The 57,671-nt window shown below is 56.2% G+C and carries 52 protein-coding genes and 4 tRNA genes (1 of these 56 cut by a window edge); 42 read left to right on the plus strand and 14 right to left on the minus strand.

Features of this window, described 5'->3' with window-relative positions; translation table 11 throughout:
- From ilvG to ilvA, 5 genes are all read left to right on the plus strand, one after another.
- Window positions 1-117, plus strand: partial view of an acetolactate synthase 2 catalytic subunit gene (gene ilvG / locus MC50_RS09175; RefSeq protein ID WP_032690057.1) — the 3' end only. It extends 1,530 nt beyond the left edge of the window; the window shows 117 of its 1,647 coding nt (coding positions 1,531-1,647); the start codon falls outside the window, past its left edge; the stop codon is at window positions 115-117.
- Window positions 114-371: an acetolactate synthase 2 small subunit gene (gene ilvM / locus MC50_RS09180; protein WP_004869489.1), complete on the plus strand. Its 258-nt coding sequence runs from the start codon at window positions 114-116 to the stop codon at window positions 369-371. The genes ilvG and ilvM overlap by 4 nt, the downstream gene beginning before the upstream one ends.
- A 16-nt stretch (window positions 372-387) precedes the next feature.
- Entirely contained in the window at window positions 388-1,317 is a 930-nt protein-coding gene (gene ilvE / locus MC50_RS09185; RefSeq protein ID WP_004869492.1) for a branched-chain-amino-acid transaminase, read from the plus strand.
- An 87-nt stretch (window positions 1,318-1,404) separates the two neighbouring features.
- Window positions 1,405-3,255, plus strand: a complete 1,851-nt coding sequence (gene ilvD, locus MC50_RS09190) for a dihydroxy-acid dehydratase (protein WP_032697961.1) — start codon at window positions 1,405-1,407, stop codon at window positions 3,253-3,255.
- A 2-nt stretch (window positions 3,256-3,257) separates the two neighbouring features.
- The gene (gene ilvA / locus MC50_RS09195; protein WP_015585418.1) at window positions 3,258-4,802 is read left to right on the plus strand and encodes a threonine ammonia-lyase, biosynthetic; all 1,545 of its coding nucleotides are present in this window, start codon (window positions 3,258-3,260) and stop codon (window positions 4,800-4,802) included.
- Between the two features lie 70 nt (window positions 4,803-4,872).
- Here ilvA and ilvY read toward each other — a convergent pair whose 3' ends face one another.
- A complete protein-coding gene (gene ilvY, locus MC50_RS09200) occupies window positions 4,873-5,763 on the minus strand; it encodes an HTH-type transcriptional activator IlvY (protein WP_004869503.1) in 891 nt (296 codons plus the stop codon).
- 150 nt (window positions 5,764-5,913) lie between these two features.
- On the opposite strand from ilvY, the gene ilvC reads away from it, so the two are divergent.
- Window positions 5,914-7,389: a ketol-acid reductoisomerase gene (gene ilvC, locus MC50_RS09205; RefSeq protein ID WP_005133363.1), complete on the plus strand. Its 1,476-nt coding sequence runs from the start codon at window positions 5,914-5,916 to the stop codon at window positions 7,387-7,389.
- An 87-nt stretch (window positions 7,390-7,476) separates the two neighbouring features.
- On the opposite strand, the gene ppiC (MC50_RS09210) is transcribed toward ilvC, so the two are convergent.
- Both ppiC (MC50_RS09210) and ppiC (MC50_RS09215) read right to left on the minus strand, forming a co-directional pair.
- Window positions 7,477-7,758, minus strand: a complete 282-nt coding sequence (gene ppiC / locus MC50_RS09210; RefSeq protein WP_004869510.1) for a peptidylprolyl isomerase PpiC — start codon at window positions 7,756-7,758, stop codon at window positions 7,477-7,479.
- A gap of 50 nt (window positions 7,759-7,808) precedes the next feature.
- The gene (ppiC, locus tag MC50_RS09215; protein WP_032690055.1) at window positions 7,809-8,090 is read right to left on the minus strand and encodes a peptidylprolyl isomerase PpiC; all 282 of its coding nucleotides are present in this window, start codon (window positions 8,088-8,090) and stop codon (window positions 7,809-7,811) included.
- Between the two features lie 112 nt (window positions 8,091-8,202).
- On the opposite strand from ppiC (MC50_RS09215), the gene rep reads away from it, so the two are divergent.
- Window positions 8,203-10,224: a DNA helicase Rep gene (gene rep, locus MC50_RS09220; protein WP_032690054.1), complete on the plus strand. Its 2,022-nt coding sequence runs from the start codon at window positions 8,203-8,205 to the stop codon at window positions 10,222-10,224.
- Between the two features lie 70 nt (window positions 10,225-10,294).
- Here rep and gppA read toward each other — a convergent pair whose 3' ends face one another.
- Window positions 10,295-11,779, minus strand: coding sequence for a guanosine-5'-triphosphate,3'-diphosphate diphosphatase (gppA, locus tag MC50_RS09225; protein ID WP_015585415.1), 1,485 nt, complete (start codon window positions 11,777-11,779; stop codon window positions 10,295-10,297).
- Window positions 11,780-11,787: 8 nt separating this feature from the next.
- Entirely contained in the window at window positions 11,788-13,053 is a 1,266-nt protein-coding gene (gene rhlB / locus MC50_RS09230; protein ID WP_004869522.1) for an ATP-dependent RNA helicase RhlB, read from the minus strand.
- A 342-nt stretch (window positions 13,054-13,395) separates the two neighbouring features.
- Here rhlB and trxA point away from each other — a divergent pair, with 342 nt between their 5' ends.
- The 19 genes from trxA (at window position 13,396) to MC50_RS09330 (ending at window position 30,616) form a co-directional block, all read left to right on the plus strand.
- A complete protein-coding gene (trxA, locus tag MC50_RS09235) occupies window positions 13,396-13,725 on the plus strand; it encodes a thioredoxin TrxA (RefSeq protein WP_004869525.1) in 330 nt (109 codons plus the stop codon).
- 333 nt (window positions 13,726-14,058) lie between these two features.
- Complete coding sequence (rho, locus tag MC50_RS09245; RefSeq protein ID WP_002883293.1) at window positions 14,059-15,318, plus strand: transcription termination factor Rho; 1,260 nt, start codon at window positions 14,059-14,061, stop codon at window positions 15,316-15,318.
- Between the two features lie 240 nt (window positions 15,319-15,558).
- Window positions 15,559-16,662, plus strand: coding sequence for a UDP-N-acetylglucosamine--undecaprenyl-phosphate N-acetylglucosaminephosphotransferase (wecA, locus tag MC50_RS09250; protein WP_004869531.1), 1,104 nt, complete (start codon window positions 15,559-15,561; stop codon window positions 16,660-16,662).
- Between the two features lie 13 nt (window positions 16,663-16,675).
- The gene (gene wzzE / locus MC50_RS09255; RefSeq protein ID WP_015585414.1) at window positions 16,676-17,722 is read left to right on the plus strand and encodes an ECA polysaccharide chain length modulation protein; all 1,047 of its coding nucleotides are present in this window, start codon (window positions 16,676-16,678) and stop codon (window positions 17,720-17,722) included.
- 56 nt (window positions 17,723-17,778) lie between these two features.
- On the plus strand, window positions 17,779-18,909 hold the full coding sequence (gene wecB / locus MC50_RS09260; RefSeq protein WP_072000056.1) for a non-hydrolyzing UDP-N-acetylglucosamine 2-epimerase: 1,131 nt from the start codon (window positions 17,779-17,781) through the stop codon (window positions 18,907-18,909).
- Entirely contained in the window at window positions 18,906-20,168 is a 1,263-nt protein-coding gene (gene wecC, locus MC50_RS09265; protein ID WP_032697959.1) for a UDP-N-acetyl-D-mannosamine dehydrogenase, read from the plus strand. The genes wecB and wecC overlap by 4 nt, the downstream gene beginning before the upstream one ends.
- A complete protein-coding gene (rffG, locus tag MC50_RS09270) occupies window positions 20,165-21,232 on the plus strand; it encodes a dTDP-glucose 4,6-dehydratase (RefSeq protein WP_032690063.1) in 1,068 nt (355 codons plus the stop codon). Before wecC ends, rffG begins: the two co-directional genes overlap by 4 nt.
- A 17-nt stretch (window positions 21,233-21,249) precedes the next feature.
- Window positions 21,250-22,131 (plus strand): glucose-1-phosphate thymidylyltransferase RfbA, encoded by an 882-nt coding sequence (rfbA, locus tag MC50_RS09275; protein ID WP_047663709.1) that lies wholly within the window; start codon window positions 21,250-21,252, stop codon window positions 22,129-22,131.
- Entirely contained in the window at window positions 22,109-22,783 is a 675-nt protein-coding gene (gene rffC, locus MC50_RS09280; protein ID WP_047663711.1) for a dTDP-4-amino-4,6-dideoxy-D-galactose acyltransferase, read from the plus strand. Before rfbA ends, rffC begins: the two co-directional genes overlap by 23 nt.
- Window positions 22,784-22,787: 4 nt before the next feature.
- Window positions 22,788-23,918: a dTDP-4-amino-4,6-dideoxygalactose transaminase gene (gene rffA, locus MC50_RS09285; protein ID WP_032690062.1), complete on the plus strand. Its 1,131-nt coding sequence runs from the start codon at window positions 22,788-22,790 to the stop codon at window positions 23,916-23,918.
- Between the two features lies 1 nt (window position 23,919).
- Window positions 23,920-25,170: a lipid III flippase WzxE gene (wzxE, locus tag MC50_RS09290; protein WP_032690046.1), complete on the plus strand. Its 1,251-nt coding sequence runs from the start codon at window positions 23,920-23,922 to the stop codon at window positions 25,168-25,170.
- Window positions 25,167-26,246, plus strand: coding sequence for a TDP-N-acetylfucosamine:lipid II N-acetylfucosaminyltransferase (locus MC50_RS09295; protein WP_047663712.1), 1,080 nt, complete (start codon window positions 25,167-25,169; stop codon window positions 26,244-26,246). Before wzxE ends, MC50_RS09295 begins: the two co-directional genes overlap by 4 nt.
- Entirely contained in the window at window positions 26,243-27,592 is a 1,350-nt protein-coding gene (gene wzyE, locus MC50_RS09300; RefSeq protein ID WP_032690044.1) for an ECA oligosaccharide polymerase, read from the plus strand. The genes MC50_RS09295 and wzyE overlap by 4 nt, the downstream gene beginning before the upstream one ends.
- An 8-nt stretch (window positions 27,593-27,600) precedes the next feature.
- Entirely contained in the window at window positions 27,601-28,341 is a 741-nt protein-coding gene (gene wecG / locus MC50_RS09305) for a lipopolysaccharide N-acetylmannosaminouronosyltransferase (protein WP_032690043.1), read from the plus strand.
- Between the two features lie 339 nt (window positions 28,342-28,680).
- On the plus strand, window positions 28,681-30,066 hold the full coding sequence (gene thrP / locus MC50_RS09310; protein WP_032690042.1) for a bifunctional threonine/serine APC transporter ThrP: 1,386 nt from the start codon (window positions 28,681-28,683) through the stop codon (window positions 30,064-30,066).
- A 102-nt stretch (window positions 30,067-30,168) separates the two neighbouring features.
- Window positions 30,169-30,245: transfer RNA gene (locus MC50_RS09315), tRNA-Arg, on the plus strand.
- A gap of 67 nt (window positions 30,246-30,312) precedes the next feature.
- Window positions 30,313-30,388, plus strand: a tRNA-His gene (locus MC50_RS09320).
- 22 nt (window positions 30,389-30,410) lie between these two features.
- Window positions 30,411-30,497: transfer RNA gene (locus tag MC50_RS09325), tRNA-Leu, on the plus strand.
- A 42-nt stretch (window positions 30,498-30,539) separates the two neighbouring features.
- Window positions 30,540-30,616: transfer RNA gene (locus MC50_RS09330), tRNA-Pro, on the plus strand.
- A 529-nt stretch (window positions 30,617-31,145) separates the two neighbouring features.
- On the opposite strand, the gene hemY is transcribed toward MC50_RS09330, so the two are convergent.
- Genes hemY through hemC form a run of 4 tightly spaced genes read right to left on the minus strand, consistent with a single transcriptional unit; the run spans window position 31,146 to window position 35,215 of the window.
- Window positions 31,146-32,342: a protoheme IX biogenesis protein HemY gene (gene hemY / locus MC50_RS09335; RefSeq protein ID WP_032690041.1), complete on the minus strand. Its 1,197-nt coding sequence runs from the start codon at window positions 32,340-32,342 to the stop codon at window positions 31,146-31,148.
- Window positions 32,343-32,345: 3 nt separating this feature from the next.
- Window positions 32,346-33,515 carry a uroporphyrinogen-III C-methyltransferase gene (gene hemX / locus MC50_RS09340; RefSeq protein WP_047663714.1) on the minus strand — a complete coding sequence of 390 codons (1,170 nt, stop codon included), beginning with the start codon at window positions 33,513-33,515 and terminating at the stop codon, window positions 32,346-32,348.
- Between the two features lie 21 nt (window positions 33,516-33,536).
- Window positions 33,537-34,277, minus strand: a complete 741-nt coding sequence (gene hemD / locus MC50_RS09345) for a uroporphyrinogen-III synthase (protein WP_032690039.1) — start codon at window positions 34,275-34,277, stop codon at window positions 33,537-33,539.
- The gene (gene hemC, locus MC50_RS09350; protein ID WP_032697956.1) at window positions 34,274-35,215 is read right to left on the minus strand and encodes a hydroxymethylbilane synthase; all 942 of its coding nucleotides are present in this window, start codon (window positions 35,213-35,215) and stop codon (window positions 34,274-34,276) included. Before hemC ends, hemD begins: the two co-directional genes overlap by 4 nt.
- Window positions 35,216-35,571: 356 nt before the next feature.
- On the opposite strand from hemC, the gene cyaA reads away from it, so the two are divergent.
- Window positions 35,572-38,124 carry a class I adenylate cyclase gene (gene cyaA, locus MC50_RS09355; protein ID WP_032690037.1) on the plus strand — a complete coding sequence of 851 codons (2,553 nt, stop codon included), beginning with the start codon at window positions 35,572-35,574 and terminating at the stop codon, window positions 38,122-38,124.
- Between the two features lie 84 nt (window positions 38,125-38,208).
- On the opposite strand, the gene cyaY is transcribed toward cyaA, so the two are convergent.
- Window positions 38,209-38,529: an iron donor protein CyaY gene (cyaY, locus tag MC50_RS09360; RefSeq protein ID WP_032690036.1), complete on the minus strand. Its 321-nt coding sequence runs from the start codon at window positions 38,527-38,529 to the stop codon at window positions 38,209-38,211.
- A gap of 138 nt (window positions 38,530-38,667) precedes the next feature.
- On the opposite strand from cyaY, the gene lptM reads away from it, so the two are divergent.
- From lptM to corA, 8 genes are all read left to right on the plus strand, one after another.
- On the plus strand, window positions 38,668-38,871 hold the full coding sequence (gene lptM, locus MC50_RS09365) for an LPS translocon maturation chaperone LptM (protein ID WP_015585402.1): 204 nt from the start codon (window positions 38,668-38,670) through the stop codon (window positions 38,869-38,871).
- Window positions 38,872-38,906: 35 nt separating this feature from the next.
- The gene (dapF, locus tag MC50_RS09370) at window positions 38,907-39,731 is read left to right on the plus strand and encodes a diaminopimelate epimerase (protein ID WP_004869591.1); all 825 of its coding nucleotides are present in this window, start codon (window positions 38,907-38,909) and stop codon (window positions 39,729-39,731) included.
- Complete coding sequence (locus MC50_RS09375; protein ID WP_004869595.1) at window positions 39,728-40,435, plus strand: DUF484 domain-containing protein; 708 nt, start codon at window positions 39,728-39,730, stop codon at window positions 40,433-40,435. The genes dapF and MC50_RS09375 overlap by 4 nt, the downstream gene beginning before the upstream one ends.
- Window positions 40,432-41,334 (plus strand): tyrosine recombinase XerC, encoded by a 903-nt coding sequence (xerC, locus tag MC50_RS09380; protein ID WP_032690035.1) that lies wholly within the window; start codon window positions 40,432-40,434, stop codon window positions 41,332-41,334. The genes MC50_RS09375 and xerC overlap by 4 nt, the downstream gene beginning before the upstream one ends.
- On the plus strand, window positions 41,334-42,050 hold the full coding sequence (gene yigB / locus MC50_RS09385) for a 5-amino-6-(5-phospho-D-ribitylamino)uracil phosphatase YigB (RefSeq protein WP_032697954.1): 717 nt from the start codon (window positions 41,334-41,336) through the stop codon (window positions 42,048-42,050). The genes xerC and yigB overlap by 1 nt, the downstream gene beginning before the upstream one ends.
- 78 nt (window positions 42,051-42,128) lie before the next feature.
- Window positions 42,129-44,291, plus strand: a complete 2,163-nt coding sequence (uvrD, locus tag MC50_RS09390; protein WP_046853272.1) for a DNA helicase II — start codon at window positions 42,129-42,131, stop codon at window positions 44,289-44,291.
- Between the two features lie 148 nt (window positions 44,292-44,439).
- Entirely contained in the window at window positions 44,440-44,496 is a 57-nt protein-coding gene (gene ysgD, locus MC50_RS29220; RefSeq protein ID WP_350028775.1) for a YsgD/CorL family protein, read from the plus strand.
- Between the two features lie 148 nt (window positions 44,497-44,644).
- Complete coding sequence (gene corA, locus MC50_RS09395) at window positions 44,645-45,595, plus strand: magnesium/cobalt transporter CorA (protein ID WP_004869610.1); 951 nt, start codon at window positions 44,645-44,647, stop codon at window positions 45,593-45,595.
- A 58-nt stretch (window positions 45,596-45,653) separates the two neighbouring features.
- Here corA and rarD read toward each other — a convergent pair whose 3' ends face one another.
- Both rarD and yigI read right to left on the minus strand, forming a co-directional pair.
- The gene (gene rarD / locus MC50_RS09400) at window positions 45,654-46,547 is read right to left on the minus strand and encodes an EamA family transporter RarD (RefSeq protein WP_032690031.1); all 894 of its coding nucleotides are present in this window, start codon (window positions 46,545-46,547) and stop codon (window positions 45,654-45,656) included.
- A 49-nt stretch (window positions 46,548-46,596) separates the two neighbouring features.
- Window positions 46,597-47,061 (minus strand): acyl-CoA thioesterase YigI, encoded by a 465-nt coding sequence (gene yigI, locus MC50_RS09405; protein WP_032690030.1) that lies wholly within the window; start codon window positions 47,059-47,061, stop codon window positions 46,597-46,599.
- Window positions 47,062-47,217: 156 nt separating this feature from the next.
- Here yigI and pldA point away from each other — a divergent pair, with 156 nt between their 5' ends.
- The 3 genes from pldA (at window position 47,218) to rhtC (ending at window position 50,689) form a co-directional block, all read left to right on the plus strand.
- Complete coding sequence (gene pldA / locus MC50_RS09410; protein WP_047663716.1) at window positions 47,218-48,090, plus strand: phospholipase A; 873 nt, start codon at window positions 47,218-47,220, stop codon at window positions 48,088-48,090.
- 67 nt (window positions 48,091-48,157) lie between these two features.
- On the plus strand, window positions 48,158-49,984 hold the full coding sequence (gene recQ, locus MC50_RS09415; RefSeq protein ID WP_032697953.1) for an ATP-dependent DNA helicase RecQ: 1,827 nt from the start codon (window positions 48,158-48,160) through the stop codon (window positions 49,982-49,984).
- 84 nt (window positions 49,985-50,068) lie between these two features.
- Window positions 50,069-50,689, plus strand: coding sequence for a threonine export protein RhtC (gene rhtC, locus MC50_RS09420; protein ID WP_032690027.1), 621 nt, complete (start codon window positions 50,069-50,071; stop codon window positions 50,687-50,689).
- Between the two features lie 45 nt (window positions 50,690-50,734).
- Here the strand turns inward: rhtC and rhtB are convergent, their stop codons facing one another.
- Window positions 50,735-51,355 carry a homoserine/homoserine lactone efflux protein gene (gene rhtB / locus MC50_RS09425; protein WP_004869632.1) on the minus strand — a complete coding sequence of 207 codons (621 nt, stop codon included), beginning with the start codon at window positions 51,353-51,355 and terminating at the stop codon, window positions 50,735-50,737.
- A 109-nt stretch (window positions 51,356-51,464) separates the two neighbouring features.
- On the opposite strand from rhtB, the gene pldB reads away from it, so the two are divergent.
- From pldB to MC50_RS09440, 3 genes are all read left to right on the plus strand, one after another.
- Window positions 51,465-52,487 carry a lysophospholipase L2 gene (gene pldB / locus MC50_RS09430; protein WP_032690026.1) on the plus strand — a complete coding sequence of 341 codons (1,023 nt, stop codon included), beginning with the start codon at window positions 51,465-51,467 and terminating at the stop codon, window positions 52,485-52,487.
- Between the two features lie 14 nt (window positions 52,488-52,501).
- Window positions 52,502-53,302, plus strand: coding sequence for a sugar/pyridoxal phosphate phosphatase YigL (gene yigL, locus MC50_RS09435; RefSeq protein WP_032690024.1), 801 nt, complete (start codon window positions 52,502-52,504; stop codon window positions 53,300-53,302).
- 88 nt (window positions 53,303-53,390) lie between these two features.
- The gene (locus tag MC50_RS09440) at window positions 53,391-54,290 is read left to right on the plus strand and encodes a carboxylate/amino acid/amine transporter (RefSeq protein WP_032690023.1); all 900 of its coding nucleotides are present in this window, start codon (window positions 53,391-53,393) and stop codon (window positions 54,288-54,290) included.
- Here MC50_RS09440 and metR read toward each other — a convergent pair.
- A complete protein-coding gene (metR, locus tag MC50_RS09445; RefSeq protein ID WP_047663719.1) occupies window positions 54,178-55,131 on the minus strand; it encodes an HTH-type transcriptional regulator MetR in 954 nt (317 codons plus the stop codon). The two genes, MC50_RS09440 and metR, sit on opposite strands and share 113 nt — an antisense overlap.
- 233 nt (window positions 55,132-55,364) lie before the next feature.
- Between metR and metE the strand changes: the two genes are divergently transcribed.
- Entirely contained in the window at window positions 55,365-57,626 is a 2,262-nt protein-coding gene (gene metE, locus MC50_RS09450) for a 5-methyltetrahydropteroyltriglutamate--homocysteine S-methyltransferase (protein WP_032697966.1), read from the plus strand.
- The last annotated feature ends 45 nt before the right edge of the window (window positions 57,627-57,671 follow it).

Here is a 57,671-nt window from a genome sequence, read left to right on the forward strand (position 1 = left end):
ATGCTTTCGAGCCAGGGGCCATACCTGCTTCATGTCTCAATCGATGAGCTTGAGAACGTCTGGCCGTTGGTACCGCCCGGTGCCAGTAATGCAGAAATGCTGGAGAAATTATCATGATGCAACATCAGGTCGCTTTGCAGGCTCGCTTCAATCCGGAAACCTTAGAACGCGTGCTGCGCGTGGTACGTCACCGTGGCTTTCAGGTTTGTTCCATGAATATGGAAACCGCGGCAGATGCCGGCAACATAAATATTGAATTGACCGTTGCCAGCCAGCGGCCCGTCGAATTACTGTTTAGTCAATTAAGTAAGCTGGTCGACGTCGCCTGCGTCGAGATCCAGCAACCAACATCACAACAAATCCGCGCATAAGCGCAAGGGAAGAAAAATGACGACGAAAAAAGCTGATTACATTTGGTTCAACGGCGAGATGGTTCCGTGGGGAGAGGCGAAGGTTCACGTGATGTCTCACGCGCTTCACTACGGCACTTCCGTGTTTGAAGGCATCCGTTGCTACGACTCACATAAAGGACCGGTGGTGTTCCGTCATCGCGAACATATGCAGCGTCTGCATGACTCAGCCAAAATCTATCGTTTTCCGGTCTCTCAAAGCATTGATGAGTTGATGGAAGCCTGCCGCGAAGTTATCCGCAAAAATAACCTGACCAGCGCGTATATTCGTCCACTGGTCTTTGTTGGCGACGTTGGCATGGGTGTTAACCCGCCTGCGGGATACAGCACTGACGTGATCATCGCGGCGTTCCCGTGGGGAGCTTATCTTGGCGCTGAAGCGCTGGATCAGGGGATCGATGCGATGGTTTCTTCCTGGAACCGTGTCGCGCCCAATACCATCCCGACCGCGGCAAAAGCCGGGGGTAACTACCTCTCTTCCCTGCTGGTTGGTAGCGAAGCGCGCCGCCATGGTTATCAGGAAGGGATCGCGCTGGACGTTAACGGCTATATCTCCGAGGGTGCGGGTGAGAACCTGTTTGAAGTGAAAGATGGCGTGTTGTTCACTCCGCCATTTACCTCTTCTGCGCTGCCGGGCATTACCCGCGACGCGATCATTAAACTGGCAAAAGATCTGGATATTGAAGTCCGCGAGCAGGTGCTGTCCCGTGAATCTCTGTATCTGGCTGATGAAGTCTTTATGTCTGGTACTGCTGCGGAAATCACTCCGGTGCGCAGCGTTGACGGTATTCAGGTTGGCGAAGGTCGCTGCGGCCCGGTCACCAAGCGTATTCAGCAAGCTTTCTTTGGTCTCTTCACCGGTGAAACCGAGGATAAATGGGGCTGGTTGGATCAGGTTAACCAATAAACATACCCGTCATATTTCAAGCATAAGCATAAAAAAATGGGGTGGCACGCAGCGCCCCATGTCACAGAGACTGGGAGTAACTAAAGCATGCCTAAGTACCGTTCCGCCACCACCACTCACGGCCGTAATATGGCGGGTGCCCGCGCGCTGTGGCGCGCAACCGGGATGACCGATGCTGATTTCGGTAAGCCGATTATCGCCGTTGTTAACTCCTTCACCCAATTTGTACCGGGTCACGTACATCTGCGCGATCTGGGTAAGCTGGTTGCTGAGCAGATTGAAGCCTCAGGCGGCGTTGCCAAAGAATTTAACACCATCGCGGTGGATGATGGGATCGCCATGGGGCATGGGGGTATGCTTTATTCACTGCCATCCCGTGAACTGATCGCCGACTCGGTTGAGTACATGGTTAACGCGCACTGCGCCGATGCCATGGTCTGCATTTCCAACTGTGACAAAATCACCCCGGGGATGCTTATGGCGTCCTTGCGCCTGAATATTCCGGTGATTTTTGTCTCCGGTGGCCCAATGGAAGCCGGGAAAACCAAGCTTTCTGACAAAATCATCAAACTCGACCTTGTCGATGCGATGATTCAGGGGGCGGATCCAAAAGTCTCCGACGAACAGAGTGAGCAGGTCGAGCGTTCCGCCTGTCCGACCTGTGGTTCCTGTTCGGGGATGTTTACCGCCAACTCGATGAACTGCCTGACCGAAGCGCTGGGTCTGTCCCAGCCGGGTAACGGCTCTCTGCTGGCGACACACGCCGACCGTAAGGAGCTGTTCCTCAACGCGGGGAAACGCATCGTTGAGCTGACTAAGCGCTATTACGAGCAGGATGATGCATCCGCGTTGCCGCGCAACATCGCCAGCAAAGCGGCGTTTGAAAACGCCATGACCCTGGATATTGCCATGGGCGGTTCGACGAATACCGTTCTGCACCTGCTGGCCGCCGCGCAGGAAGCGGAAATCGACTTCACTATGAGTGATATCGATAAGCTGTCCCGCAAGGTTCCGCAGTTGTGTAAAGTGGCGCCGAGCACGCAGAAGTACCATATGGAAGATGTGCACCGTGCGGGCGGCGTACTGGGGATTCTCGGCGAGCTCGATCGTGCCGGGCTGCTGAACCGCGAGGTGAAAAACGTTCTCGGTCTGACTCTGCCACAAACGCTCGATCAATATGATGTCATGCTGACTAAAGATGACGCGGTGAAAAAAATGTTCCGCGCCGGCCCGGCGGGTATCCGGACGACTCAGGCGTTCTCGCAGGACTGCCGCTGGGATACATTGGACGACGATCGTGCCGAAGGGTGTATCCGTTCACTGGAGCATGCTTACAGCAAAGACGGCGGTCTGGCGGTTCTGTACGGCAACTTTGCGGAAAACGGCTGTATTGTTAAAACCGCAGGGGTGGATGACAGTATTCTGAAATTCACCGGCCCGGCGAAAGTCTATGAAAGCCAGGATGAAGCCGTCGACGCGATCCTGGGCGGTAAAGTGGTGGCGGGCGACGTCGTGGTTATTCGCTACGAAGGGCCGAAGGGCGGTCCGGGAATGCAGGAAATGCTCTATCCGACGACCTTCCTGAAATCCATGGGTCTGGGTAAAGCCTGTGCGCTGATCACCGATGGGCGTTTCTCCGGCGGTACCTCGGGTCTGTCGATTGGCCACGTCTCACCGGAAGCAGCCAGCGGCGGCAATATCGCGATCATTGAAGACGGCGATATGATTGCCATTGATATTCCGAACCGGGGTATTCAGCTGCAGCTGAGCGATGCCGAAATCGCCGCGCGTCGTGAAGCACAAGAGGCCCGCGGCGATCGTGCCTGGACGCCGAAAGCACGTGAACGTCAGGTCTCCTTTGCACTCCGCGCGTACGCCAGCCTGGCAACCAGCGCCGATAAGGGCGCGGTTCGCGATAAATCAAAACTGGGGGGTTAATGATGGCTGAATCACAACCCCTGTCTGCCGCCCCCGAAGGGGCGGAATATCTCAGGGCGGTGCTGCGCGCACCGGTCTATGAAGCGGCGCAGATTACGCCGTTGCAAAAAATGGAAAAAATCTCGTCGCGTCTTGATAACGTGATTCTGGTGAAGCGTGAAGATCGCCAGCCGGTTCATAGCTTCAAGCTGCGCGGGGCCTACGCAATGATGGCAGGCCTGACGGAAGAGCAAAAAGCGCAGGGAGTGATTACCGCTTCTGCGGGCAACCACGCCCAGGGGGTTGCGTTCTCGGCATCGCGTCTTGGCGTGAAGGCGCTGATCGTCATGCCGGTTGCCACGGCGGACATCAAAGTGGATGCCGTACGTAACTTTGGCGGTGAGGTACTGCTGCACGGCGCTAATTTTGATGAAGCGAAAGCGAAAGCCATCGAGCTGGCGCAACAGCAGAACTTCACCTGGGTCCCGCCGTTTGACCACCCGATGGTGATTGCCGGGCAGGGCACGCTGGCGCTGGAGCTGCTACAGCAGGATGCACACCTGGACCGCGTGTTTGTCCCGGTTGGCGGCGGTGGGCTTGCCGCAGGCGTAGCGGTGCTGATCAAGCAGCTGATGCCGCAGATCAAAGTGATCGCGGTGGAAGCAGAGGACTCCGCCTGTCTGAAAGCCGCGCTGGATGCCGGACATCCGGTCGATCTGCCGCGCGTCGGGCTGTTTGCCGAAGGCGTGGCGGTGAAACGTATCGGCGACGAGACCTTCCGCCTCTGCCAGGAGTATCTTGATGATATCGTCACCGTCGACAGCGATGCGATTTGTGCGGCGATGAAAGATCTGTTCGAAGATGTTCGCGCCGTGGCTGAACCGTCTGGTGCGCTGGCGCTGGCAGGAATGAAAAAGTATATCGCGCAGCATGATATCCGCGGCGAGCGGTTGGCACATGTGCTTTCCGGGGCCAACGTTAACTTCCACGGCCTGCGCTACGTCTCCGAACGCTGCGAGCTGGGAGAGCAACGTGAAGCGCTGCTGGCGGTGACCATTCCTGAAGAGAAGGGCAGCTTCCTGAAGTTTTGTCAGCTGCTGGGTGGCCGTTCAGTGACCGAGTTCAACTACCGTTTTGCTGATGCCAAAGACGCCTGCATTTTTGTCGGGGTTCGTCTGAGCCGCGGTCTGGAAGAACGCAAAGAGATTTTGAGTCTGCTGCACGAAGGCGGCTATAGCGTTGTCGATCTTTCTGATGACGAAATGGCGAAACTTCATGTGCGCTATATGGTCGGTGGGCGGCCGTCAAAACCGCTGCAGGAGCGACTGTTCAGCTTCGAATTCCCCGAATCACCGGGGGCGTTGCTCAAGTTCCTGCATACGTTAGGGACCCACTGGAACATCTCGTTGTTCCACTATCGCAGCCACGGAACCGATTATGGCCGCGTGCTGGCGGCGTTCGAGCTTGGCGATCATGAGCCGGATTTCGAAACCCGACTCCATGAGCTGGGCTATGACTGCCACGATGAAACCAATAACCCGGCGTTCAGGTTCTTTCTCGCGGGCTAATGGCTGATGGCGCTGCGCTCATCGGGCCTACAATCAGATTACAGGCCAGGTAAGGCGTGTGCGCCAAATATCAGTGGTTCGGCAGAATCGACCAGAAAGCATCAATAAGCGGCTCATACAGCCGCTTTTTTTGTGCGCACACGCCTAGTTCAAACGGCGTTTTCTCATCGCTGCGCTCTAAAATCATCACGCGATTGCGTACCGGTTCCGGACTGTTCTCCAGTACCACTTCCGGAATTAAAGCCACGCCGCAGCCGAGCGCGACCATCGACACCATCGCTTCATGGCCGCCCACGGTGGCGTAAATCGAGGGATTGCTGATTTTATGGCGGCGAAACCACAGTTCGATGCGGCGGCGCACCGGCCCCTGATCGGCCATGATAAACGGTACGGTTGACCAGTCGGGCTTCTCCTGGCTCACCTGGGTGCGTACCGGACAGGCCAATGCCGGGGCGATCAGCACAACCGCCAGGTTTTCCAGCATCGAAAACGCCACGGAGCCCGGCAGCGTTTCCGGCTTGCCGGCAATCGCCAGATCGGCCTCGCCGGTGACAACTTTCTCCATTGCATCCGCGGCATCGCCGGTGGAAAGCTTAATCTCCACCGAAGGGTGAGCCGCGCGGAAGCGATCGAGAATCGGCGGCAGATGACTGTAGGCTGCCGTCACCGAGCAGAAGATATGCAGCTCGCCGGAAAGCGAAGGGCCTTGCTGATCGATGGCATGACGAAGCTGCTGGTACTGTAGCAGCGTCTGCTGTGCGAACAGGCGCAGCTCTTCGCCAGCTTCGGTCAAGGTGACGGTACGGTTATCGCGAACAAACAGCGGCTGCCCGAGATCTTCTTCCAGGCGCTGGATCTGGCGCGAAAGGGTGGAGGGGCTGACGTGCATCGCCCGCGCGCTGCGGCCAAAATGGCGGCTTTCGGCCAGATGCAGGAAGGTTTTCAGATCGCGTAAATCCACACTCCGTACTCCACGGTTTTGCATTGCAGAAATTGCAACGTGACGTTGTGAATATATCAATTTCCGCAATAAATTTCCTGTCATATAGTAAGTTCATTCTCGCAAAAGCGAACCGAACAATAAGACAGTACAACATCACGAGGTATCACCATGGCTAACTACTTTAATACACTGAATCTGCGCCAGCAGCTGGCGCAGCTGGGTAAATGTCGCTTTATGGGCCGCGACGAATTCGCTGATGGCGCCAGCTACCTTCAGGGTAAAAAAGTGGTCATTGTCGGCTGTGGCGCGCAGGGTCTGAACCAGGGCCTGAACATGCGTGATTCCGGTCTGGATATCTCCTATGCGCTGCGTAAAGAAGCGATTGCTGAAAAGCGCGCATCCTGGCGTAAAGCGACCGAAAACGGCTTCAAAGTGGGGACCTACGAAGAGCTGATCCCACAGGCTGACCTGGTGGTTAACCTGACGCCGGACAAACAGCACTCCGACGTTGTGCGTTCCGTTCAGCCGCTGATGAAAGATGGCGCGGCGCTGGGCTACTCCCACGGCTTCAACATCGTCGAAGTGGGTGAGCAGATTCGTAAAGACATCACCGTTGTGATGGTGGCGCCGAAGTGCCCGGGTACCGAAGTGCGTGAAGAGTACAAACGTGGTTTCGGCGTACCGACGCTGATCGCGGTTCACCCGGAAAACGACCCGAAAGGTGAAGGCATGGCGATTGCTAAAGCCTGGGCCGCAGCAACCGGTGGTCACCGTGCGGGCGTTCTGGAATCTTCCTTTGTTGCGGAAGTGAAATCTGACCTGATGGGCGAGCAGACGATTCTGTGCGGTATGCTGCAGGCTGGTTCTCTGCTGTGCTTCGACAAGCTGGTGGAAGAAGGTACCGATCCGGCATACGCCGAAAAACTGATTCAGTTCGGCTGGGAAACCATCACTGAAGCGCTGAAGCAGGGCGGTATCACCCTGATGATGGATCGCCTGTCTAACCCGGCGAAACTGCGTGCTTATGCGCTGTCCGAACAGCTGAAAGAGATCATGGCGCCGCTGTTCCAGAAACATATGGATGACATCATCTCCGGCGAATTCTCCTCCGGCATGATGGCTGACTGGGCCAACGATGATAAGAAACTGCTGACCTGGCGTGAAGAGACCGGTAAAACCGCGTTCGAGACCGCCCCGCAGTTTGAAGGTAAAATCGGCGAGCAGGAGTACTTCGATAAAGGCGTTCTGATGATCGCGATGGTGAAAGCGGGCGTTGAGCTGGCGTTCGAAACCATGGTTGATTCCGGCATCATCGAAGAGTCTGCTTACTACGAATCACTGCATGAGCTGCCGCTGATCGCGAACACCATCGCGCGTAAGCGTCTGTACGAAATGAACGTGGTTATCTCCGATACCGCAGAATACGGTAACTACCTGTTCTCTTATGCCTGCGTACCGCTGCTGAAAGAGTTCATGACTACCCTGCAGACCGGCGACCTGGGCAAAGCAATTGCCGAAGGCGCGGTAGACAACGCTCAGCTGCGCGACGTGAATGAAGCGATTCGCGGCCACGCTATTGAGCAGGTTGGTAAGAAACTGCGCGGCTATATGACTGATATGAAACGCATCGCGGTAGCAGGTTAAGCAGATTGTCGGGTGGCGGCTACGCCTTACCCGACCTACAAAACCGCAAGATGTAGGCCGGGTAAGGCGTAGCCGCCACCCGGCTTTTTATTTGCGGTACAGGACTTTGATGATGTGGTAGCCGAACTGAGTGTGCAGCGGACCGGTCGGCTCCAGCTCAGGGCAGGAGAAGACGACTTTATCAAATGCCGGAACCATCTGACCCTGTTTGAACTCGCCTAAATGACCGCCCTTTTTACCTGACGGACAAGTGGAGTGCTTTTTCGCCAGCTTCTCGAAATCGGCGCCGTTTTTAATCTGCTCCAGCAGGTCGAGTGCCAGTTTCTCTTCTTTCACCAGGATGTGCATTGCTGCCGCTGTTTTTGCCATGATCGTACCTTGATAATTTACGATGAATCAGACGGCAATATTAGCATGCGCTAACGGCGGTAGAGCACCTTAATGATGTGGTAGCCGAACTTCGTTTTTACCGGTCCGTAGGGTTTTAGCAGCGGGCAGGTGAAGACGGCTTTATCAAACGGCCCGACCATCGCTCCCTGCGTAAACTCACCGAGATCGCCACCGTTGCGCCCGGAGGGGCATTTCGAATAGCGCTTTGCCAGGTGATCGAAGCTGACGCCTCGCTCCAGTTTAGCGAGGATCTCCTGCGCCAGTTTCTCTTCTTTTACCAGGATATGCAGGGCTGCTGCTGACTTTGCCATTGTTTTGTTCTCTGGATTATCGGTGTTGCCAACACTTTACCATTAGCCGGTAAATCTCCACCCGGCTTTCTGCTACAATCCCCACCCCGTTCGAAGATTGAGCAAGACTCCCATGCGTTTAAACCCTGGCCAACAACAAGCCGTCGAATTTGTTACCGGACCGTGCCTGGTGCTGGCGGGCGCCGGTTCCGGTAAGACCCGCGTTATCACCAATAAAATCGCTCACCTGATCCGCGGGTGCGGCTATCAGGCGCGCCATATTGCGGCGGTAACCTTTACCAACAAAGCGGCACGTGAAATGAAAGAACGTGTCGGGCAAACGCTGGGGCGCAAAGAGGCGCGGGGCCTGATGATTTCCACCTTCCATACCCTGGGGCTGGATATTATTAAGCGTGAGTATGCTGCGCTAGGGATGAAATCTAACTTTTCTCTGTTCGATGATACCGACCAGGTTGCACTGCTTAAAGAGCTGACCGAAGGGCTGATCGACGACGATAAAGTCGTGTTGCAGCAGCTGATCTCGACGATCTCCAACTGGAAAAACGATCTGCAAACCCCGGCGCAGGCCGCGGCAGGCGCAAAGGGTGAACGGGAGCGGATCTTTGCCCACTGCTACGGGCTCTATGATGGCCATATGAAGGCCTGCAACGTGCTGGATTTTGACGATCTGATCCTGTTGCCGACCCTGCTGTTACAGCGCAATGAAGAGGTGCGCGAACGCTGGCAGAACAAGATTCGCTATCTGCTGGTGGATGAATATCAGGATACCAACACCAGTCAGTATGAGATGGTGAAGCTGCTGGTGGGGCAGCGTGCGCGCTTTACCGTCGTCGGCGATGATGACCAGTCGATCTACTCCTGGCGCGGGGCCCGGCCGCAGAACCTGGTCCTGCTGAGCCAGGATTTCCCGGCGCTGCAGGTGATCAAGCTGGAACAGAACTACCGTTCTTCCGGGCGCATACTAAAAGCCGCTAACATCCTGATTGCCAACAACCCGCACGTCTTCGAAAAACGCCTGTTTTCCGAGTTGGGATATGGCGTAGAGCTTAAAGTGCTTTCAGCAAACCACGAAGAGCATGAAGCGGAACGGGTGACCGGGGAACTGATCGCCCATCACTTTATCAATAAGACGCAATATAAAGATTACGCCATTCTCTACCGCGGCAACCATCAGTCGCGGGTCTTTGAAAAGATGCTGATGCAAAACCGCATCCCGTACAAAATTTCGGGCGGTACGTCGTTCTTTTCACGGCCCGAGATTAAAGACCTGTTGGCCTATCTGCGCGTGCTGACTAACCCGGATGATGACAGCGCCTTCCTGCGTATCGTCAATACGCCAAAACGCGAAATCGGCCCGGCCACCTTGCAAAAGCTGGGCGAGTGGGCGATGACCCGTAACAAGAGCTTGTTTACCGCCAGTTTTGATATGGGTCTCAACCAGACGTTAACCGGCCGCGGCTATGATGCGCTCACCGGGTTTACCCAGTGGCTGGCTGACATCCAGCGCCTGGCGGAGCGCGAACCGGTCGCCGCGGTGCGCGATCTGATTCGCGGAGTGGATTATGAATCCTGGCTGTATGAGACCTCCCCAAGCCCGAAGGCCGCAGAAATGCGGATGAAAAACGTCAATCAGCTGTTCAGCTGGATGACGGAGATGCTTGAAGGCAGCGACATAGACGAGCCGATGACCCTGACCCAGGTGGTCACTCGTTTTACCCTGCGCGATATGATGGAGCGCGGCGAGTCTGATGAAGAGTCGGATCAGGTGCAGTTGATGACCCTGCACGCCTCGAAGGGGCTGGAGTTTCCCTACGTCTATCTGGTGGGTATGGAAGAGGGGCTGCTGCCGCATCAGAGTAGCATCGATGAAGACAACGTCGATGAAGAGCGCCGCCTGGCGTATGTCGGGATTACCCGCGCGCAAAAAGAGCTGACCTTCACGCTGTGTAAAGAGCGCCGTCAGTACGGAGAACTGGTGCGCCCTGAGCCCAGCCGTTTTCTGCTGGAGCTGCCGCAGGATGACCTGATCTGGGAGCAGGAGCGCAAGGTTATCTCGCCGGAGGAGCGGATGCATAAAGGGCAGGCCAACGTCGCCAATATTCGTGCGATGCTGGCAAAAGCGAAAGGGAAGTAGGACGACCGCATATCTCCCGGTGGTACACACCGGGGGAGATGTTACTGAACCCGCTGCTTATCAGGCGGAATTAAGCCACTTCGAGAGCCCAGTGGACATAGCTTTGCCACTGGCACTCCTGCTCCACCATCTCCCGACCCAGCGGATGACTTTCCAGCCATCCCTCCGGCAGCGTCAGCACCAGTTTCTCGCCGTCGACGGCCAGTGAAATGGCCGGCAGCAGATCGTCGCGACGGCGGCTGGCAAACAGGATCGCCAGACGCAGCAGCCGACACAAGTGCTCTGCAACCCGTGGTTTCACCGCATTTTGTTGATGGAGCGAGGAGAGGTCGATGGTGTTGGTCTGGTTGAGCAGTAGCGTCGCGAGCAGTTTTTTCTGCGCCGGCGTGAAGCCGGGGAGATCGAGGTTGCTCACCAGATAGGCGGCGTGCTGCGGGGCGCGTTTAAAATCGACGCTCAGGCCAATTTCGTGCAGCTCGCAGGCGCTGGCGAGCAGCTCGCGGCTGAGCGATTCCAGCTCCCAGGCATCGTCCAGCTGATTCACCAGATGTGCTGCGAGTTGGGTGACGCGCTGGGCCTGCTCGGTGTCGATCATAAAGCGGCGTTGAATATTGCGCAGCGTACGGCTACGGATATCCTGATCGACGGACAGATGCAGCATGCCGTAAACCAGGCCTTCACGGAGCGCACCGCCCGCGAGGGTCATACACTGAATATTCAGTTCGCTGAAAATGGCGATAAGTATGGCCAGCCCGCTGGGGAAAACCAGCGCTCGTTCTAAGGTTAAACCTTCGATTTCCAGCTCTTCCAGGCGCCCGCACTGAATCGCGCGCTGCTTGAGCTGCTGCAATTTAGCCAGGGTGATACGCTCGTCCATTCCCTGCGCCATCATGATTTCCTGCAGAGCCTGAACGGTACCGGATGCGCCGACGCAAACTTTCCAGCCGTGGTAATTCAGGATGTCAGTAATCGGACGCAGAACTTCCCGAGCCGCATTCTCGGCGAGATCGAAGTTTTCTTTCGTCAGGTTACGATCGGCGAAGTAGCGTTCCAGCCAGGTGACGCATCCCATCGACAGGCTAAACAGAGAGGTAGTCTGTGCCCCCGTGCCGGTTACCAGTTCGGTACTGGCGCCGCCAATATCGACCACCAGGCGCCGGTCTTCGCCGCCGGTCGTATGTGCAACGCCTTGATAAATCAGCCGGGCTTCTTCTTCACCGCTGATGACCTGCACCGGACAGCCGAGGATTTCCCGGGCCTTCGCTAAAAACTCGTCGGCATTGACGGCCAGGCGCAGCGTGGCGGTCGCCACAACGCGAATTTGAATGGGGGGGATATCCTGCAGGCGTTCGGCAAACAGACGCAAACACTGCCATCCACGCTCCATCGCTTCCGCGGAGAGCGTGTTATCGCTGTTCAGACCAGCGGCCAGACGCACTTTGCGTTTGATGCGGCTGAGCGTCTGGATGCTCCCGGCCACCTCGCGTACAACCAACATATGAAAGCTATTAGAACCAAGATCGATAGCTGCATAAAGCGAGGTGGAACTGAGCATAGATTTATTTAACCTGAACGACGACGGTTACGAGGCGGACCGCTGCGACGCGGGCCATTGCCAGTGCGTGGGCGCGTCAGGCGCAGCGGCTTAGGCAAATCTGTCATAAGTGCATCTGGGTTGTACTTGCTGACCGGAATAGAGTGACCGGTGTAGGTCTCAATCGCCGGAAGATTCAGCGCGTACTCTTCGCAGGCCAGGCTGATTGAGTGACCGCTGGCGCCCGCGCGACCGGTACGGCCGATACGGTGGACATAATCTTCACAGTCGTCCGGCAGGTCATAGTTAAAGACGTGCGTGACGGCCGGGATATGCAGACCACGTGCAGCAACGTCAGTCGCCACCAGAATGTCGATATCGCCACGGGTGAACTCTTCAAGAATCCGCAGACGCTTTTTCTGTGCGACGTCGCCGGTTAACAAGCCGACGCGATGACCGTCTGCTGCCAGGTGGCCCCAGATATCTTCGCAACGATGTTTAGTGTTTGCGAAAATAATGGCGCGATCCGGCCACTCTTCTTCCAGCAGCGTCTGCAACAGGCGCATTTTTTCTTCGTTGGAAGGATAGAACAGCTCTTCTTTAATCCGGTGACCCGTTTTCTGTTCCGGCTCGACTTCAACATATTCGGCGTTGTTCATTTGTTCAAACGCCAGTTCGCGGACACGGTAAGAAAGCGTTGCGGAGAACAGCATGTTCAGACGCTGATTGGTCGGCGGCATACGACGGAACAGCCAGCGGATATCTTTAATAAAGCCGAGATCGTACATGCGATCGGCTTCATCCAGCACGACGACCTGAATCGCACCAAGGTTAATATGATTTTGTTTGGCGTAATCAATAAGACGACCGGTGGTACCGATCAGAATATCGACGCCGCTTTCCAGCACTTTCAGCTGCTTATCGTAGCCATCGCCGCCGTACGCAAGACCCAGCTTCAGGCCAGTGGCTGCAGCCAGCGGTTCTGCGTCAGCGTGAATTTGTACCGCCAGCTCACGCGTAGGAGCCATGATCAGCGCACGCGGTTGGTTTACCTGGCGGTCAGCGCTGGCCGGGTGAGAGAGAAGGTAATGAAACGTTGACGTCAGGAACGCCATCGTTTTTCCGGTACCGGTTTGCGCCTGCCCGGCGACATCACGACCTTCCAGCGTTAGCGGAAGAGCGAGTGCCTGAATGGGCGTACAATTATGAAACCCTTTCTTTTCAAGGGCTTCAATCACTGCCGGGTGCAGGGCGAAGTCGGAAAACTTCTGTTCTGTTAAATGTGTTTTGCTCATAGTGTGGTAGAATATCAGCTAACTATTGCATTAAGAAAGCGTATCCGTTGAAATAACGTCAACCTTTCGTTGGCTATACGCGAAATGACTTAAGGTGCATCTACGGCAACCTGATGAATCCTCGAAAGCTTAGACTACTCAGCGAGTCGAGGAGAATTAATCTACCGGGAACGGTTTGAAGGCGGTTTGCTTTGGCTCCTGCAAGACGACGTCCATGAGGGATCGGATCGCGCAGTTGCCAGTAATAGAAGCATCCTGAACAATAACGTGTATAACGTAGCATCGGCACGTCGTTGATGTCTGCGACACCAACACACCAGGCTTATTCCTGTGGAGTTAAATATGAGCGATAAAATTATTCACCTGACTGACGACAGTTTTGACACGGACGTACTCAAGGCAGACGGGCTAACCCTCGTCGATTTCTGGGCAGAGTGGTGCGGTCCGTGCAAAATGATCGCCCCGATTCTGGATGAGATCGCTGAAGAGTATCAGGGCAAACTGACCGTAGCTAAACTGAACATCGATCAGAACCCGGGTACTGCGCCGAAATACGGCATTCGCGGCATCCCGACTCTGCTGTTGTTTAAGAACGGCGAAGTGGCGGCAACGAAGGTTGGCGCCCTGTCTAAAGGCCAACTGAAAGATTTCCTCGACGCCAACCTGGCGTAAGCGGTTTGCCATTCCGGCGTCCGGGTTCCTATTTTTAGCGGAACTCTGGACGCCCGGCTAGAGTCGTGCTAAGTTAACTTCAGACTTCGTTTTAAACATACCTTATTGTTTGAATCTTGTTTTACCCGAAGCGTCCCGCAGAAAATGCGCGAGAGGCTACAAATTCCGGGCTTTTCACTCATTCCGTTTTGTCGTTCCAGCTCTGCGTTCTTTCCTGTGACCAGGCAACGTACAGGCACGAGATGAAGGCCGTTAACAGGCATGGATGTTCCTGCCATACCATTCACAACATTAAGTTCGAGTTCTACCCCGAGTTTAAGAACCCACACCATTATGAATCTTACCGAATTAAAGAATACGCCGGTTTCTGAGCTGATTACTCTCGGCGAAAATATGGGGCTGGAAAACCTGGCCCGTATGCGTAAGCAGGATATTATTTTTGCCATCCTCAAGCAGCATTCGAAGAGTGGCGAAGATATCTTTGGCGATGGCGTACTGGAGATACTGCAGGATGGATTTGGTTTCCTCCGCTCCGCAGACAGCTCCTACCTCGCCGGTCCCGATGACATCTACGTATCCCCAAGCCAAATCCGCCGTTTCAACCTCCGCACTGGTGACACCATTTCCGGTAAGATTCGTCCTCCTAAAGAGGGTGAGCGTTACTTTGCGCTGTTGAAAGTTAACGAAGTTAACTACGACAAGCCGGAAAACGCGCGTAATAAGATCCTGTTCGAGAACTTGACGCCGCTGCATGCGAACTCACGTCTGCGTATGGAACGTGGTAACGGTTCAACCGAAGACTTAACCGCACGTGTGCTGGATCTGGCTTCGCCAATTGGTCGCGGTCAGCGTGGTCTGATTGTGGCGCCGCCGAAAGCGGGTAAAACCATGCTGCTGCAGAATATCGCGCAGAGCATCGCCTACAACCATCCTGACTGCGTGCTGATGGTGCTGCTGATCGACGAACGTCCGGAAGAAGTGACCGAGATGCAGCGTCTGGTTAAAGGTGAAGTGGTTGCTTCCACCTTTGACGAACCGGCTTCTCGCCACGTTCAGGTTGCCGAGATGGTTATCGAGAAGGCGAAACGCCTGGTTGAGCACAAGAAAGACGTTATCATTCTGCTCGACTCCATTACTCGTCTGGCGCGTGCCTACAACACCGTTGTTCCGGCTTCCGGTAAAGTGTTGACCGGTGGTGTGGATGCCAACGCCCTGCATCGTCCGAAGCGTTTCTTCGGTGCAGCACGTAACGTGGAAGAGGGCGGTAGCCTGACTATCATCGCCACCGCGCTGATTGATACTGGCTCCAAAATGGATGAGGTTATCTACGAAGAGTTTAAAGGCACCGGTAACATGGAGCTGCATCTCTCGCGTAAGATCGCTGAAAAACGCGTCTTCCCGGCTATCGACTACAACCGTTCCGGTACCCGTAAAGAAGAGCTGCTTACCACCCAGGAAGAGCTGCAGAAGATGTGGATCCTGCGTAAAATCATCCATCCGATGGGTGAGATTGACGCGATGGAGTTCCTCATCAACAAACTGGCAATGACCAAAACGAACGATGACTTCTTCGATATGATGAAGCGCTCGTAAGTTAAAAAAAGCCCAAAAACGCCACGCAATCGCGTGGCGTTTTGTTTTTTGGGTTTGTATGATCCAGGAAGGGAAAAGGAAGCAGGGATTATCGTATGATTAGCGCGCCACTCCAGGCAGAGATGATTTTAACAGACTAAAATCTATACAATAAATTTGTAATGTTCTGCTTTACCCCTTCAGGAGTTGAGACATCGTCGTTATACTTCCCGGATTAACCATGCTGAGAGCACATGTGTTGTGAATTTACTCACTGCTATTACTGAATTAATCAGTATTTTCTTATTCACTACCCTTTTTATATTTGTTGCCCGAAAAGCAGCAAAAAAAGTCGGGTTAGTGGATAAACCTAACTATCGAAAACGGCACCAGGGTTTGGTTCCGTTAGTGGGTGGCATCTCAGTTTATGCTGGCATTTGTTTTACTTTTGCCATCGCTGATTATTACATTCCCCATTCATCCTTATATCTGGCCTGCGCCGGCATCCTTGTGCTGGTCGGTGCGCTGGATGATCGGTTTGATATCAGTGTAAAAATTCGCGCGGTGATTCAGGCCGCCATTGCCGTTGTCATGATGACGGCAGGAAATCTGCACCTGAGTAGTCTGGGCTATATTTTTGGTTCGTGGGAGCTGGTCCTCGGCCCGTTTGGCTTCTTCCTCACCCTTTTCGCCGTCTGGGCCGCGATTAACGCCTTTAATATGGTGGATGGTATCGACGGGCTGCTCGGCGGTCTGTCATCGGTCTCCTTTGCGGCAACCGGTATTATTCTGTGGTTTGACGGCCAATACAGCCTGGCAATGTGGTGTTTTGCGATGATAGCCGCCATTCTGCCCTATATTTTACTTAACCTCGGCGCGCTTGGCCGTCGTTATAAAGTTTTTATGGGTGATGCCGGCAGTACCATGATTGGCTTCACCATCATCTGGATTCTGCTGGAAACGACCCAGGGCAAAACGCATCCCATTAGCCCGGTGACCGCCCTGTGGATTATTGCGATTCCGTTGATGGATATGGTGGCGATTATGTATCGTCGCCTGCGTAAAGGTATGAGTCCGTTCTCTCCGGATCGCCAGCATATTCATCATTTGATCATGCGTGCCGGGTTTACTTCCCGACAGGCGTTTGTCCTGATCACCCTGGCGGCCGCGCTACTGGCGCTGGTGGGCGTGGTGGCGGAATATACCCGTATCGTTCCTGAATGGGTGATGTTAATTCTCTTTTTGTTGGCCTTTTTCCTTTATGGCTACTGCATTAAACGCGCATGGAAAGTGGCGCGACTGGTTAAGCGCATCAGACGCAGAATACGGCGACACAGCGGCAATAATCCAAAATTAACCAAGTAGAACTGGGGACGTGATGACTCAACCATTACCGGGAGCACAAGCAGTGAACGTTGAGAATGAGCTGGATATTCGCGGGCTGTTTCGCGCCTTATGGGCAGGAAAAATCTGGATAGCCGGCATGGCCGTGCTATTTGCGCTGATCGTTCTGGTTTACGCCTTCTTTGCTCGCCAGGAGTGGAGCGCAACGGCGATAACCGATCGGCCAACCGTGAATATGCTGGGCGGTTACTATTCTCAACAGCAGTTCTTACGCAATCTGGATATTAAAGCCAATCTGGTTCCGGTCGACCAGCCGTCGGCGATGGATCAAGCCTACAAAGAGTTCATCATGCAGCAGGGGTCCTGGGATACCCGCCGCGATTTTTGGTTGCAAACTGACTATTACAAACAGCGCCAGTCGGGCAATGCCCGCGCGGACGCTGCGCTGCTGGACGATCTGATTAACAATATTCAGTTCATGCCCGGCGACCCGCTAAAAAATGTTAATGACAGCGTGAAGCTGACGGCCGAGACCGCGGCGGATGCCAATAATCTGCTGCGCCAGTACGTGGCCTTCGCCAGCCAGCGTGCGGCAGGGCACCTAAATGACGAGCTGAAAGGCGCCTGGGCGGCCCGCACCGTGCAGATGAAAGCGCAGGTGAAGCGCCAGGAAGAGGTGGCGCGCGAAATTTTCAACCGCCGTACCCACAGCGTGGAAGAGGCGTTGAAAGTGGCGCAGCAGCACAACATCTCCCGCAGTGAAACGGACATCCCGGCCGATCAGCTGCCGGATTCCGAGCTGTTCTTGCTCGGCAGGCCAATGCTGCAGGCGCGGCTGGAAAATTTGCAAGCGGTGGGGCCGGAATACGATCTCGACTATGACCAAAGCCGTGCCATGCTGAATACGCTCAACGTCGGACCGACATTAGATCCGCGTTTTCAGACTTACCGGTATTTGCGTACGCCGGAAGAACCGGTAAAACGCGATAGCCCGCGGCGCGTATTTCTGATGGTGATGTGGGGTATCGTGGGCGCGCTCATCGGCGCAGGCGTTGCATTATCGCGACGCAGAGTCCAGTGAATGCGGCCTGTGATGAAGCATTAATCAACTTCATCACCTAATCGAAGAGAATCGATGTGAAAGTACTAACGGTATTTGGCACCAGACCCGAAGCCATCAAAATGGCGCCTCTGGTTCATGCGCTGGCAAAAGATCCTCACTTTGAGGCGAAAGTGTGCGTAACCGCCCAGCATCGGGAGATGCTCGACCAGGTGTTGAAACTTTTTTCTATTGTGCCGGATTACGACCTCAATATTATGCAGCCAGGTCAGGGCCTGACGGAAATCACCTGTCGTATCCTCGAGGGGCTGAAACCGGTCCTGGAGTCATTTAAGCCGGACGTCGTGCTGGTGCATGGCGATACCACGACGACGATGGCCGCGAGCCTGGCCGCTTTCTACCAGCGAATCCCGGTGGGGCACGTTGAGGCGGGACTGCGGACCGGCGATCTGAGCTCGCCGTGGCCGGAAGAAGGGAACCGTACGCTGACCGGGCATCTGGCAACGTACCACTTTGCCCCGACAGAGACCTCGCGGCAAAATCTGCTGCGCGAAAATATCACCGATGACCATATCACGGTCACCGGCAACACGGTCATTGATGCATTGTTCTGGGTTCGCGATCGGGTGCTGGGCGATGAGGCTCTGCGTAGCGCACTGATGCAGCGCTATCCTTTCCTGGCGAACGGCAAGAAGATGATTCTGGTCACCGGCCACCGCCGGGAAAGCTTTGGCCGCGGGTTTGAGCAAATTTGCCACGCGCTGGCAGAAATCGCTGCCAGCAATCCCGATGTCCAGATTGTGTATCCGGTGCACCTGAACCCGAACGTCAGCGAGCCGGTGAACCGTATTCTCGGTCATATCGATAACGTGATGTTAATTGAACCGCAGGATTATCTGCCGTTTGTCTGGTTGATGGATCGCGCATGGCTGATCCTCACCGACTCCGGCGGTATTCAGGAGGAGGCGCCATCGTTAGGGAAGCCGGTACTGGTGATGCGTGAAATGACGGAACGCCCGGAGGCGATTGCCGCAGGTACCGTGCGTCTGGTCGGGACCGACAGCCAGCGTATCGTCGCTGAAGTGACGCATCTGCTGCAGGATGATGCCGCGTATCAGGCAATGAGCCGGGCGCATAATCCCTACGGCGATGGTCAGGCATGTCGCCGTATTTTGTCCGCACTTAAAAATAATCAGGTAACGCTATGAGTTTTTCTACCATTTCAGTGATTGGCCTTGGATATATCGGCCTGCCAACCGCTGCCGCGTTCGCCTCCCGGCAAAAGCGGGTGGTCGGCGTTGATATCAATCAACATGCCGTGGAGACCATTAACCGTGGCGAGATTCATATCGTAGAGCCGGATCTGGCGAGCGTGGTCAAAACGGCGGTTGAGCAGGGCTATTTATGTGCGACGACCGAGCCGGTTGCGGCGGATGCGTACCTGATTGCCGTACCCACCCCGTTCAAAGATCTGCATGAACCGGATATGGTCTTCGTCGAGGCGGCGGCAAAATCCATTGCGCCAGTGCTGAAGAAGGGGGCGCTGGTGATTCTGGAGTCTACCTCTCCGGTGGGTTCGACGGAGCAAATGGCCGCCTGGCTCGCTGAAATGCGCCCGGACCTGAGCTTCCCGCAGCAGGTTGGTGAAGCGGCGGATGTCAATATTGCCTACTGCCCGGAGCGCGTGTTGCCAGGTCAGGTAATGGTAGAGCTGATTAAAAACGACCGCGTCATCGGCGGTATGTCGCCGGTTTGCTCCGCCCGCGCCAGCGAGCTGTATAAAATTTTTCTCGAAGGCGAATGCGTGGTCACCAACTCCCGCACCGCTGAGATGTGTAAGCTGACCGAAAACAGCTTCCGCGACGTTAACATTGCGTTTGCGAACGAGCTGTCGCTGATCTGCGCTGAGCAGGGCATTAACGTCTGGGAGCTGATTCGCCTGGCAAACCGTCATCCGCGCGTGAATATCCTGCAGCCGGGACCTGGGGTAGGAGGGCACTGCATCGCAGTCGACCCGTGGTTCATCGTGGCGCAAAACCCGCAACAGGCGCGGCTGATTCGCACCGCCCGTGAAGTTAACGACCATAAACCTGACTGGGTTATCGAGCAGGTCAAAGCCCGGGTCGCCGATTGTCTGGCCGCCAGTAATAAACGCGCCAGTGAGTTGAAGGTCGCCTGTTTTGGCCTGGCTTTTAAGCCGAATATCGACGATCTGCGCGAAAGTCCGGCGATGTCTATCGCTATGCAAATCGCCCGCTGGCACAGCGGTGAAACGCTGGTTGTGGAACCCAATATTCACCAGCTACCGGCGAAACTTGACGGCCTGTGTACGCTGGCCTTGCTGGATGACGCACTGGCGAACGCCGATGTGCTGGTGATGCTGGTTGACCATCACGAGTTTAAAGCCATCAGCGGCGATAGCGTGACGCAGGATTATATTGTCGATACCAAAGGGGTGTGGCGGTGAGAACGGTTCTGGTCACCGGTGGGGCCGGGTTTATTGGCTCAGCGGTTGTTCGCGAAATCATTCGCGAAACTTCCGACACGGTTGTCGTCGTCGATAAGTTGACCTATGCCGGTAATTTACAATCACTGTCTCCTGTTGCCCGGAATGCCCGATTTGCTTTTGAACAAGTGGATATTTGTGATCGAACCGAACTCGATCGCGTTTTTTGCCACTACCAGCCTGACATCGTGATGCACCTTGCGGCTGAAAGTCATGTCGATCGTTCCATTGACGGTCCGGCGGCGTTTATTGAAACCAATATCGTCGGGACCTATACGCTGCTGGAAGCCGCACGCGCATACTGGAATGAGGCTGACGATGAGAAAAAATCGGCGTTTCGCTTCCACCATATTTCGACAGACGAGGTATACGGCGATCTCCACGATAGCGGCGCGTTTTTTACCGAAATGACGCCTTATGCGCCTAGTAGTCCTTATTCCGCTTCTAAAGCCAGCAGTGACCATCTGGTGCGCGCATGGCAACGCACCTATGGTCTGCCAGCGCTGATCACGAATTGTTCAAATAACTATGGACCGTATCATTTCCCAGAGAAGCTGATTCCGCTTACCATCCTCAATGCGCTGGCAGGCAAGCCGCTATCGGTTTATGGCAATGGCCAGCAAATTCGCGACTGGTTGTACGTTGAAGATCACGCCAGAGCACTGTACCTGGTGGCGACACGCGGTAAGTCTGGCGAAACTTACAATATCGGCGGGCACAACGAGCGTAAGAATATTGAGGTGGTGGAAACCATTTGCGATCTGCTGGAAGAGCTGGCACCGCACAAGCCGAATGGCGTGGCGCACTATCGCGATCTCATCACCTTTGTCACCGATCGACCTGGCCACGATCTTCGCTATGCCATCGATGCGTCGAAAATTGAAACTGAACTAGGCTGGACTCCGGATGAGACTTTTACCAGCGGTATGCGCAAAACGGTTCAGTGGTACCTGGCAAATGAAACCTGGTGGCAGCAGGTTCTGGACGGTAGCTATCAGGGTGAGCGTCTGGGACTGCAGGCCTGAACGCCTGGGAGAGAACAATGAAAGGTATTATTCTGGCAGGTGGTTCGGGCACCCGTTTGCATCCAATTACCCGCGGAGTGTCAAAGCAGCTGTTGCCTATCTACGATAAGCCGATGATTTACTATCCGCTTTCGGTGCTGATGTTGGCCGGTATCCGCGAGATTCTGGTGATCACCACGCCTGAGGATCAACGTGATTTTCAGCGCCTGCTCGGCGATGGGGAAGAATTCGGTATTCAGCTGCATTATGCTGTGCAACCAAGCCCGGATGGCCTGGCACAGGCCTTTATCCTCGGAGAGGAGTTCCTTAATGGTGAACCCTCTTGTCTGGTGCTGGGTGATAATATCTTCTTTGGTCAAAGTTTCAGTCCTAAGCTACGCAGCGTCGCGTCGCGTACTCAAGGTGCGACGGTATTTGGGTATCAGGTCATGGATCCAGAACGTTTTGGCGTAGTGGAGTTCGATGATAATTTTCGCGCTCTTTCTCTGGAAGAAAAACCGCAAAATCCCAAATCTAACTGGGCGGTAACGGGCCTCTACTTCTATGATGGCAAAGTTGCTGAATATGCGAAACAGGTTAAACCGTCATCACGTGGCGAGCTGGAAATTACCAGTATCAACCAGATGTATCTGGAGGACGGTGCGCTGACCGTTGAGCTTCTTGGGCGTGGTTTTGCATGGCTGGACACCGGTACGCACGATAGCTTGATCGAGGCCAGCATGTTCGTACAAACGGTGGAAAAGCGTCAGGGCTTCAAAATTGCCTGTCTTGAAGAAATTAGCTGGCGCAACGGTTGGCTGGATGATGACGGCGTAAAGCTGGCAGCCAAACGTCTGGAAAAAACCGGCTATGGCCAATACTTACTGGATCTTGTCCGTGTTCGTCCACGCCAGTATTGAATCCCTGGAGTGGGAAAATCGCTTCTTCGGCATCCAGAGCGCGATTGTGCGCTTTCGCGATGACGCCCCGCAGCTGACCGCTCAGGCGCTGGCCGGCTGGACGCGTTTGCAGGCGAAGATTGCGGCGGATGATGGCGTGCGGCTGGATGCGCTACAGCAGCTGGGTTTCCAGCTGGTGGAAGGCGAAGTCGATCTGGCACTGCCGGTCGGTCGGTCTGCCGACTCGGGCTGTGAAGTGGCTACGCCGGCAGAGATTCCACGACTGCGCGAGCTGGCGGCACAGGCCTTTGCGCAAAGTCGCTTCCGCGCTCCCTGGTATGCCGCAGATGCCAGCGGCCGTTTCTACGCCCAGTGGATTGAAAACGCGGTGCGGGGGACGTTCGATAACCAGTGTCTGATTTTTCGCGCTGCCGATGGCGACATTCGCGCTTTTGTTTCACTGCGTCAGCTCAATGAGACGGATGCCCGCATCGGCCTGCTAGCCGGTCGCGGCGCGGGTGCTGAACTGATGCAGGCCGCACGGCATTGGGCCGAACTCCGCGGGCTGTCTACACTGCGGGTGGCAACCCAGATGGGGAACACCGCCGCGCTTAAACGTTATATTCTCAGCGGTGCGAATGTTGAAAACACCGCGTACTGGTTATACAGGTGACATGATGATTCCATTTAACGCACCGCCGGTGGTGGGAACCGAGCTTGATTATATGCAATCCGCGATGGACAGCGGAAAACTGTGCGGCGACGGCGGATTTACCCGCCGCTGCCAGCAGTGGATGGAGCAGCGGTTTGGGACTGCGAAAGCACTGTTGACGCCTTCCTGCACCGCTTCGCTGGAAATGGCGGCGCTGCTGCTGGATATCCAGCCGGGCGATGAAGTGATTATGCCGAGCTATACCTTCGTCTCAACCGCCAACGCCTTTGTGTTGCGCGGGGCAAAAATCGTCTTTGTCGATATTCGTCGCGATACGATGAATATCGATGAAACCAAAATTGAAGCGGCGATCGGTGAGAAAACCCGCGCCATTGTACCGGTACACTATGCCGGCGTGGCCTGCGAGATGGACACCATCATGGCCCTTGCCAGCAAGTACAATCTGTTCGTGGTGGAAGATGCCGCGCAGGGTGTCATGTCGACTTACAAAGGGCGAGCGCTGGGCACAATCGGGCATATAGGCTGTTTCAGTTTCCATGAAACCAAAAACTATACCGCCGGCGGTGAAGGTGGCGCGACGCTGATTAACGATCGTAAGTTGATCGAACGTGCGGAAATTATCCGCGAAAAAGGGACCAACCGTAGCCAGTTCTTCCGCGGGCTGGTGGATAAATACACCTGGCGCGATATCGGCTCCAGCTATCTGATGTCTGACCTGCAGGCGGCATACCTGTGGGCGCAGCTGGAAGCGGCGGAACAGATTAACCAGCAACGTTTAACGCTCTGGCAGCGCTATTACGATGCGTTGCTGCCACTGGCACGGGCTGGTCGCATCGATCTGCCGGTGATTCCGGCCGACTGCGGACACAACGCGCACATGTTTTATATTAAGCTGCGCGATATTGACGATCGCAGTAACCTGATCGCCTGGCTAAAAGAGGCGGAAATTCTGGCGGTGTTCCACTACATCCCGCTGCATAGCTGCCCGGCGGGAGAGCACTTTGGCGAGTTCCGCGGTGACGATCGTCATACCACCCAGGAGAGCGAGCGCCTGCTGCGCCTGCCGCTGTTCTATAACCTGTCGTCAGCCAATCAGCGTACGGTGATTAATTCGCTGCTGAGTTATTTCTCCTGATATGTCGCTGGCTAAAGCTTCACTGTGGACCGCCGCGTCCACGCTGGTCAAAATTGGGGCCGGACTGCTGGTGGTTAAACTACTGGCTGTCTCCTTTGGCCCGGCAGGGGTTGGTCAGGCCGGTAACTTTCGCCAGCTGGTGACCGTGCTTGGCGTACTGGCGGGCGCCGGTATTTTCAACGGTGTCACCAAACTGGTCGCACAGCATCATGACGATCGCCAGCAGCTGAATAAGGTCGTCGGCACCTCCTCAGCAATGGTGCTTGGCTTCTCAACGCTGCTGGCGCTGGTCTTTCTGCTGGCGGCCGCGCCGGTCAGCCAGGGGCTGTTCGGCCATACGCACTATCAGGGGCTGGTGCAACTGGTGGCGCTGGTACAGATGGGCATTGCCTGGGCAAACCTGCTGCTGGCCTTGATGAAAGGTTTTCGCGATGCGGCGGGCAATGCCCTGTCGCTGATCGCCGGTAGCCTGATTGGCGTCGTGGCCTATTACGCCTGCTATCGCTTCGCGGGCTACCAGGGGGCGCTGCTCGGGCTGGCGCTGGTGCCGGCGCTGGTGGTGATCCCGGCGGCAATCGTGCTATGGCGGCGCGGGACAATCCCGCTCAGCGCGCTGCGTCCGCGCTGGGATAACGGCCTCGCGGGGCAGCTTTCCAAATTTACCCTGATGGCGCTGATTACCTCGGTGACGCTGCCGGTGGCTTACGTGATGATGCGTAACCTGCTGGCGGAGCATTATGGCTGGGAGGCGGTAGGGATCTGGCAAGGGGTCAGCAGCATTTCCGATGCCTACCTGCAGTTTATCACCGCATCGTTTAGCGTCTATCTGCTGCCTACGCTCTCCCGATTGACGGCCAAATCAGAGATTACCCGTGAGATCGGCAAATCATTAAAATTTGTCCTTCCGGCGGTGGCGGTGGCGAGCTTAACCGTCTGGCTACTGCGCGACTTTGCCATCTGGCTGCTGTTTTCCGACCGCTTTACGGCGATGCGCGACCTGTTTGCCTGGCAACTGGTCGGCGATGTGCTGAAGGTCGGCGCCTATGTTTATGGCTATCTGGTGATTGCGAAAGCGTCGCTGCGTTTTTATATACTAACGGAAATCAGCCAGTTCACGCTGTTGACCGCATTCTCGCACTGGCTGATCCCGGCGCATGGCGCGATTGGCGCAGCGCAGGCGTATATGGCTACGTATATTGTTTATTTCGCCCTTTGTAGTGGCGTGTTTTTACTCTGGCGTAAACGGGCATGACAGCACTGATACATGTACTGGGATCGGATATCCCGCACCACAACCAGACCGTTTTACGGTTCTTTAATGACGAGCTGGCCGCCCATGACGAGCAGGCGCGTAGGTTTATGGTCGTCGGTGATGCAACAGGAGTGCGCGAGGCCTACCCGGCATTATCTGTCACCTGTTATCCCGGAAAAAAATCCCTGGCGCAGGCGGTGATAACTCTGGCAAAAGCCGATCGCCGACAGCGCTTTTTCTTCCACGGCCAGTTTAATACCGGGCTGTGGCTGGCGCTGCTAAGCGGGGGGATTCGTCCTGCCCAGTTTAACTGGCATATCTGGGGGGCCGACCTGTATGAAAATTCGTCCAGCCTGAAGTTTCGCCTGTTCTATCCGCTGCGGCGCCTTGCCCAGAGTCGGGTCGGGCGCGTTTTTGCCACCCGGGGCGATCTCAGCTGGTTCGCTCGCCGTCATCCGGGCGTGCCCGGCGAACTGCTCTATTTTCCGACGCGCATGGATCCGGCGCTTAATTCGCTGGCCGAGAGCGCACCGCGTGCCGAGACGCTGACGATTCTGGTCGGGAACTCGGGTGACCGCAGTAATGAGCATATTGCGGCGCTGCGTGCTATCCATCAGCAATTTGGCGATACGGTAAACGTGATCGTGCCGATGGGGTATCCGGAAAATAATACGGACTATATTAACGAGGTCCGTGAAGCGGGCGCTGCGCTGTTTAGCGCCACCCACCTGCAGATTCTCAGTGAGAAGCTGGCGTTTCCTGATTATCTGAATCTGCTGCGCCGCTGCGATCTGGGCTATTTCCTGTTTGCTCGCCAGCAGGGCATCGGGACACTATGTTTATTAATTCAGGCAGGGATACCCTGTGTGCTGAACCGGGAAAACCCGTTCTGGCAGGATATGACGGAGCAGAATATTCCGGTGCTGTTTACCGGCGATGCGCTGGATGTTGACGTAGTGCGTGAAGCCCAGCGTCAGCTGGCGAGCGTTGATAAGAACCAGATTGCTTTCTTCCGGCCGAACTACCTGGCGGGCTGGCAGCAGGCATTGCAGATTGCCGCGGGGGTCAACGCATGACATTAATGCAATTTTGCGGGCTGCTGGTGGTCTGGCTGCTGTCAACGCTGTTTATCGCCACCGCGACGTATTTTGAGTTTCGCCGCGTGCGCTTTAACTTCAATGTGTTCTTCTCGTTGTTGTTTCTGCTGACCTTCTTCTTTGGTTTCCCGCTGACCAGTATCCTGGTGTTCCGCTTTGATGTCAGCGTTGCTCCGCCGGACGTGTTGCTGCAAACCTTGCTGGTGTCGGTCTGTTTCTATGCGGTCTATTACGTGACCTATAAAACGCGTCTGCGTTCGGCCACGCACGACAGCCAGCGACGGCCGCTATTTACGATGAACCGCGTGGAAACGCATCTGGCATGGATCATTCTGCTGGGCGTAGCGCTGCTGTGCGTCGGGATTTTCTTTGCCCACAATGGCTTCCTGCTGTTTAAGCTCAACTCTTACAGTCAGATCTTCTCTGCCGAAGTCTCCGGCGTGGCGCTGAAGCGCTTTTTCTATTTCTTTATCCCGGCGATGCTGGTGGTCTATTTCCTGCGCCAGGATTATAAGGCGTGGATATTCTTCCTGCTCAGCACCGTGGCGTTTGGGCTGTTGACCTATGCCATTGTCGGCGGTACCCGCGCGAATATCATTATCGCTTTCGCCATTTTCCTGTTTATCGGCATTATTCGCGGCTGGATCAGCCTGTGGATGCTGGCGGCGGCTGGCGTCCTGGGTATTGTGGGAATGTTCTGGCTGGCGCTTAAGCGCTATGGCATGAACGTCAGCGGCGATGAAGCGTTTTATACCTTCCTCTATCTGACCCGCGATACGTTTTCGCCGTGGGAGAATCTGGCGCTGCTGCTGCAAAACTACGACAAGATCGCCTTCCAGGGGCTGGCGCCGATGATCAGGGATTTCTACGTCTTTATCCCCAGCTGGATGTGGCATAGCCGACCGTCGATGGTGCTCAATACCGCTAACTACTTTACCTGGGAAGTGCTGAATAACCACTCCGGCCTGGCTATCTCGCCGACGCTGATCGGCTCGCTGGTGGTGATGGGGGGGATCTGGTTTGTTCCGCTGGGCGCGGTGGCGGTCGGACTGATTATCAAATGGTTCGACTGGCTGTATGAGCTGGGTAACCGCGAGAGTAACCGTTATAAAGCGGCTATCCTGCACAGTTTCTGTTTTGGCGCTATCTTCAACATGATAGTGCTGGCGCGCGAAGGGCTGGACTCATTTGGCTCCCGCGTGGTGTTTTTCCTCGTGATCTTTGGTATCTGCTTACTGGCGGCGAAATTGCTGTACTGGTTCCTGGATAGCGCGGGACTGATTCACCGGCGGGTTAAACCGCTTTCGCAACCTCAGGTCAGATAAGGATGGACATGACTGAGACTATTTCTGCGCCGTTGTATCTGCTGAGAGGGTTACAACTCATTGGTTGGCGCAATATGCAGCACGCTCTGGACTATTTGTATGCGGACGGCACTATCCGCCAGGGAACGCTGGTGGCGATCAACGCAGAGAAGATGCTGGCGGTTGAGGATAATCCTGACGTACGGGCACTGATTGAAGCCGCAGAGTTTAAATATGCCGATGGCATCAGCGTCGTGCGCTCACTGCGTAAAAAATACCCTCAGGCTCAGGTTTCGCGCGTGGCGGGCGCTGACCTCTGGGAAGCGCTGATGGAACGGGCGGGCGCACAGGGGACCCCGGTCTTCCTGGTTGGCGGCAAGCCGGAGGTGCTGGCACAGACGGAGGCGCAGCTGCGTGCCCGCTGGAAGGTCAATATTGTCGGCAGTCAGGATGGGTATTTCGCTGCCGATCGACGCCAGGCGTTGTTTGAGCGTATTCGCGATAGCGGTGCGAAAATCGTAACCGTGGCGATGGGATCGCCGCGTCAGGAGATCCTGATGCGCGACTGCCGGGAGGTCTATCCGCAGGCGCTGTATATGGGGGTTGGCGGCACCTACGATGTTTTCACCGGCCATGTCCACCGGGCGCCAAAATTCTGGCAAAACCTGGGTCTGGAGTGGTTCTATCGTTTAGTCTCTCAGCCGAGTCGGATTAAAAGACAGATTCGCCTGCTGCGATATTTACGTTGGTATTATACCGGTCAGCTCTGATATTCCACTGCAAACTGGCGAGTTTACGTACGTATTGTGTTTACTACTGTCACTCGCCTGATACTTTATTTGCCATTTCCTGAAAATTCATTAACCATTCGCATGCTTAATGCACGGCGGGCAGCGTGTGCCGTCGTGCAGGCAAGGACATTTCCTTTCATTCATTAATAAAAATAACCGGTATATGGGCAAGACCATTCGCGGGTCGCGCCATGGCAAACCTGTCACTCCCGACGGCATGAATCGCTGTGCTACGGGTGGGGGTAAGGTCGGCCCTCAGGCGTGCCGCTCAATGGACGAGGAACAAAAACCGGAAGCAGGGCAAACACAAGAGGTTATATGACAGAGAAAAAAGCGGAACTCCAGCGCGGACTGGAGGCCAGACACATTGAGCTTATCGCCCTTGGCGGGACGATTGGCGTGGGTTTGTTTATGGGGGCGGCAAGCACGCTGAAATGGGCCGGTCCTTCGGTCCTGCTGGCGTATATTATCGCCGGTTTATTTGTCTTCTTTATCATGCGCTCGATGGGCGAAATGCTGTTCCTTGAGCCGGTGACCGGTTCATTCGCCGTTTACGCGCACCGCTATATGAGCCCGTTTTTCGGCTATCTTACCGCCTGGTCATATTGGTTTATGTGGATGGCGGTCGGGATCTCGGAGATTACGGCCATCGGGGTGTATGTGCAGTTCTGGTTCCCGGATATGGCGCAGTGGATACCGGCGCTTATTGCCGTCGGGCTGGTGGCGCTGGCAAACCTGGCCGCAGTACGCCTGTATGGTGAGATCGAATTCTGGTTCGCGATGATTAAAGTCACCACCATTATCGTGATGATCGTCGTCGGGCTGGGGGTGATCTTCTTTGGTTTTGGCAACGGCGGGCACTCCATCGGATTTGGCAATCTGACCGAACACGGGGGCTTTTTCGCCGGCGGCTGGAAAGGATTCCTGACGGCGCTGTGTATCGTGGTGGCCTCCTATCAGGGGGTTGAACTTATCGGCATCACCGCCGGTGAGGCGAAGAATCCGCAGGTCACGCTGCGCAGTGCGGTGGGCAAGGTCCTGTGGCGTATCCTGATTTTTTATGTGGGCGCGATTTTCGTGATTGTCACGATTTTCCCGTGGAATCAAATTGGTTCCGGCGGCAGCCCGTTCGTTCTGACCTTTGCGAAAATCGGTATTACTGCGGCGGCGGGTATTATCAACTTTGTGGTGCTGACGGCGGCGCTTTCCGGCTGTAATAGCGGGATGTACAGCTGCGGTCGTATGCTCTACGCGCTGGCGCGCAACCGGCAACTGCCTGCGGCAATGGCGAAAGTTTCGCGCAATGGCGTGCCGGCCGTGGGCGTCGCGCTGTCGATTCTGATTCTGCTGATTGGCTCCTGTCTGAACTATATTATTCCCAACCCGCAGCGGGTCTTCGTCTATGTTTACAGTGCCAGCGTATTGCCGGGTATGGTGCCGTGGTTTGTGATTCTGATTAGTCAGCTGCGTTTTCGTCGTGCGCATCAGGAGGAGATGGCCAGCCACCCGTTCCGTTCGCTGCTGTTCCCGTGGGCCAACTATTTCACGATGGCGTTTCTGGTTTGTGTGCTGATAGGTATGGGCTTTAATGACGACACCCGTATGTCGCTGTTCGTCGGAATACTTTTCCTGGCCCTCGTGACGCTTATTTATAAGGCGTTTGGTCTCGGTCGACATGGAAATGTCGATAAAACGACGGAATAAACGCCAAAGTGCACAAAGCGTGACCAAACAGAAATTTTATTTAAAAAGGCACTAGACAGCGGGGGGGGAAGTCCGTATTATCCGACCCCGCAACGGCGCTAAGCGCCCGTAGCTCAGCTGGATAGAGCGCTGCCCTCCGGAGGCAGAGGTCTCAGGTTCGAATCCTGTCGGGCGCACCATTTAACCCGGTGCTTGAGCTGCGGTGGACTGTTAATTTAACAGTGCCGCGTGAAAAGATTTGCAGTGGTGGCTATAGCTCAGTTGGTAGAGCCCTGGATTGTGATTCCAGTTGTCGTGGGTTCGAATCCCATTAGCCACCCCATTATTTGATAGAGTTGTGAAATGCGAAGGTGGCGGAATTGGTAGACGCGCTAGCTTCAGGTGTTAGTGTTCTTACGGACGTGGGGGTTCAAGTCCCCCCCCTCGCACCACGACTTTAACGAATTGAACTAAAAATTCAAAAAGCAGTACATCGGCGAGTAGCGCAGCTTGGTAGCGCAACTGGTTTGGGACCAGTGGGTCGGAGGTTCGAATCCTCTCTCGCCGACCAATTTTGAACCCCGCTTCGGCGGGGTTTTTTGTTTTCTGCCGTAGCGCGACAATCTTCTATCTCCCTGATCTCTCGAATAAAAAACGGCTATCCGTGCGCTATGCGAACGCGTAATTTCGTGCCCGGAATCCTCCCAATTTACCGCTGTGGCTGATGCAATTTCCACGGAACCTGTGCGATAATAAACGGGTAGATGCTCATTCCATCTCTTATGTTCGCCCTCGGGCCTCATAAACTCAGGAATGATGCAGAGCCGTTTACGGTGCTTATCGTCCACTGACAGATGTCGCGTTTATACGCACGTTCTTCACGCTACTTCGACGTAGCTTGAGAGATACAGCGTACCGTCTCATCAAACACCATGGACATAACGTTGAGTGAAGCACCCAATTTGTTGTCAAACAGACCTGTTTTAACGCCTGCCCTGGTTTCAGTGCAGGCGTTTTTTTATGTCCGTAACGGTATGAGCAGAAGAGGGCGAAGAGAAGCGCGCTATCGCCTCTGGAAGAGACGATAGCGGAAAGGCAGGTTAAGGCTGAGGATTGTTCTGTAGCGTTAGCAGCAGGCCATCACGGCGCATTAATGCCGCTTCTTCCGGCTGATGCATACGGTCGAGCGTATCGGCCAGCCATGCATAATCAAAGGCATCCGGGCGCTGTTTCAGCGCAGCACGGAACGCGATGCTGGCCTCCTGCCACTCGCCGTGGCGCATCAGGGATTGCCCCAGCGTGCTCCACAGTAAAGGCCGATCGCCGACCGATTTAATCTGCTGACGCAGCACTTTTTCCAGCTGCTCCGGATTATTCGTCTTCAGGCGCGGAATAAGCATCACCAGGCGGTCATCATACTGCTTCTTCAGTCCGTCGATAATAATCTGCTGCGCGGTATCGTGATCGTCGCTCTCGATGAGCAGACTGGCCATCGCCACCTGCAGAGGCACCTGGCTGCGAGTTTTGCGGTTCTGGTTTTTCCACCACTCACGTAATCCATCGCTTCCGCGATCGGCCAGGGTCTGGTCCATCAAGCCAATCCAGGCCTGTTGCTCCAACGCGGCGCGGTGCTCTTCATCGCTGACGTTGGCTTTTGCCATTGACGGCAGGATATCCAGCAGTGAATTCCACGCGCCGGTGCGGGTATAGGCCTGTTCGGCCAGACGCAAGACTTCCGGATGCCGTGGGGTAATCTCCAGCAGCTTATCAATGCCGTGGCGGGCCGCATGGTTTTCATTGCGGGCCAGCTGCAGGCGCACGCGCGCGATCTCGACCGGAATCAAATCGTCTCCGGCCAGCTCCGTGGCGCGCTCCAGATGCTGATTCGCCCGGGCTTCATCACCACGCTGCTGGGCCGCTTCCGCCGCCAGCAGATAGTTCACCACCGGTTGCTCGGCATGATCGGCGTTCTTCGCCATCAGCTTCTCAACCTGCTGATAGTCGCCTTCCGCCAGCTTGAGTAGCGCCTGTTCGGTTTGCTTACGTGCGCGACGGCGTTTGCGGCCCACGAACCAGCCGCGGGTATGGGCGCCGGTACGGAAAATACGGCGGAACAGCCATTCAATCGCAAACAGTACCACCATGGTGAGGATCATGATGATCGCCAGCCCGGTTACGCTGGTTTCGATATTGTAGTTATCGGTCTGAATCAGAACGTAGCCCTGGTGCCCGGAGATAATTGGGCCGACAACGATCCCGGCGATCAGCAGTGCGAAGAGTAAGAGAATTTTCAGCATGCGTTACTCTCCTTGTGGCGCAGGTGCAGGTGCAGGGGGCGTCGGCGCACTGCTCTGGGTCACGGCAGGCTGCGCCATCAGGTTGCGTACCCGCGTTTGCATCAGCTTCTCAAGAATGGCCTGACTTTGCAGATTTTCCGGTACATTCATTGTGATGCTTTGCTGACTCAGCTTATCGACATCTTCCAGAAACGCCCTGGTGGTGGCATCTTCCGTGTCGTAATAGGCGCGAACCCAGGTGGAAACATTATCCAGCGCTTGTTTGTATGTCTCTTCCTGATGGCGCGGTACCGCTTGTGCCGCAACCAGCAGGCGGGAGCGAATATTTTCGCGCAGGTAGATGTCCTGGTTTGGCGCCAGCAGCGGGACTGCCGTTTCGTCGCGGCGACGAATGGTAATAAAGCTGTCCATAAAGCTCTGCCAGCTCTTTTGCAGATTCACGCGCCACTCGCCGATAGAGCTGGAGAGCTCTTCGCTGTCGGAATCCATCGGGGAGTCGTCATCGTTATTGTCGGCAAGGCGCAGATTATCAATCTGGTTAGCAAGCTGGTTAACCTTGAGGATGATACCGTCGTAGTCGACCTGGCTGACGGCCGACAGCGACGCGATATCGTCGGTAATGGCGCGGCGGGCGCTAATCAGACTCGGATCGTTCATATCGGCGAGGCTGGCATCGGCGCTTTTTAACAGCGCAGCGGCGGTGGTGACGTCCCGATCGCTCCACAGCTTACGCCCGGCCGATTTGACCAGAAAATCAGCCTGCGCCAGCAGCCAGGTTTTGGCATCGCTGCCGGAAATGACGGCCACTTTTTGCTGCACGTCTTCCAGCTGCTTCGCCAGCGTCTCCTGCTGATGCTTCGCTTCGGTTAGCTGGTCCGCCTGCTGCTTGATAATACCTTCGAGTTCATTTTTTTGGCTTTCTTGCGCTTTTTGCAGCTCCGCCACCCGATCGGCGAGCGCCGTGCTGGTCTCGTTCTGCCGTGATACTTGCTGTTTATTTAAACCAAACAGGCCGACGCCAGCGGCGAGGGCAATGGCGATAGCCACCGCGCTCAGAACGAGGCTGGTTTTATTACCGCCGTTTTTCTTTCCGGTATTCTCTGGCTGTGGCGCCTTGTCCACGGCCTCCCTGGTCTCTTCAACCACGGCGGATTGGTTTTGTTGTTCCGTCATTATGGCTTCCAATGTTGAGAGTTATTGTAATGCGCGTAGCAGCGCATCGTTGTCGGCGCTATCGGCAACCTGGATATCCTGCCAGCCCAATTCACGGGCCTGCCGGGCCAGGCGTTCACTGACAACTAAAATGCGACAGCGAAGGAGCCACCGTTCGCGATACCATTGGGGTATCAGCGCCCAAAGCTGTTGCAGCATCTCGCCGCTGGTGACGACCAGCGTAGTGACGCCGCGGGACTGCCAGCGCATTGCTTCTTCTGCGCCATCGTAATGCTTTGCACTACGTTGATAGCATTCACAAAAAGTGACGTCGGCGCCGCGCTCGCGGAGCGTTTCGCCTAATAATTCCCGCCCGCCGTTACCGCGAAGAAGAAGGGCTTTCTTCCCGGCAATGTTTTGTAATTCAGGTAATTGTAGCAAGACTTCGCTAATTTCCCGATCTAATGGGTAGCGAATATTCTGTCCACTGACCGTATGCAGGGCCAGCGCCGTAGTACGGCCAATCGCAAAATAGCCGGGTGCTTTCGGCCAGCGTTGGCCCAGTTGATGCAGGCGAGCATGGGCAAACTCTACCGCATGCTGTGAGAGCGCAAACAAAAGATCGCCCGCGGATAAGGCGGCCAGCTGGCCGCTTAGCGCAGGCAGTTCGCGTCCAGGGGTAAACTCGATGAGTGGAAAACTCCAGGCCACATGTCCTAGCGCGCGCAGGCGGCTGACCAGCTCTTCACTTTGGGGCAACGGACGGGTGACCAGGATACTCATCGAGGGGCTTCTCCTGCATAAACGGCGGCGAGAATGTCGCGGGCGCCGTTATCCAGCAGCTCTTCCGCCAGCGAGACGCCGAGACGCTCGGCATCTTCCGGCTGGCCGCGTCGTTCACCGCGCACCACCTGTGAACCGTCCGGCGCACCGACCAGCGCGCGCAGCCACAGCTCACCGTTAATCAGCTCAGCGTAGCTGCCGATCGGAACCTGACAGCCGCCTTCCAGCCGGGTATTCATCGCCCGTTCCGCGCGGACTCGGATGGCGGTTTCCGTATGATTCAGCGGTGCTAACAGGGTTTGCGTCCATTGATCGTCAAGGCGACATTCAATACCGACCGCCCCCTGGCCGACCGCGGGCAGAGACTGCTCCGGCGTTAACGGTTGACGAATACGCGACTCCAGCCCCAGGCGTTTCAACCCGGCGGCCGCCAGAATAATCGCATCATATTCGCCGCTATCGAGTTTGCCGAGGCGGGTCCCCACGTTACCGCGCAGAGAGCGGATCTGCAGGTCGGGACGTTGGGCTGCCAGCTGGCACTGGCGGCGTAAACTGGAAGTGCCAACGATGCTGCCGTGCGGCAACGCATCGATTGACGCATAGCGATTAGAGACGAAGGCGTCGCGCGGATCTTCGCGCTCGCAAATCGTGACCAGCCCCAGTCCCTCGGGAAACTCGACGGGAACATCTTTCATGGAATGCACGGCGATATCCGCGCGCCCTTCGATAATGGCCAGTTCTAATTCTTTGACAAACAAGCCCTTGCCGCCCACTTTTGCCAGCGGAGTATCAAGGAGCACGTCGCCGCGAGTGACCATCGGCACCAGTTCCACCGCCAGCCCAGGATGGCAGGACTCAAGGCGCTCTTTCACATAATGCGCCTGCCATAGCGCAAGTGGGCTTTGCCGTGTGGCAATTCTCAAAACTTTGTCTAACATGCTTGTTACCGTCATTGTCGACCACAAACTATCCTAACATTGTTGCCTTATGGATGTTAGTTTTGTGGGATTAGGGGGGCGGCTGTTTCGTTTTTTGCGTTATTTGCGTTTGGTGCCATTGCGGTTGCCACAACCGTAGTGAGGAATTTACACGCAGTAAACGGTGCTACACTTGTATGTAGCGCATCTTTCTTTACGGTCAATGAGCAAGGTGTTAGATTGATCACGTTTTAAACCATTTGTCCGTCAGCAGCTCATCACAACCACACCGACGACAAATGGTGACGGTTTTTGTTGAAATACTGAAATCCTCCGTACTATTGTACGACGGGTTTTTGAACATCAGGCGATATGTCTTGTACCTCTATATTGAGACACTGAAACAGAGACTGGATGCCATCAACCAACTGCGCGTGGATCGCGCGCTTGCTGCCATGGGACCCGCTTTCCAGCAGGTTTACAGTCTACTGCCGACATTACTACATTATCATCACCCGTTGATGCCGGGTTACCTTGACGGTAACGTTCCCCGCGGCATTTGCCTCTACACGCCTGATGAAACCCAACGCCACTACCTTGACGAGTTAGAACTGCACCGCGGCATGCTGGCGCAGGAGCCGCCGAAAGGCGAACTGCCGATAACCGGCGTCTACTCGATGGGCAGTACCTCCTCCGTAGGCCAAAGCTGCTCTTCCGACCTCGATATCTGGGTTTGTCATCAGGCATGGCTTGATACCGAAGAGCGCCAGCTGCTGCAGCGCAAATGTAGCCTGTTGGAAAGCTGGGCGGCATCGCTGGGCGTTGAGGTCAGCTTCTTCCTGATTGACGAAAACCGCTTCCGCCATAACGAAAGCGGCAGCCTGGGTGGCGAAGACTGCGGGTCGACGCAGCATATCCTGCTGCTGGATGAGTTCTACCGCACCGCCGTGCGCCTCGCCGGGAAACGTATTCTGTGGAATATGGTGCCGTGCGACGAAGAGGATCATTACGACGATTACGTGATGGGGCTCTATGCGCAAGGTGTACTGACGCCAAATGAGTGGCTCGATCTGGGCGGCCTGAGCTCGCTGTCGGCGGAAGAGTATTTCGGCGCCAGCCTGTGGCAGCTCTATAAAAGTATCGATTCACCGTATAAAGCGGTGCTGAAAACGCTGCTGCTGGAAGCCTACTCCTGGGAGTACCCGAACAACCGCCTGCTGGCGAAAGACATTAAACAGCGTCTGCACGACGGAGAAATCGTCTCGTTTGGGCTCGATCCTTACTGCATGATGCTGGAACGCGTGACCGCCTATCTGCAGGCCATTGAAGACGACACGCGTCTCGATCTGGTGCGCCGCTGTTTCTATCTGAAAGTGTGCGAAAAACTCAGCCGCGAGCGCGCCTGCGTAGGCTGGCGTCGTGAAGTGGTGAGCCACCTGGTGCAAGAGTGGGGCTGGGATGAAAAGCGTCTGATGATGCTGGACAACCGGGCTAACTGGAAGATCGACGAAGTACGCAAAGCGCACAACGAGCTGCTGGATGCGATGATGCAAAGCTATCGCAACCTGATCCGCTTTGCGCGGCGTAACAACCTCAGCGTGTCCGCCAGTCCGCAGGATATCGGCGTACTGACCCGTAAGCTGTATGCGGCGTTTGAAGCGCTGCCGGGCAAAGTGACGCTGGTGAACCCGCAAATCTCTCCGGATCTCTCCGAGCCGAATCTGACCTTCATCCACGTGCCTCCTGGCCGTGCCAACCGTACCGGTTGGTATGTGTACAACCGTGCGCCGGATATGGAATCGATCATCAGCCATCAGCCGCTGGAATATAACCGTTATCTTAATAAGCTGGTGGCATGGGCCTGGTTTAACGGCCTGCTGACGTCACGCACTCGCCTGTTTATTAAGGGCAACGGTATCGTCGATCTGGCGAAGCTTCAGGAGATGGTCGCCGACGTTTCGCACCATTTCCCGCTGCGTCTGCCGTCGCCAACGCCCAAAGCGCTGTATAGCCCCTGCGAAATCCGCCACCTGGCGATTATCGTCAACCTCGAATATGACCCGACGGCGGCGTTCCGCAATCAGGTCGTGCATTTTGATTTCCGTAAACTGGATGTCTTCAGCTTTGGCGAAGAGCAGAAGTGCTTAATCGGTAGCGTCGATCTGCTGTACCGCAACTCGTGGAACGAAGTGCGCACCCTGCACTTTAACGGCGAGCAGGCGATGATCGAAGCGCTGAAAACCATTCTCGGTAAAATGCATCAGGATGCTGCGCCGCCGGATAGCGTTGAAGTGTTCTGCTACAGTCAGCATCTGCGCGGTCTCATTCGCACCCGCGTGCAGCAGATGGTGTCCGAGTGCATTGAGCTGCGCCTTTCCAGTACCCGTCAGGATACCGGGCGCTTTAAGGCGCTGCGCGTTTCCGGGCAGACCTGGGGACTGTTTTTCGAACGTCTTAACGTGTCGGTGCAGAAGCTGGAGAACGCCATTGAATTCTACGGCGCTATCTCGCATAACAAGCTGCACGGCCTGTCGGTTCAGGTGGAAACCAACCATGTTAAGCTACCGGCGGTAGTGGATGGATTTGCCAGCGAAGGGATTATTCAGTTCTTCTTTGAAGAGGCGGATAACGAGAGCGGATTTAATATCTATATTCTCGACGAGAGCAACCGCGCCGAGGTTTATCATCACTGTGAAGGCAGTAAAGAGGAGCTGGTGCGTGACGTGAGCCGCTTCTACTCTTCATCCCACGATCGTTTCACCTACGGCTCCAGTTTTATCAACTTCAACCTGCCGCAGTTCTATCAGATCGTCGACGTTGACGGTCGACCTCAGGTGATTCCGTTCCGCAGCCAGGCGATCGGGGCGGCTGCCGCGCCGGTGAGCCAGGATGCCGTGGCGTCGCCCATGCTGCAGCAGCACTATTCCTGACCGACGTTCCTGAGTCACCATTTCCCCGGCGACGTTGTGTTTTCGCCGGGGTTTTGCTTTCCCGATGACGATGAAAGCGCTGGCTTAGCGAAAACTCACGGCTTCGCCGGCCTGCTGGGTCGCCGCCTGCTCCAGCAGGTCCCAGAAGGTTTCACCGCTGCGGTCGCACACCCACTCATCACCTTTAAGATCAAAATGGTAGCCGCCTTGCTTTGTCGCCAGCCACACCTGATGCAGCGGCTCCTGACGGTTGATAATAATTTTGCTGCCGTTCTCAAAACTGAGGGTCAGCACGCCGCCGTTGATCTCACAGTCGATATCGCTATCGCCGTCCCGCTCGTCCAGATGTTCTTCGATGGTCATCCACAGGCTGTCAGCCAGGCGATGGAATTCACTGTCGTTCATGGTTCTACCCTGCTTTTTTTAAGATGGCGGCAGTATAGCGCGAAACAAAAGCGCGCGCAGTCGGATGCTAAACGCTTGCTTTTACGTCTTCTCCTGCGATGATAGAAAGCAGAAAGAGTGAATCACGGGCAACTATCAATGAAAAACGTTTTTCCAACGCTTGCCGTTTTATTGGCGATCTTCAGCCTGACCGGCTGTGGTCTGAAGGGACCGCTTTATTTCCCTCCGGCAGAAAAGACGGCGGCTCCGCCGACCAAACCGGTCAATAGCGGTATCCAGAGCTCGGCGCCAGATCGTAACGATCGCGGCGATAGCGGCGGCCCGACCCAGGTAAACTATTAACGATAACGTTCTGTTCCGCGCGACTGGAGTAGATGATGCAGTTCTCTAAAATGCATGGCCTTGGCAACGATTTTATGGTCGTTGACGCGGTAACGCAGAATGTTTTTTTCTCACCGGAGCTGATTCGCCGCCTGGCGGATCGGCATCTGGGCGTCGGTTTCGATCAGCTGCTGGTTGTTGAGCCGCCTTACGATCCGGATCTGGATTTCCATTATCGTATCTTCAACGCCGACGGCAGCGAAGTGTCGCAGTGCGGTAACGGCGCGCGCTGCTTTGCCCGCTTTGTCCGCTTGAAAGGCCTGACCAATAAACGTGACATCCGCGTGAGCACGGCAAACGGTCGTATGGTATTAAGCGTAACGGAAGACGATTTGGTGCGCGTCAACATGGGGGAGCCGAACTTCGAGCCCTCTCAGGTGCCCTTCCGCGCCAACAAAGCGGAAAAGACCTATATTATGCGCGCCGCCGAGCAGACAGTATTGTGCGGCGTGGTCTCGATGGGGAACCCGCACTGCGTCATTCAGGTCGATAATGTGGAAACCGCCGCGGTGGAAACCCTCGGCCCGGTGATGGAAAGCCACGAACGCTTCCCGGAGCGCGCCAACATCGGTTTTATGCAGGTGGTCGAGCGCGATCGCATTCGTCTGCGTGTTTATGAGCGCGGCGCAGGTGAAACTCAGGCCTGCGGCAGCGGTGCCTGTGCGGCGGTAGCGGTTGGTATCCAACAGGGACTGCTGGCCGAAGAAGTACGCGTGGAATTGCCAGGCGGGCGTCTTGATATCGCCTGGAAAGGCCCGGGCCAACCGTTGTTTATGACTGGCCCGGCGGCACATGTCTACGACGGATTTATTCACTTATGAAACAAGTCGGGGAAGAACAGCAGGAAATCACCGGCGCGCTGAACGACCGCGCGGTGGTGGACTATCTGTTGCAACATCCTGAATTTTTTATTCGTAATGCTGCACTGGTCGAGCACATGCGCGTTCCGCATCCGGTACGCGGCTCGATCTCGCTGGTGGAATGGCACATGGTGCGGGCACGTAACCATATCAACGTGCTGGAAGAGAACATGATGCTGCTGATGGAGCAGGCCACGGCGAATGAGAGCCTGTTCCAGCGTCTGCTGCATCTGCAGACGCGGCTGGCGGCGGCGGAAAGCCTTGATGAGATGCTCAATCGCTTTCACCGCTGGGCGCGCGAAATAGGGCTGGCGGGGGCGACGGTGCGTCTGTTTCCCGATAGCTGGCGGCTGGGCGCGCCGTCAAAATTCACCCATCTGGCGTTAAGCCGGCAGGCATTTGAGCCTATCCGCATTCAGCGTCTTGGGCAGGCTCGTCATTATCTCGGGCCGCTGCACGGACCTGAACTGCTGGTGGTACTGCCGGAAGCGAAAGCTATCGGCTCGGTGGCGATGTCGCTGCTGGGCGGCGATGATGCCCCTGGCGTGATGCTTTTCAGCAGTCGCGATGCCCAGCATTATCAACAAGGCCAGGGAACGCAGCTGCTGCAGGAAATTGCGTTAATGCTGCCGGGTCTGTTGGAGCGCTGGGTTGAACGCGCATGACCGACTCTCCCTTATTCACCGCCGTTGAGCGCTTTCTACGCTATCTGGGCGTGGAGCGTCAGCTGAGCCCGATCACGCTACTGAACTACCGGCGTCAGCTTGATGCGCTGATGGCGCTCGCGGAACAGGCGGGGCTCAAAAGCTGGCAGCAGTGCGATGCCGCTCAGGTTCGTGGTCTGGCGGTCCGTAGCCGTAAACAGGGGCTGGGGCCGGCAAGCCTTGCGCTGCGGCTTTCCGCGTTGCGCAGTTTCTTTGACTGGCTGGTGGCGCAGGGCGAGCTGGCGGCGAACCCGGCGAAAGGTATCTCCGCCCCAAAAATTCCCCGTCACTTACCGAAAAATATTGATGTCGATGACGTCAACCGGCTGCTGGATATCGATCTTAACGATCCGCTGGCGGTGCGCGATCGGGCGATGCTGGAGGTAATGTACGGCGCGGGTCTGCGTCTCTCCGAGCTGGTCAATCTGGATATTCAACACCTCGATCTGGAATCCGGGGAGGTGTGGGTGATGGGCAAAGGAAGCAAAGAACGCCGCCTGCCGATTGGGCGCAGCGCGGTGGCGTGGATCGAACACTGGCTCGATTTACGCGGTCTGTTTGGCACGGATGACGCTGCGCTGTTTTTATCTAAACTGGGGAAACGTATTTCCGCGCGTAATGTGCAGAAGCGCTTTGCCGAATGGGGCATTAAGCAGGGGCTGAATAGCCACGTGCATCCGCATAAACTGCGCCACTCCTTTGCCACCCATATGCTGGAGTCGAGCGGCGATCTGCGCGGCGTACAGGAGCTGCTGGGTCATGCTAATCTCTCGACCACCCAAATCTATACCCATCTTGATTTTCAACACCTTGCCTCGGTGTATGATGCGGCGCATCCGCGCGCCAAACGGGGGAAATAATGCGTTTTTACCGACCGCTGGGCCAAATTTCTGCACTGACGTTTGACCTGGACGATACCCTTTACGACAACCGCCCGGTCATCGACCGGACGTTGCAGGAGTCGCTGGCCTTTGTGCGCAGCTACCATCCGTCACTGAGCCAGTTTGATGCCAACGAGCTGCAGCGGCTACGCCAGACGCTGCTGGAGAGCGAGCCCGAGATTTACCATGACGTCACCGAGTGGCGCCGCCGCGCGCTGGTGCTGGGGATGACGAATGCCGGACTCTCTGCCGGGCAGGCTGCCGAGGGCGCGGATGCGGCAATGGCGAATTTTGCCCACTGGCGTAGTTTGATCGATGTGCCGCAGGAAACTCACGATACGCTGGCCGCGCTGGCGGAGAAATGGCCGCTGGTGGCGGTGACCAACGGCAACGCGCAGCCCGAACTCTTTGGTTTGAGCGACTATTTCCGTTTTGTTCTGCGTGCTGGTCCGGACGGGCGATCGAAACCCTTTGCTGATATGTACCATCTGGCGGCGGAGCGTCTTGATTTGCCGCTGGATCAGATACTCCACGTGGGGGATGATCTGACCACCGATGTCGCGGGCGCTATTCGCTGCGGCATGCAGGCCTGCTGGATCAAGCCGCAGGGGGCCGATCTGATGCGCGCGACCGACAGCCGCCTGCTGCCACACATTGAAATTTCACGGTTGGCATCTCTGACCTCGCTGATATAATCACCACTAGTTCTGTATATATTAACAGTATGCCCGGTAGACGATGCGTTGCCGGGCAGCTCATTTCCGGCGGTGCCAATGGACGTTTCTTACCTGCTCGACAGCCTCAATGATAAACAGCGTGAAGCCGTAGCCGCTTCACGCACCAATATGCTGGTTCTGGCGGGAGCGGGCAGCGGTAAGACGCGCGTTCTGGTACACCGTATTGCCTGGCTGCTGAGCGTAGAAAACTGCTCGCCGTATTCCATCATGGCGGTGACCTTTACCAACAAAGCGGCGGCGGAGATGCGCCATCGTATCGGCCAGCTGATGGGGACGACCCAGGGCGGCATGTGGGTCGGCACCTTCCATGGGCTGGCGCATCGCCTGCTGCGGGCCCACCATCTGGACGCAAACCTGCCACAGGATTTTCAGATCCTCGATAGCGAAGATCAGCTGCGCCTGCTGAAGCGCCTGATTAAAGCCATGAACCTCGACGAGAAGCAGTGGCCGCCGCGTCAGGCGATGTGGTACATCAACAGCCAGAAAGACGAAGGGCTGCGCCCGCATCATATTCAGAGTTACGGCAACCCGGTGGAACAGACCTGGCAGAAGGTTTATCAGGCCTATCAGGAAGCCTGCGATCGCGCTGGTCTGGTGGATTTTGCCGAGCTGCTGCTGCGTGCGCACGAGCTGTGGCTCAATAAACCGCATATTCTCCAGCACTACCGCGAACGCTTCACCAATATCCTGGTGGACGAGTTCCAGGATACCAACAACATTCAGTACGCGTGGATCCGCCTGCTGGCGGGCGATAGCGGCAAAGTGATGATCGTGGGGGATGATGACCAGTCGATCTACGGCTGGCGCGGCGCCCAGGTTGAGAATATTCAGCGCTTTCTCACCGATTTCCCCGGCGCGCAGACCATCCGCCTCGAGCAGAACTACCGCTCGACCAGCAATATCCTGAGCGCCGCTAACGCCCTGATTGAAAACAACAGCGGGCGTCTGGGTAAGAAACTGTGGACCGACGGCGCCGACGGCGAACCGATCTCCCTCTATTGCGCGTTTAACGATCTCGATGAAGCGCGCTTTGTCGTCAACCGTATCAAAACCTGGCAGGAGAACGGCGGGGCGCTTGAGCAATGCGCCATTCTCTACCGCAGCAACGCCCAGTCGCGCGTGCTGGAAGAGGCGCTGCTGCAGGCCAGCATGCCGTACCGTATCTATGGCGGCATGCGCTTCTTCGAACGCCAGGAGATCAAAGATGCGCTCTCCTATCTGCGTCTGATTGCCAACCGTAACGACGATGCGGCGTTTGAGCGCGTGGTGAATACGCCCACCCGCGGTATCGGCGACCGCACGCTGGACGTGGTGCGCCAGACCTCGCGCGACCGTCAGCTAACGCTGTGGCAGGCTTGTCGCGAGCTGCTGAAGGATAAAGTCCTGGCTGGCCGCGCCGCCAGCGCGCTGCAACGTTTTATGGAGCTGATTGACGCTCTGGCGCAGGAAACGGCGGATATGCCGCTGCACGTGCAGACCGACCGGGTGATTAACGATTCCGGCCTGCGGATGATGTACGAGCAGGAAAAGGGCGAGAAAGGCCAGACGCGCATCGAAAACTTAGAGGAGCTGGTGACGGCAACGCGCCAGTTCAGCTACAACGATGAAGATGAGGATTTAATGCCGCTGCAGGCCTTCCTCTCTCACGCCGCGCTGGAGGCGGGGGAAGGGCAGGCGGATACCTGGCAGGATGCGGTGCAGCTGATGACGCTGCACTCGGCGAAAGGTCTGGAGTTTCCGCAGGTGTTTATCGTTGGCGTGGAAGAGGGGATGTTCCCGAGCCAGATGGCGCTGGATGAAGGCGGCCGGCTGGAAGAGGAGCGTCGCCTGGCTTACGTCGGCGTGACGCGCGCGATGCAGAAACTGACTCTCACCTATGCGGAAACCCGCCGTCTGTACGGCAAAGAGGTTTACCATCGCCCGTCGCGCTTTATCGGCGAGCTGCCGGAAGCCTGTGTAGAAGAGGTACGCCTGCGCGCAACGGTGAGTCGTCCGGTCAGCCATCAGCGGATGGGGACGCCGATGGCGGAAAACGATACCGGTTATAAACTGGGCCAGCGCGTACGCCATCCGAAGTTTGGCGAAGGCACCATCGTGAATCTGGAAGGCAGCGGCGAGCATAGCCGTTTGCAGGTCGCCTTCCAGGGGCAAGGTATTAAATGGTTAGTGGCGGCCTATGCCCGGCTGGAAACAGTGTAACAGTAAGAAAAATATCGTTTTTTTGTAATAATCTGCTAGCCTTATATGCTAAAGGGCAGGATTTGCTCTTTAGCGTTCCGTTGCGTGTTGACGCCGTTTTTGTGCTGGCGTAACATGCGCGCACGATTACGCTAAGAGGACATTCGCCTTGGACACACCCAGTAGATGCTGGCTCAACTTCCTGTCCGTCAGGAACAACTCCTAAGGCTATCCTCTTATGCTGATAGCCTTAGCGGTTGTCAGCGACCCGTCATACCCGTCGCTCTGAGTCAGGCTTAATGGTCTGAAACCCAAATTGTTTCTGTGTGCCCACCGAACTGTCCGATAATTTTTTTGCATTGGGAGTCCCGGTCATGCTGAGCGCATTTCAACTGGAAAATAATCGTTTAACACGCCTGGAAGCTGATGAGATCAAACATCTCGCCAGTTCGGTGTGGGTCGATCTGGTCGAGCCCGACGACGAAGAACGAAGCCGCGTGCAGACGGAATTGGGTCAGAACCTGGCAACGCGCCCGGAACTGGAAGATATCGAAGCATCGGCGCGTTTCTTCGAAGATGAAGACGGTTTACACATTCACTCTTTTTTCTTTTTTGAAGATGCAGAGGATCACGCCGGTAACTCCACCGTGGCATTTACGATTCGTGAAGGGCGCCTGTTTACCCTGCGCGAACGTGAATTGCCGGCATTTCGCCTCTATCGCATGCGCGTTCGCAACCAGTTAATGGTTGATGGCAACGCCTATGAACTGCTGCTGGATCTGTTCGAAACCAAAATCGAACAGCTGGCGGATGAAATCGAAAATATCTACAGCGACCTGGAAAAACTCAGCCGCGTGATTATGGAAGGTCGTCAGGGCGATGAGTACGACGATGCGCTCTCAACGCTTGCCGAGCAGGAAGATATTGGCTGGAAGGTCCGTCTGTGTCTGATGGATACCCAGCGCGCTCTGAACTTCCTGGTACGCAAGGCGCGTTTACCTGCGGGACAGCTGGAGCAGGCGCGCGAAATCCTGCGAGATATCGAATCCCTGCTGCCACATAACGAATCGCTGTTCCAGAAGGTCAACTTCCTGATGCAGGCGGCGATGGGCTTTATCAACATCGAGCAGAACCGCATCATCAAGATCTTCTCGGTGGTTTCCGTGGTCTTTCTGCCGCCTACGCTGGTGGCTTCCAGCTACGGGATGAACTTTGAGTTTATGCCGGAGCTGCACTGGAGCTTTGGCTATCCCGGCGCGATCGTCTTTATGATGCTCGCCGGCCTGGCGCCGTATCTCTACTTCAAGCGTAAAAACTGGCTGTAGGGGATAAGCACCCGGATAGCGGCGCTGCCGTCTTATCCGGGCAGGATATCCGCGTCGGCTATCCTCTGCGTTGCCGGCGCTGGGTATACAGCGCATCGACGATAAAGACCGCCAGCGCCACCCAGATAAAGGCGAAGGTCACCATCTTATCTGCCCCCGGAACTTCGCCGTAAAAGATCACCGCCAGCAGGAACATCAGCGTCGGGCCGATATACTGGAAGAATCCCAGGGTGGAGAGCCGCAGACGGGTTGCCGCGCCGGTAAAGCACAGCAGGGGAATCGTGGTGACAACGCCCGCCGCCATCAGCAGCAGGTTCAGCGACCACGGGTTCTCTCCCATATGGCTGGTTGGGCTATCGGCGATGGCAAACAGGTATACGGCGGCGACCGGCAGGAGCCACAGGGTTTCGACTAACATCCCGGTTTGCGCATCCACGGCGATCTTTTTACGCAGCAGCCCGTAAAAGGCAAAGCTGAAGGCCAGCCCAAGTCCGATAACCGGCAGCGAACCAAAGGTCCACAGCTGTACCAGCACACCGCACACGGCCAGCAGCACCGCCACCCACTGCATGCGGCGAAAACGCTCGCCGAGGAAAATCATCCCCAGCACAATATTCACCAGCGGGTTAATGAAGTAGCCGAGACTGGCCTCCAGCATATGGTGGTTATTCACCGCCCAGATGAAGAGCAGCCAGTTGCCGCCAATCAGCACTGCCGACAGCGCCAGCAGGAAAATCTTGCGCGGCATATGCAGCAGTTTTTTCACCTGCGGCCACTGGTGGCTGAGGCTGATTAACGCCAGCATAAAAAAGAATGACCAGATCACGCGATGCGTCAGGATTTCATCGGCGGGAACATAGTAGATAAGTTTGAAGTAGGCAGGTGCGATGCCCCAGATAAAATAGGCGGCAAGAGCCAGTATAACCCCCAGCCGCGTTTGTTTTGCATCCATCGGTAAAATCCGTTACGCCAAAACAACGATGTTACTTTATTTACCGCGATCAACCCACCATATACGTCGCCGTGGCGCTGGCGATATAGACCTGCTCTTCGTTATGCAACTCCACGCGGGCGACCGCGACCTTATTCCCGGCGCGTAGCAGGCTGCTGGTGGCGGTAAAGTGCTCGCCGCGTCCGGGGCGCAGATAGTCGACGCGCAGATCGATGGTTCCCATGCGCGACAGACGCTGGCGTAGCTCTTCTTCGGTGATGGTGTTATGGCGGGTCAGCGTACTGCCTACGCACACCAGCCCGGCGGCGACGTCCAGCGCGGAGGCAATCACTCCGCCGTGCAGAATGCTCTGCGCCCAGTTACCGACCATCATCGGCTGATTTTTGAAGCTAAGTTGGGCAAACTCTTTTTCATAACGCTCCAGCTTCAATCCTAAGGCGCGATTAAACGGCATATGGTAAACAAAGATTTCGCCCACCAGCTTAAGGACGGCGTCGGCAGTGAGTTCAGACATGACAATTGTATCCATTCGTTAATAAAATGTTGATTTTATGCTTCTGAAACGGCGATTGCCACTTTCAGAGCGGATAACCGGGCAGGATGGCGGTAAACAGGTAGAATGGATGCGGGATAAAACAGAAATAAAAATCACTCATTCAGGAGAACAGTAATGCGTATCTCTTTGGCCTGGCTGTTAGCGCTGAGCGCGCTTCCGGCCGGCGTTTTGGCGCAGGATGCGCCGGTTAGTCCGCCGGTTCATGATAAACCGGCGGTGCGCGGTAGCATTATCGCGAACCTGTTGCAGGACCATGATAATCCTTTCTTGCTGTATCCCTATGAGAGCAACTACCTGCTCTATACGTGGAGTAGCGATATCAACAAGGAAGCGATCTCCAGCTATGACTGGGCGGAAAATGCCCGCAAAGATGAAGTCAAATTCCAGCTCAGTCTGGCATTTCCGCTGTGGCGAGGGATCCTCGGCGAGAACTCGCTGCTCGGGGCATCCTATACGCAGAAGTCCTGGTGGCAGCTCTCCAACAGCAAAGAGTCCGCACCGTTTCGTGAAACCAACTATGAACCGCAGCTGTTTTTGGGATTTGCTACGGATTATCAGCTTGCCGGCTGGACGTTGCGTGATGTCGAAATGGGTTACAACCACGATTCGAACGGTCGCTCGGATCCCACTTCCCGCAGCTGGAACCGCCTGTATGCCCGCCTGATGGCGCAAAATGGCAACTGGCTGGTGGAGGTGAAACCCTGGTATGTGGTCGGCAGCACCAACGATAACCCGGATATCGCCAAATATATGGGCTATTACCGCCTGAAGGTGGGGTATCAGTTAGGTGAGGCGATCCTCAGCGCCCAGGGGCAATATAACTGGAACACCGGTTACGGCGGTGCGGAGCTCGGCGTCAGCTATCCGATTACCCGCCATGTGCGCTTCTACACCCAGGTTTACAGCGGTTATGGCGAGTCGCTTATCGATTATAACTTTAACCAGACCCGCGTCGGCGTCGGCGTGACGCTTAACGATCTGTTTTAATCGTTGCACTCTGGCTCACTGGCGCTGAAAATAGCGCCTGTTTTCTTTTCAGGCAGACGGGGTCAACGTGGCGCAGGCGGAAGTATTGAATCAAACATTGCTGGCAAAGCAGGTTTTACAGGAAACCTTCGGCTACCAGCAGTTTCGCCCAGGCCAGGAAAGCATTATCGACACGGCGTTAGGCGGGCGTGACTGCCTGGTCGTCATGCCGACCGGCGGCGGCAAATCGCTGTGCTATCAGGTGCCCGCACTGGTGCTGGGCGGCCTGACGGTGGTGGTATCGCCGCTGATTTCGCTGATGAAAGATCAGGTCGACCAGCTGCTGGCGAACGGCGTGGCCGCCGCCTGTCTGAACTCGACCCAAAGCCGCGAGCAGCAGCAGGAAGTCATGGCCGGCTGTCGCAGCGGGCAGATTCGCCTGCTGTATATCGCCCCCGAGCGTTTGATGCTGGATAACTTCCTTGAGCATCTCAGCCACTGGAACCTGGCAATGGTGGCGGTGGATGAAGCGCACTGTATTTCCCAGTGGGGTCATGATTTCCGGCCGGAATATGCCGCCCTGGGCCAGCTGCGCCAGCGTGTGCCGCAGATCCCGTTTATGGCGTTAACCGCCACCGCCGATGACACCACCCGCCGCGATATCGTTCGCCTGCTGGGGCTGAATGACCCGCTGATTCAGGTCAGCAGCTTCGATCGCCCGAACATCCGCTACATGCTGATGGAGAAGTTTAAACCGCTCGATCAGCTGATGCGCTACGTGCAGGACCAGCGCGGAAAATCGGGCATTATCTACTGCAACAGCCGTTCGAAAGTGGAAGATACCGCCGCACGTCTGCAAAGTCGCGGGATTAGCGCGGCGGCCTACCATGCCGGGCTGGAGAACGACGTGCGTGCGGATGTGCAGGAGAAATTTCAGCGCGACGATCTGCAAATCGTGGTGGCCACGGTCGCTTTCGGCATGGGGATCAATAAACCCAACGTCCGCTTCGTGGTGCACTTCGACATTCCACGCAATATTGAATCCTACTACCAGGAAACCGGTCGCGCCGGTCGTGATGGCCTGCCGGCGGAAGCGATGCTGTTTTACGATCCGGCCGATATGGCGTGGCTGCGTCGCTGTCTGGAAGAGAAACCTGCCGGGCCGCTGCAGGATATTGAGCGCCACAAGCTGAACGCGATGGGGGCGTTTGCCGAAGCGCAAACCTGCCGCCGTCTGGTGCTGCTCAACTATTTTGGCGAAGGGCGCCAGGAAGCCTGCGGCAACTGCGATATCTGCCTCGATCCGCCGAAGCAGTACGACGGATTAATGGACGCGCGCAAAGCGCTGTCGACGATTTACCGCGTCAATCAGCGGTTTGGTATGGGCTACGTGGTTGAAGTGCTGCGCGGGGCCAACAATCAGCGCATTCGTGAAATGGCGCATGACAAGCTGCCGGTGTACGGCATCGGCCGCGAGCAGAGCCATGAACACTGGGTGAGCGTGATTCGCCAGCTGATTCACCTCGGTCTGGTGACGCAGAATATCGCGCAGCACTCGGCGCTGCAGCTAACCGAGGCAGCGCGTCCGGTGCTGCGCGGCGAGGTGCCGCTGCAGCTGGCGGTTCCGCGTATCGTGGCGCTGAAGCCGAAGGCGATGCAAAAATCCTTCGGCGGCAATTACGATCGCAAGCTGTTTGCCAAGCTGCGCAAACTGCGTAAAGCGATCGCCGATGAAGAGAATATCCCGCCGTACGTGGTGTTCAACGACGCGACGCTGATCGAAATGGCGGAGCAGTCGCCGATGACCGCCGGTGAGATGCTGAGCGTGAACGGCGTGGGCACGCGTAAACTTGAGCGTTTCGGGAAAGAGTTTATGGCGCTGATTCGTGCGCATATCGATGGTGAAGATGAGTAGTCAGCCGGGCAAAAAAGTGTCAGGATAGTTTCGGTCTTCACTATATTCCTGCGATCCAAATTGCCGATAGATTAGGGTGCAATCATGCTAATGCTTTTCCTCACCGTCGCGCTGGTGCATATCATTGCGCTGATGAGTCCTGGCCCGGACTTTTTCTTTGTTTCTCAGACCGCCGTGAGTCGTTCTCGTAAAGAGGCCATGATGGGCGTGCTGGGGATTACCTGTGGCGTCATGGTCTGGGCGGGCGTTGCGCTGCTTGGCCTGCACCTGATTATCGAAAAAATGGCCTGGCTGCACACCATTATCATGGTGGGCGGTGGACTGTACCTGTGCTGGATGGGTTATCAGATGCTGCGCGGGGCGCTGAAGAAAAGCGCCGTGGCGGCGCCGGAGCCGCAGGTCGAGCTGGCCCGCAGCGGCCGTAGCTTCCTGAAAGGGCTGCTGACCAACCTCGCTAACCCGAAGGCGATTATCTATTTTGGTTCCGTCTTCTCCCTGTTTGTCGGCGATAACGTTGGCACGGGCGAGCGCTGGGGGATTTTCCTGCTGATTGTTCTGGAAACGCTGGCCTGGTTTACCGTGGTCGCCAGCCTGTTCGCCCTACCGACGATGCGTCGCGGCTACCAGCGAATGGCAAAATGGATCGACGGCATTGCCGGTACGCTCTTTGCCGGCTTCGGCATTCATCTGATCATTTCGCGCTAAGCGCAGATTTTCCCGGTTTGCTTCAGGCAAACCGGGACTCTCCCGTCAGGCATGGCGTGCGGAAGCTAACAGCGCGCCTACCAGCATAAATAACGATCCGAAGACTTTGTTCAACGCCTTCATCTGTTTCGGTCCTTTAATCCATGCCGCAATACGCTGCGCCAGCGTCGCGTAGCCAATCATCACAATGATATCTACCGCAATAGTGGTGACGCCGAGAACCAGATACTGCATGACCTGCGGCTGATGCGGCACGATAAACTGCGGGAACAGCGCCGCCAGAAAGACAATGCTTTTCGGGTTGGTCAGGTTGACGAAGACCGCGCGCTGGAACAGTTTTCCACGCGTTTGCGCCTTTGCCAGAGTATTGAGATTGAGCGATCCCGCCGCGCGCCATTGCTGAATACCCAGCCAGATAAGATACGCCGCCCCGGCCCACTTCAGCACCTCGAAGGCCAGCACCGAGCGGGAAAACAGCGTTCCCAGGCCGATACCAACAAGGACGATATGGATCGCCAGCCCGGTTTGTAATCCGGCAATCGAGGCGGCCGCGCCGCGGTAGCCGTGGTTGATCGAGGTTGTCATGGTATTAATAGCCCCGGAACCTGGCGACAGGCTGAGGATAATGGATGTCAGCAGATAGGCGAACCACCACTCGAACGTCATGAGAAACTCCCTGGTTGTCTGTTTTTATGCCACAATACGCTATTGCGTAAGCATTGTGTGATGCGCGCTAAAAAAACGATTTTCAGTGGTTAACAGGGGTGTAAGCCCGATGTTTCGGCAGCAAAAGGATTGGGATACACGAGAAAACGCGTTTGCGGCTTTTACGATGGGGCCACTCACCGATTTCTGGCATCAGCGGGAAGAGGCGGAATTCAGGGGCGTAGACGATGTCCCGGTCCGTTTTGTTCGCTTTTGCGCCAAAGATAACGATCGGCTCGTGGTCATCTGTCCGGGGCGTATTGAAAGCTACGTGAAATACGCCGAGCTGGCTTACGATCTGTTCCACAGCGGTTTCGACGTGATGATTATCGACCATCGCGGCCAGGGGCGTTCCGGGCGCATATTGACCGACAGCCATCGCGGCCACGTGGTGCGCTTTAGCGATTATGTCGACGATCTGGCGGCGCTCTGGCAGCAGGAAGTTGCCCCTGGCCACTGGCGAAAAAGGTTTATCCTCGCGCATTCGATGGGCGGGGCCATCGCGACGCTGTTTTTGCAGCGTCACCAGCAGCATTGCGACGCTATTGCGCTGTGCGCGCCCATGTTTGGTATCGTCATGCGTTTCCCGGACTGGATGGTGCGTCATATTCTCGACTGGGCTGAGGGCCATCAGCGCATTCGTGAAGAGTATGCGCTGGGTACCGGTCGCTGGCGGGCGCTGCCCTTTTCGGTCAACGTGCTGACGCACAGTCGCCAACGCTATCGCCGTAATCTGCGCTTCTATGCCGATGAACCACAGCTGCGCGTCGGCGGGCCAACCTACCACTGGGTGCGTGAGGGGATCCTCGCAGGCGAAGAGGCGCTGGCGGGCGTAGAGAAAGACACCACTCCCACACTGTTATTGCAGGCAGAAGAAGAACGCGTGGTTGATAACCGCATGCACGAGCGCTACTGCGAACTCCGTGCCGCGGCAGGTCGGCCCTGCGAAGGTAATAAGCCGCTTGTTATAGAAGGGGCATACCATGAGATCCTTTTTGAAAAGGACGCCATGCGCTCAGTCGCGCTGAATGCCATCGTCGATTTTTTCAGTCGACACAATGAATCCGACGAAAACGCTCGTCGCCCTGCTTAGAGGTTAAAATTTTTATGTACCAGGTTGTTGCGTCTGACTTAGATGGCACGCTGCTTTCTCCCGATCACTACTTAACGCCCTACGCAAAAGAGACGCTGCAGCTGCTGACCGCGCGCGGGATCAATTTTGTCTTCGCCACCGGACGCCATTACATCGATGTCGGCCAGATTCGCGACAATCTCGGCATCAAATCCTACATGATCACCTCCAACGGCGCGCGTGTGCACGACAGCGAGGGAAAACAGATCTTTGCCCATAACCTCGACCGTGATATTGCCGCCGATCTGTTCGAAATGATGCGTAACGACCCGAAGGTGGTGACCAACGTCTACCGCGAAGATGAGTGGTATATGAATCGCCATCGCCCGGAAGAGATGCGCTTTTTCAAAGAAGCGGTGTTTAACTACAAGCTGTATGAAGTGGGCGAACTCGATCCCGAAGGGATCAGCAAAGTCTTTTTCACCTGCGATGATCATCAGCATCTGCTACCGCTGGAGCAGGCGATCAACGCCCGCTGGGGCGATCGCGTGAACGTCAGCTTCTCCACGCTGACCTGCCTGGAAGTGATGGCCGGTGGCGTGTCGAAGGGGCATGCGCTGGAAGCGGTCGCCAAAATGCTCGGCTACGGTCTGAAAGACTGCATCGCGTTTGGCGATGGCATGAACGACGCAGAAATGCTGTCGATGGCGGGCAAAGGCTGCATTATGCAGAACGCTCACCAGCGGCTGAAAGACCTGCATCCGGATCTGGAAGTGATCGGCAGCAACGCTGACGATGCGGTGCCGCACTATCTGCGTAAGCTCTATCTCGCCTGATAAAGATTGACGACTGTTCGTTTATTGCTCAGTCGTCAACCTGACTCTCCGCTACAATGAGTGCTCTTCTTCCTGAGAGACATTCATTGTGGCGCTACTGATTATTACCACTATCCTGTGGGCTTTTTCCTTTAGCCTGATAGGCGAATACCTGGCGGGTAGCGTCGATAGCTACTTTTCCGTGCTAATGCGCGTGGGGCTGGCGGCGCTGGTCTTTCTGCCGTTTCTGCGTACCCGCGGGCAATCGCCGCGTACTATCGTGCTCTACATGCTGGTCGGGGCGATGCAGCTTGGCATCATGTACCTGTTGGCATTCCGCGCCTATGTGTACCTGACGGTTTCTGAATTCCTGCTGTTTACCGTCTTTACGCCGCTGTATATCACGCTGATTTACGATCTGCTCAGCGGACGCAAGCTCCGCTGGGGATATCTGCTGAGCGCGGGGCTGGCGGTGCTGGGCGCAGCCATTATTCGCTATGACAAAGTGAGCGATCATTTCTGGACGGGACTGCTGCTGGTTCAGCTGTCGAACCTCAGTTTTGCTATCGGTATGGTGGGCTATAAGCGCCTGATGGAGCTGCGCCCGATGCCGCAGCACAACGCGTTTGCGTGGTTCTATATGGGGGCCTTCCTGGTGGCAGTGGCGGCCTGGTTTATGCTGGGTAATCCGCAGCGGCTGCCAACCACAACCCTACAGTGGGGCGTTCTGGTCTGGCTGGGCGTGGCGGCGTCGGGGCTGGGTTACTTTATGTGGAACTACGGGGCCACGCAGGTGGATGCCGGCACGCTGGGCATTATGAATAACGTGCATGTCCCCGCCGGGCTGCTGGTTAACCTTGCCATCTGGCAGGAACAGCCCCACTGGCCGAGCTTTATTACAGGAGCTCTGGTGATCCTGGCCTCACTGTGGGTCCATCGCCGTTGGGTCGCTCCGCACTCCGGACAAACGGCAAATGATCGCAAGCGTGGTTCCGCGCTGAGCGAATAAACGCCTCGGTGACCGGCTGGCGCTGCTCGCCGTCGCGTACCGCGGCGTACAGCCGGCTCCACAGTCCTTCGCCCAGGGTTTTGGTGACCACCAGACCCTGGCGTTCAAAACTTTCCACCACCCAGTGCGGCAGGGCGGCGATGCCCATCCGTGCGGCGACCATCTGGATTAACAGCAGGGTATTGTCGACGCTTTTGAGCTGCGGGCTGATACCGGCCGGCTGCAGGAAGTGGCGCCAGATATCCAGGCGACCGCGCTGAACCGGATAAATCAACAGCAGTTCCGAGGCCAGGTCTTCTGGCGCGATGCGCGTTTTCGCCGCCAGCGGATGCTCCGGCGCCAGCACCAGACGAACTTCAAAATCGAACATCGGCGAATAGTGCAGGCCGCTACGCGGCAGGATATCGGAGGTCATGACCAGGTCCAGCTCGCTTTGCTGCAGGGCTGGCTGCGGGTCAAAGGTCACGCCAGACTGAAAATCCACTTCGACGTGCGGCCAGCGGGCGCGGAAACTCTCCAGTGCCGGGGTCAACCACTGTATGCAGCTATGACACTCGATAGCGATGCGCAGACGGGTTTGCTGCGGCTCGTGGCAGTCCTGCAGCGCGCGGCTGATTTGCGGCAGCACCTGGTTTGCCAGCTGGAGCAGGATCTCCCCCTGCGGGGTGAAACGCAGAGGCTGACTTTTACGCACAAACAGACGGAAGCCAAGGCGTTGTTCCAGATCGCTGAACTGGTGAGACAGAGCGGACTGGGTTTGATGCAGAGCCGCCGCAGCGCCTGCCAGCGACCCGCTGTTCCGCAACGCCTGTAGCGTTTTCAGGTGTTTAATTTCGATCATGAAAGTCCTTCACTTCGGCATGAATAATTTGCGCTTGAGGAATATACAGTACCTGTCAATTATGGATGTGTAAACATCTGGATGGCTAAATCCTGTGTCTTTCGAATTTATGGCGCGTTGGCTGCGCTTGCTCACCCCGGTCACTTACATGAGTAAGCACCCGGGGATGATCAAGCTTGCCGCCTTCCCTGAATCCGAAATCCTTCGGATTAAAAAATTATGAGGTCTTAAAAATGACAATTATTAATCACACCCTCGGTTTCCCTCGCGTTGGCCTACGTCGCGAGCTGAAAAAAGCGCAAGAGAGCTACTGGGCGGGTCACTCGACCCGCGAAGAACTGCTGACGGTGGGCCGCGAGCTGCGTGCCCGCCACTGGGAGCAGCAGAAGCAGGCGGGCGTTGACCTGCTGCCGGTGGGTGATTTCGCCTGGTACGACCATGTTCTGACCACCAGCCTGCTACTGGGTAACGTGCCGGCTCGTCATCAGAACAAAGATGGCTCGGTTGATATCGATACCTTGTTCCGCATTGGTCGCGGCCGTGCGCCGTCCGGCGAACCGGCGGCAGCGGCAGAAATGACCAAATGGTTTAACACCAACTACCACTACATGGTGCCGGAGTTTGTAAAAGGGCAGCAGTTCAAACTGACCTGGACCCAGCTGCTGGATGAAGTGGATGAAGCGCTGGCGCTCGGCCATAAGGTTAAACCGGTCCTGCTGGGGCCGGTCACTTATCTGTGGTTGGGCAAAGTCAAAGGCCAACAGTTTGACCGTTTGAGCCTGCTGAACGATATCCTGCCGGTTTACCAGCAGGTGCTGGCAGAGCTGGCAAAACGCGGCATCGAGTGGGTGCAGATTGACGAGCCGGCGCTGGTACTGGAGCTGCCGCAGGCGTGGCTGGATGCATTCAAACCGGCATATGATGCGCTCGCGGGCCAGCTTAAGCTGCTGCTGACCACCTACTTTGAAGGCATCGCCGCGAACCTCGACACCATCACCGCGCTGCCGGTGCAGGGCCTGCACGTTGACCTGGTGCACGGTAAAGATGATGTGGCTGCTCTGCATCAGCGTCTGCCGTCCGACTGGCTGCTCTCTGCGGGCCTGATCAACGGGCGCAACGTCTGGCGCGCCGATCTGACCGAGAAATATGCGCAAATTAAAGACCTCGTCGGCCAGCGTGCGCTGTGGATCGCTTCTTCCTGCTCCCTGCTGCACAGCCCGATCGATCTGAGCGTGGAAACCCGTCTCGACGCGGAAGTGAAAAGCTGGTTCGCCTTCGCCCTGCAAAAATGTGAAGAGCTGGCGCTGCTGCGCGATGCGCTGAACAGCGGCGAGACCGCAAAACTGGCTGAATGGAGCGCACCGATTCAGGCTCGCCGTCACTCGTCCCGCGTACATAATGCGGCGGTGGAAAAACGTCTGGCGGCCATTACCGCTCAGGACAGCCAGCGCAACAGCCCATACGCTGAGCGTGCCAGGGCACAGCGTACGCGCTTCAATCTACCGGCGTGGCCGACCACGACCATCGGCTCTTTCCCACAGACTACCGAGATCCGTGGCCTGCGTCTGGACTTCAAAAAAGGCAATCTCGATGCGAACCACTATCGCACCGGTATTGCGGAGCACATCAAGCAGGCGATTGTTGAGCAGGAACGTTTAGGATTAGATGTTCTGGTTCACGGCGAAGCCGAGCGTAACGACATGGTGGAGTACTTCGGCGAGCACCTCGATGGCTTCATCTTCACGCAGAACGGCTGGGTCCAGAGCTACGGCTCCCGCTGCGTGAAACCGCCGGTGGTGATCGGTGACGTCAGCCGTCCGGAGGCGATCACCGTTGAGTGGGCGAAATTCGCTCAGTCGCTGACCGACAAACCGGTGAAAGGTATGCTCACCGGCCCGGTGACCATTCTGTGCTGGTCCTTCCCGCGTGAAGATGTCAGCCGTGAAACCATCGCTAAGCAGATTGCGCTGGCGCTGCGTGACGAAGTGGCGGATCTGGAGGCGGCCGGTATCGGTATTATCCAGATTGATGAGCCGGCGCTGCGTGAAGGCCTGCCGCTTAAGCGTAGCGACTGGGATGCTTACCTGCAGTGGGGCGTAGAAGCCTTCCGAATCAATGCCGCGGTGGCGCGGGATGATACCCAGATCCACACCCATATGTGTTACTGCGAGTTCAACGACATCATGGATTCCATTGCCGCACTGGATGCGGACGTGATCACCATTGAAACCTCGCGTTCTGACATGGAGCTGCTGGAGTCGTTTGAAGAGTTCGAATACCCGAACGAAATCGGACCGGGCGTATATGACATCCACTCGCCGAACGTGCCGAGCGTGGAATGGATTGAAGCGCTGCTGGCGAAAGCGGCGCAGCGTATCCCGGCAGAGCGTCTGTGGGTCAACCCGGACTGTGGCCTGAAAACCCGCGGCTGGCCGGAAACCCGCGCTGCGCTGGCCAACATGGTGAAAGCCGCGCAGAATCTGCGCCAGGCCTAATTCCGTTACCCCCCATCCCGGAGGAGGCCCAGACCTCCTCCTCTT

This window comes from Klebsiella planticola, from assembly GCF_000783935.2.
In the GTDB taxonomy this organism is placed as follows: Bacteria; Pseudomonadota; Gammaproteobacteria; order Enterobacterales; family Enterobacteriaceae; genus Klebsiella; species Klebsiella planticola.

Coding starts and splice junctions, on each gene's coding strand:
- hemY (WP_032690041.1), bottom strand. CDS start 32,342: ATGCTGAAAATTCTCTTACTCTTCGCACTGCTGATCGCCGGGATCGTT.
- ppiC (WP_004869510.1), bottom strand. CDS start 7,758: ATGGCAAAAACAGCGGCAGCAATGCACATCCTGGTGAAAGAAGAGAAA.
- ilvD (WP_032697961.1), top strand. CDS start 1,405: ATGCCTAAGTACCGTTCCGCCACCACCACTCACGGCCGTAATATGGCG.
- ppiC (WP_032690055.1), bottom strand. CDS start 8,090: ATGGCAAAGTCAGCAGCAGCCCTGCATATCCTGGTAAAAGAAGAGAAA.
- cyaY (WP_032690036.1), bottom strand. CDS start 38,529: ATGAACGACAGTGAATTCCATCGCCTGGCTGACAGCCTGTGGATGACC.
- pldA (WP_047663716.1), top strand. CDS start 47,218: ATGCGTATCTCTTTGGCCTGGCTGTTAGCGCTGAGCGCGCTTCCGGCC.
- wecG (WP_032690043.1), top strand. CDS start 27,601: ATGACTGAGACTATTTCTGCGCCGTTGTATCTGCTGAGAGGGTTACAA.
- trxA (WP_004869525.1), top strand. CDS start 13,396: ATGAGCGATAAAATTATTCACCTGACTGACGACAGTTTTGACACGGAC.
- wzyE (WP_032690044.1), top strand. CDS start 26,243: ATGACATTAATGCAATTTTGCGGGCTGCTGGTGGTCTGGCTGCTGTCA.
- thrP (WP_032690042.1), top strand. CDS start 28,681: ATGACAGAGAAAAAAGCGGAACTCCAGCGCGGACTGGAGGCCAGACAC.
- metR (WP_047663719.1), bottom strand. CDS start 55,131: ATGATCGAAATTAAACACCTGAAAACGCTACAGGCGTTGCGGAACAGC.
- yigB (WP_032697954.1), top strand. CDS start 41,334: ATGCGTTTTTACCGACCGCTGGGCCAAATTTCTGCACTGACGTTTGAC.
- rep (WP_032690054.1), top strand. CDS start 8,203: ATGCGTTTAAACCCTGGCCAACAACAAGCCGTCGAATTTGTTACCGGA.
- ilvM (WP_004869489.1), top strand. CDS start 114: ATGATGCAACATCAGGTCGCTTTGCAGGCTCGCTTCAATCCGGAAACC.
- xerC (WP_032690035.1), top strand. CDS start 40,432: ATGACCGACTCTCCCTTATTCACCGCCGTTGAGCGCTTTCTACGCTAT.
- yigI (WP_032690030.1), bottom strand. CDS start 47,061: ATGTCTGAACTCACTGCCGACGCCGTCCTTAAGCTGGTGGGCGAAATC.
- ilvC (WP_005133363.1), top strand. CDS start 5,914: ATGGCTAACTACTTTAATACACTGAATCTGCGCCAGCAGCTGGCGCAG.
- uvrD (WP_046853272.1), top strand. CDS start 42,129: ATGGACGTTTCTTACCTGCTCGACAGCCTCAATGATAAACAGCGTGAA.
- lptM (WP_015585402.1), top strand. CDS start 38,668: ATGAAAAACGTTTTTCCAACGCTTGCCGTTTTATTGGCGATCTTCAGC.
- rhlB (WP_004869522.1), bottom strand. CDS start 13,053: ATGAGCAAAACACATTTAACAGAACAGAAGTTTTCCGACTTCGCCCTG.
- MC50_RS09295 (WP_047663712.1), top strand. CDS start 25,167: ATGACAGCACTGATACATGTACTGGGATCGGATATCCCGCACCACAAC.
- wzzE (WP_015585414.1), top strand. CDS start 16,676: ATGACTCAACCATTACCGGGAGCACAAGCAGTGAACGTTGAGAATGAG.
- wzxE (WP_032690046.1), top strand. CDS start 23,920: ATGTCGCTGGCTAAAGCTTCACTGTGGACCGCCGCGTCCACGCTGGTC.
- gppA (WP_015585415.1), bottom strand. CDS start 11,779: ATGCTCAGTTCCACCTCGCTTTATGCAGCTATCGATCTTGGTTCTAAT.
- MC50_RS09375 (WP_004869595.1), top strand. CDS start 39,728: ATGAAACAAGTCGGGGAAGAACAGCAGGAAATCACCGGCGCGCTGAAC.
- rhtB (WP_004869632.1), bottom strand. CDS start 51,355: ATGACGTTCGAGTGGTGGTTCGCCTATCTGCTGACATCCATTATCCTC.
- hemX (WP_047663714.1), bottom strand. CDS start 33,515: ATGACGGAACAACAAAACCAATCCGCCGTGGTTGAAGAGACCAGGGAG.
- metE (WP_032697966.1), top strand. CDS start 55,365: ATGACAATTATTAATCACACCCTCGGTTTCCCTCGCGTTGGCCTACGT.
- rffA (WP_032690062.1), top strand. CDS start 22,788: ATGATTCCATTTAACGCACCGCCGGTGGTGGGAACCGAGCTTGATTAT.
- ilvA (WP_015585418.1), top strand. CDS start 3,258: ATGGCTGAATCACAACCCCTGTCTGCCGCCCCCGAAGGGGCGGAATAT.
- hemC (WP_032697956.1), bottom strand. CDS start 35,215: ATGTTAGACAAAGTTTTGAGAATTGCCACACGGCAAAGCCCACTTGCG.
- rarD (WP_032690031.1), bottom strand. CDS start 46,547: ATGGATGCAAAACAAACGCGGCTGGGGGTTATACTGGCTCTTGCCGCC.
- rfbA (WP_047663709.1), top strand. CDS start 21,250: ATGAAAGGTATTATTCTGGCAGGTGGTTCGGGCACCCGTTTGCATCCA.
- rho (WP_002883293.1), top strand. CDS start 14,059: ATGAATCTTACCGAATTAAAGAATACGCCGGTTTCTGAGCTGATTACT.
- corA (WP_004869610.1), top strand. CDS start 44,645: ATGCTGAGCGCATTTCAACTGGAAAATAATCGTTTAACACGCCTGGAA.
- pldB (WP_032690026.1), top strand. CDS start 51,465: ATGTTTCGGCAGCAAAAGGATTGGGATACACGAGAAAACGCGTTTGCG.
- rhtC (WP_032690027.1), top strand. CDS start 50,069: ATGCTAATGCTTTTCCTCACCGTCGCGCTGGTGCATATCATTGCGCTG.
- dapF (WP_004869591.1), top strand. CDS start 38,907: ATGCAGTTCTCTAAAATGCATGGCCTTGGCAACGATTTTATGGTCGTT.
- ilvE (WP_004869492.1), top strand. CDS start 388: ATGACGACGAAAAAAGCTGATTACATTTGGTTCAACGGCGAGATGGTT.
- hemD (WP_032690039.1), bottom strand. CDS start 34,277: ATGAGTATCCTGGTCACCCGTCCGTTGCCCCAAAGTGAAGAGCTGGTC.
- yigL (WP_032690024.1), top strand. CDS start 52,502: ATGTACCAGGTTGTTGCGTCTGACTTAGATGGCACGCTGCTTTCTCCC.
- wecC (WP_032697959.1), top strand. CDS start 18,906: ATGAGTTTTTCTACCATTTCAGTGATTGGCCTTGGATATATCGGCCTG.